Genomic DNA, 57,671 nt, shown 5'->3' with positions numbered 1-57,671 from the left:
AATTAAAGGTGCAAAAATAGTTAATTTAATTAAGAAGCAAGCAAACATAAAGCAAATAGTATGTTTTTGATTCTTATTTTTGAAGGGAAATTAAATCCATTAACTAATAAATTATGCCAAATAAATTAGAAGAAATACCAATAGAAATACATCCGTTAAAGCCATTTCTGCCCCCTCAAGCTAGTCTATTGATGCTGGGCAGCTTTCCTCCTCAACAAAAAAGATGGTCAATGGATTTTTATTATCCGAATTGGAATAACGACATGTGGCGTATTATGGGGCTATTATATTATGATAATAAGAGTCATTTTCTAAGAGAACCCTTAAAAACATTTGACAGAGAAAGTATTATTAAGTTTCTTATTGAAAAGGGTATAGCATTGTATGATACGGCATCTTCCATAAAACGTTTACAAGACAATGCCTCCGACAAGTTTTTAGAAGTTGTTGAACAAACAGATATCAGAAGACTACTCAACCTCTTACCTCAATGCAAAGCTATTGTTACTACTGGGCAAAAAGCAACGGAAACTTTACTCAAACAGTTCGACATACAAGAACCCAAGTTGGGGGATTTTTCAGAATTTGTATTTAACAATCGAGCATTGAGACTTTACCGTATGCCTTCTTCTTCAAGAGCGTATCCACTCCCTTTAGAGAGAAAAGTTGCATCCTATCGCATCATGTTTCAAGACTTGCAGATGATGTAGCTTTTTTCAGTCAGATAAAAAAATAGGGTAGAGAGCTGATTATCAGCACCAAGCAAATTTATAGGTTAGAAAATAAAAAAGTATTCCCTTACAACTCTTGCTAATTCGGGATATTCTACTACCTTTGCACCGCAAACACGGGAGTAGCTCAGTTGGTAGAGCACCGGTCTCCAAAACCGGGTGTCGGGAGTTCGAGCCTCTCCTCCCGTGCATAAAATAAAACAGTGGCCACAAAATGTAGCCACTGTTTTATTTTATAAAGCAAATCTTAATATGGTCAATCTGATGAGAATATTACTTGTAATCATAGGCACCATTTCACTTATATTAGGTATTGTGGGTATATTTCTACCCCTACTTCCTACCACGCCTTTTCTGTTACTTTCAGCTGCCCTATATTTCAAGTCTTCTCCCAAACTATATGACTGGCTACTAGGCCAAAAACACTTAGGACCTTATATTCGCAATTTTAGAGAGAAAAAAGCGATTCCACTCCGTGCCAAGATAATATCCATCACATTGATGTGGGGCAGCATGCTTTATTGCGTAGCCTACCTTGTGCCAATCATCTGGATTAAATTTTTGCTTATTGCCATTGCCATTGGTGTTACTTATCATATTTTATCATATAGAACACTAAAGAAATGACTTAAAGCCGTCCGCGCATCTTTCAATTTATCCTCCCAATGAGCAACCGAGTTCTTACCAACAATATCAGTTACGTATTTTACTGCAATAAAAGGCACCTCTTTATCACGACACACAAATGCTTGAGCATAAGCTTCCATATCAACAACATCACCCTGAAGAGTTGATTCTTCGGTAAGAAAACTATCTCCGGTATTACATATGCCCTCTCGACCCCATTCTTTACAAAGCCCTTTATCTGACAATAATTCTGTAGTAGATATTTCACTTTCCAATCCGAAATCTTTCAATTTTGCCATATCTCTGTCTACAAATGTCTTGCAAACAAAGATATCGCCTACCTGATGAACTATGGTACCGGCAGTACCTGCATTAACAACCAAATCAGGTTGAACATGATTTATTGCTTCTGCAACACGGTAAGCCGCTTTAGCTTTACCAATTCCGGTGAGTACATAATACACCTCTGTATCGGGCCATTTTATTTCAAAGAATTCTTCTCTGACGGCACAAGTTATTAAAATTTTAAGCATATGGTTATCTTAATATATATGTTTTCAAAGCTTCTACATACTCTTCAAAAGCATCTACACCTACAGGTGTGATTTTACAGACCGTACGCGGCATCTTTCCTTTGAACGTCTTGGTAACTTCAACATATCCTGCATTATTCAGTTTATCTATCTGAATGCTTAAATTACCAGCTGTAGCACCAGTTTGCTGACGAAGATACACAAAGTCTGCCTCTTCAACTGTCATTAACAAAGAAATAACAGCTAAACGTAATTCAGAGTGAAGCAAAGGGTTTAATTCTTTAAACATCAAGTCCTCCTTTCCTACCTTCTTTTAGCTGTATAATTTAGCATGTGACCCGGTATAACCATCATCAATACAAAAACGGCAGCAAAAATTAAAATAGAAGAAGCATCACGAACTATTACGCAAAGCGGCGAAAAGAGAATACCGATAAATCCAGAAAAAATAATAGGCTTAAAACGAATCATTAATCCTGTAATTGCCGTAGCCATTCCCATGGTAAGTAATACAATAAATAAAATGGGTATGTAAGTCAAAAGTGCAATAATCGAAATCATAAAAGAGGCAATTCCAAATACCATCCACACATGACTGATTGCCCTATCAACAAACGTGATAGCTCGCGATCTATTATTTAATTGTTTCTTATAATTCAATAGCCATAATGTTCCTCCAAACACCGGTATAGCGAACCAAAGCCAATGCCATAAATAATTGCCGGACGTTGTTACTAAAGACCACACAACTACAGCAACAATTACAGTAGTATATCCCCAAATGAGAAAAGGAATACCACTATTATCTTCTAAACGACTTCGTGTATTACGAATCATTTGAGAAATAAGATCTAAACTTTCTTTCTCAGTTAAAACTTTATCTTCCATATTTTCTAATAATTACGTGTGTAATCACAACATATATAAACTATAGCAACAAATGACACAATCCAACATACACTCAATTTTAAAATAAGCTCATCCATTTTATTTGTTGTTATACTTAAATTCCAGATAGTTTGTCACAATAGTTAATATTAAACCGATCCCCCAACCGGCAATTACCCACAGTACCCATAAATAATTAGGCGTTGTCATCAAATTGACAAACACCAAAAATGCATTTACGACCAAATACTTCACAATGCTCATTATTATATTTAATTTGCATTGATTCTTCATTTTTGTTTTTTCATTTGTTAGTTCCATAATTAATTTTTCGTTTTCATCTTCCGTACTAAGAAATACGGTTCTGGTTCATATTCTTTTTAGAGATTTATTTTTTATAAAGTACAAATACCTATAAAAAATAGTAAGATTCGAATCTTCTGCAAATGTAACTAGTTTATTTTATAAACCAAATTATTTGAAATTATTTTTTCTTTCTATCATTTTTAAAGATAATAAAGACTGTTTTATTAGTATTAAATAAGTTTTTTAAGACTTTTGAATTAATTTCTTATGAAAAGTTTTTGTAATCTGAGAGTAAATTGTATTTTTGTGTACAATTTTAGTGTAGAATGACAGAAGAAGAAAAAAAGTTATTATCAACCTTTGAAGCCCGATTAAGGCATTTGATTTATCTTCATGATGAGCTAAAACAAGAAAATGCCGGTTTAAGGCAACTATTGGAGGAACAGAAAGAAGAAATAGCAAAGGTAAAGGCTTCTTATTTAATTTTAGAAGCCAACTACACTAACCTAAAAACAGCGAGAACAATCAGCCTTAACGGCAGCGATGTAAAAGAGACAAAGCTGCGATTGTCGAAATTAGTGCGTGAAGTCGATAAATGCATCGCTTTATTAAATGAATAAAACAAATAAAGAATGGTGTATGAACGATAAGATAAAAATAAATCTGCAAATTGCTGATGCCAATTATCCTCTACAAATAAATATGGAAGAGGAAGAATTAGTTCGAGAGGCAGCAAAACAGGTAAATATGAGACTTAATACGTATCGGAGCCATTATAAAAATTTGGAACTCGAAAAAATTATCGCTATGGTAGCGTATGAATTTTCTTTAGAGAATCAAAAATTAAAGCAACGTAATGACACTGAGCCGTATAGCAAAAAAATAGATGAACTCACAGACTTGCTGGAAGAGTATTTCAGGAAAGAATAGAGTTCAGATATATTTAGAGATTTATTAATTATAAGAAGATACACGCACTACTAGAATACATGGACAATTAAGGTGTTGCATGTGTTTTAGTGAGTGCGTTTTTATTTTATACACATATTAAATTAATTGAAATGACAGTAACAATAGTAGCATCCATTGTATGCCTCCTTCTTGGTGGAACATTGTCGTATGTAATGTTTCGATATGCACTCAAATCGAAGTATGACAGTATTCTCAAAGAAGCCGAAACGGAAGCTGAGGTTATAAAGAAGAACAAGCTGCTTGAAGTGAAGGAAAAGTTCCTAAACAAAAAAGCAGACTTGGAGAAAGAAGTCTCTATCAGAAACCAAAAAATTCAGCAAGCTGAAAACAAACTGAAACAAAGAGAAATGGTTATTGCCCAAAGGCAAGATGAAATTCAACGTAAAAAAGCAGAGTCCGAAGTAGTAAAAGAGAATCTCGAGGCTCAGCTTGTAATCATTGAGAAGAAAAAAGAGGAACTAGATAAGTTGCAACATCAAGAAATTGAAAAACTTGAGGCATTATCAGGACTTTCTGCCGATGAAGCAAAGGACCGATTAATTGAATCATTGAAGGAAGAAGCTAAAACAGAAGCCCAATCTTTCATTAATGATATTATGGACGATGCTAAATTAACAGCTAATAAAGAAGCTAAGCGCATTGTTATTCAAACAATACAACGCGTAGCAACTGAAACGGCAATTGAGAACTCGGTTACAGTATTCCATATTGAGTCTGATGAAATCAAAGGACGTATCATCGGCCGTGAAGGTAGAAACATACGAGCTCTTGAAGCTGCAACCGGAGTTGAAATTGTGGTTGATGATACCCCCGAAGCGATTGTATTATCTGCATTCGATCCTGTACGTCGTGAAATAGCGCGTCTTGCACTTCATCAACTAGTAACAGACGGACGTATTCACCCGGCTCGTATTGAAGAAGTCGTTGCAAAAGTTAAAAAACAGATAGAAGAAGAAATCATTGAAACAGGTAAACGTACCACAATTGACTTGGGAATTCATGGTTTACATCCTGAATTAATCCGTATCATTGGTAAGATGAAGTATAGGTCTTCATACGGACAAAATTTGTTGCAACATGCTCGTGAAACAGCTAATTTATGTGCAGTAATGGCATCGGAACTCGGTCTAAATCCAAAGAAAGCAAAAAGAGCCGGATTGTTACACGATATAGGTAAGGTGCCCGATGAAGAACCAGAATTACCACATGCATTATTAGGTATGAAACTAGCTGAGAAGTTCAAAGAAAAGCCTGATATCTGCAATGCTATCGGGGCACACCACGATGAAGTTGAAATGACAAGCTTATTAGCACCTATCGTGCAAGTTTGCGACGCAATTTCCGGTGCACGTCCAGGAGCAAGACGAGAAATTGTGGAAGCTTATATTAAACGCCTCAACGATCTTGAGCAATTAGCCATGTCATATCCAGGCGTTACCAAGACGTACGCTATTCAAGCAGGTAGAGAATTACGCGTAATTGTAGGTGCTGATAAGATTGACGATAGGGAAACAGAAAATCTTTCTACTGAAATAGCTAAGAAGATTCAGGATGAAATGACTTATCCAGGCCAAGTAAAAATCACTGTGATACGTGAAACTCGTGCAGTAAGCTTTGCTAAATAAGCAATTAATCAAAAGATAAATGAAAAGGTTCGGCAGTGTTGCCGAACCTTTTTTGATTCATAAATTCAAAGGAAAGGACCCATACAAAATAAAATCGAATACTTTTAGCATTATTTATATGTTATAAAACATACAAATAAGAAATAAGCTTTATCTTTGCATCGAAATAATAGAAAAGAATAATAATAGCTCTCCAAAAGGTGGTGAGCACAAAAGATGAAGATTATGAAAAAGAATGCAAATGAAATTATGATGTTACAGTACCGTATTAAAAGATACCAAGCAATGGGAAACGGTATTATGTGCCAGTTATTAAATGGTAAGTTACAAAAGCTTATGGCAAATAGAGCCGTAGCCTAACAAAGTCAGACTTCATATAGAAGTCATAAATTCCAAGAAAGTATATAAATAACAATAGAGAAAAGGGGAAGGCGAATAAACGCCCTCCCCCTTTTCATTTATATCAAAACGAAACTAGGATTAAGAAACTTTTTCAATTAATTGGTTAGCATTTCTACAAGAGAAATTGTTGTATTAACAAGAACCGTAATGCCCACTGTAAGCATAATAATGCGAGACCTAACTTTTAAACAACAGCCGCCATGAAGACATTCTGAAAACGACTTCTTAAAGCATTTTTTTTGTAAATAGCGAAATAATAGGAAAACCAAAAAACCGATCATGGCGCCCAATAAGATTCCGCCAATAACATCAGTCACAAAATGAACGCCCAAATAAATTCGCGAGTAACACGTTATGAGCCCCCACAGAGACATGACAGAAGTAAATATCAAACATCGATAAACCAAAGACAGAAATACGACAGCTCCAAAACCATTGGCAGCATGAGAAGAGACAAAACCAAACCTGCCTCCTCGATAGTTATCTACAGTAAGCACCTGAGCCATAAAATCCGGATGATGCGTGGGGCGTAACCTTGAAAACAAAGGCTTAATGACATTGGCTGAAATTTGATCACAAAGACAAGCTAACAATATAAAACAAGCAATAAACAGCAATGCATTTTGCCACTTAACCTTATAGAAAGCTAAACCAAGAAAAACCAAACAAAGTGGAACCCATAACAACTTACCCGAATACAACATCATGAAATTATCCCAGAACTCAGAGTGATGTCTGTTCAAAAAAAGAAATAGATCCCTTTCATAAGGCAACATTCCTTCGCCAATCTCTTCAATAGCCGATTCTTCCATTGTATTTAATTAAAAAAAATGTCTTCATAGTAAATTACTCATTCATACTGAAAAAGTAACAACTTGTTATATGATTTAAATTCATTAAAGTTTAGTGGATTGCTTCTTTAACCGCTCCCTACAAATCAGGTTAAATTTGTAGGGAACGACTAAATTGTCAGATTGGCTAAGTGGAGCTGGAGGGAATCGAACCCTCGTCCAAACGAGGAAATCATAAGCTTTCTACATGCTTATCTTTGCCTAAATTTTCGTGTCTGTGCAGAACCAAAGCCATCAACACAAACCTTATCTTCTTTATTTTCACTTTAAATGCGAAGCCACTTAAAGCTATCTCCGATATGACTGCACCACTGAACCAGAATACTTCGAAGCCACAGCTTCTGAGTGATGTCTCGTCCGGATACCTAGTACCCAGATTAAGCTAATCTACTATAATTCGATTAAGCAGCAAGAGCGTAATTATTTTCGCCAGATAAAATTTTGATAACTGATATTTAAGTGCAAATTACCGACGCACTGCATGCTTACCTACCATTTCTGCCCGCTGTCAAATCCAGTCAACCCCTTTAAAGGAGTGGTAAACCACTTTAGCGTTGCAAATATATGTATTATCTGATTAATACAAACACAAAAAGGGTCAATTATTCGTTTTTTATGTTCTAAAAAACAAAAATTAAAAGATTATTGTATTTTTGTAGTATTGTTGAAACATTTAAAAGACAAACAATGGTGAAAGAGATCGTAAGTATTTGTACAATTGGCATCCTTGCAACAAGCTGCCAGTCGCGTAAGGAAGTCAAATCAATGAACGAAGCAACCAATGACACACTAACCATGTTAGTGGGTACATACACTTCAGGAGAGAGTAAAGGCATATATACCTATCGCTTAGATGCGAAAACAGGAAATGCACAACTAATGAGTGAAACACCAGTTTCGGATCCTTCCTATTTAACCCCGTCCGCAGATGGAAAGTTTGTGTATGCTGTGAGTGAGCACAACGACACGACGGCTGCAGTCACAGCGTTCGCACTTGATAAAGAAAAGGGAAAGCTCACTAAATTAAATGAGCAACCCACTATGGGAGCCGACCCTTGTTACATTATCACCAATGGCCAATATGCAGTAACGGCCAACTATAGCGGCGGCAGCATATCCGTTTTCCCTATTAAAGAAGACGGTACACTTGACAAAGCTTCCGGAATTATGAGGTTCAACGGCTCCGGACCCGACCCTGTTCGCCAGAAAGTGCCCCATCTGCATTGCGTACAATTCACACCCGACAAGAAGTATCTGTTCGCCTGCGATCTTGGCACCGACAAAATACATAAATTTAATGTCAACCTTCAAGCCAACCACCGTAATAAACAGCCTTTGCTGACTACGGGGCAACCTCTTTCATTTCAATTAGAACCAGGGTCGGGGCCGAGACACCTCACCTTTGCTCCCAATGGTATGCACGCATACGTAATTAACGAGTTATCGGGGAAAGTCACCGCCTTTCAGTATACAGACGGACAATTAAAAGTGATACAAAACATTGAGGCCGATAGTGTAAGAGCCCAAGGAAGTGCAGATATACACATTAGTCCGGACGGAAAATACCTATACGCCAGCAATCGCTTAAAAGAAGACGGAATAGCCATTTTCAGCATCAATGGCAAAGATGGCACACTGACCCAAAAAGGATATCAACACACCGGCATACATCCGCGTAACTTCATAATCACCCCCAATGGAAGATTTTTGTTGGTAGCCTGCAGAGATAGCAACGTCATTCAGATATACGAGCGTGACATAAATACAGGTCTGCTTACAGATACCCGCAAAGACATCAAACTCAGTAAGCCGGTCTGCATTAAGTTTGTCGAGTAATTACAACGATTTCACACGGACTTTATTACCTTTCTTAATACATTGAAGGCATGCTTTTCGAAGTGTGCCTTCATTTATATTGAAAATTAAGTTCGGATTAAAGTGCTGCCCATTGATGCGGGTTTCAAAATGAAGATGTGCGGTGGTAGCCCTGCCAGTCCGTCCGGTAAGTGCAATGGGCTGACCGGCTTTCACCACATCACCACTCTTGACAAAATTCACTGAATTGTGGCTGTAAACAGTCTCCAAACCACCGGGATGACGAACCACTATAACCTTTCCGTAAGCACTATAAGGTTTCGACATGCGAACAATGCCGTTGAATGCTGAATAAATGGTATCATTCGGACACGTTTTTATATCGACACCACTGTGTCCGCCTCTTGATCCGTAATTAGAAATAATTTTGGCACCAGGCAATGGGAAAGCGAAATTGGCCATTTGTACCAAAGAATCTATATGAAGTATTAACTTACCCGAACTGGCAAACAAACCGGGAGTTGCTACCCGAATGTGATTAATCTCCATGGAACTAAACTCCGGACACGCTTCCTGAGCCTTCAAGAAAACAGAAGCAACTAATAACAAGGTAAGAACAAAGGTCTGTTTCATACATTAAAATTTAAACGATTCAATAATAATAAACGTCTCCACCGTTAGATTCAGCATAATTTATAAGCAAATGCTGAATCATTGCGGCAGCCTGCTCCAACTCCCCACGGCCATTGTATCCATTGACCAACGCCAGGATATGCGTAGTTTCCAAATCCATCTTTGTACGTTCGTGATCACTGGTAGGCGTACCGATTGCCCCTGAAGCATCCCGGTAAACAGGCAACCCGTCAATGTTGAGTACCCCCCGCCCTATTCCTTCAAACGGTTCATCGGTCTTCCCTATTCCAAGTACCAGCCGATTACCTTGAATTTTATCAGCATCAAAGCCCCCAATGGAATATCCCGTGCGTAAAGAGACCAAATTGATGAGATCCACTAACGTATCAATCTGATACAAAGGAATATTACGTAACAAGCGCCTGCGCAAAGCCTCAGCCGAGGGACGATAACGTCCCGGATCCTTACCACATCTTTTATACGCCTCACGCGTGGCAGCAATCACCGGATGCTTCTTGATATCATCCAACTGAGACGAATGCAAAAGCTCAGCGGTAAAAGTATTAATTTCATCCCATAATCCCTGAGAAAAAGAAGAGTTTTTCACCTCCGCATAAACCGCCACTCCTTGAAATTGGGGGCAAACAGCCCTTATTTCTTCTGAAACAATGATTTCAAACATGTCATTTCAATGTCTTGTTCAACATAATTCCCGATAAGATTCTGCCCGACAGAATTCCTAAACGCCGAGCAGAGAAAAACTCCTCATGACGAGCGAACGTACAAATGCCGGCAAGCTGAACCTGTACATCGGGTACTCCGAAATCAATCAGCGCCATGCGGTTCGCCTCCCACAAGTCCAGGTGATGCTTACCCGTCTGCTCATTAAAGAAAGAAATACGTTCCATCGGATACCCTTGCCGAAAAAACGCATCATAAACCTCCTGTCCCACTTCAAAGGAAGTGCACGAAATGGAAGGTCCGATGCATGCCAGCACATCCTCACCTTGCGTACCAAAAGAAACATTCATCTGATGAAGCGTCTCGGCCAAAATTCCAGCCACCGTTCCACGCCATCCGGCATGAACCACCCCAACAGCAGCCTTCTTCCTATCATACAAAACAACAGGAACACAGTCGGCTGTCGATACACAAATGCAATACCCTTCCACATTTGTAATCAGCGCATCCACCCCTTCGAGTAACAACTGTCGACTATTCGCATCCAAATCCATGAAATCTGATTTCAAACACCGAACCACCGTACCATGAACCTGATGAGGAATAATCAACACCTCGGGTTGTTGCGCCAACGAGTTGCACAGCTTAAGCTGATTGCGCTGCACCGCCACTTCGTCATCGCCCGAAAACGGTGAGCAGTTGAAAGTTGAGTAAGCATCATCCTTGCTGAAACCTCCCATACGAGTGGTTACAAAACAAGCAATGTTGGGATACGAATCATACAGTTCGTATCCCAACATTGCCTTATCTTCTGTTAAAGAAATCATTTTTCTTCCCAATCCTCTTCCTCGTATTCGTAATCAAGATCGTCGTCGCCCTCTTCTTCCTCATATTCAAAATCAAGAACCTCATCTTCACCCATATCTTGTAGCTCCTGCTGCAAGCGCGAAACATCCTTCGAACGGTGTACAATCCCTTCAATCTTGTTACTCTCCTTATTGAGCTCCTCCCATAAAATATCTTTCAGCCCCGCTATACCCAGTCCGGTGATAGAAGAGATAAAGACAGAAGGAATACCCTCGGGCAAAGTCGGTCTGATTTCATCCATCAGTTCCTCGTCGAGCATATCACTTTTCGTGATGGCAAGCACCCGCTGTTTGTCGAGCATTTCCGGGTTGAACGTTTTCAGTTCATTCAGTAAAATATCATATTCGTTGCGAATATCGTCACTGTCTGCCGGCACCATAAACAACAACAAAGAGTTGCGTTCAATGTGTCTGAGGAAACGCAATCCCAATCCTTTTCCTTCACTGGCACCTTCTATAATACCGGGAATATCAGCCATCACAAACGACTTTCCATCGCGATACGACACAATACCCAAGTTTGGCTCAAGCGTAGTAAAAGGATAATCGGCTATTTTCGGTTTGGCCGCCGACACAGTAGACAACAAAGTCGACTTGCCCGCATTGGGGAAACCTACCAAGCCCACATCCGCCAGCAACTTCAACTCCATGATCACCGTCAGCTCCTGCATCGGTTCACCCGGCTGAGCAAAACGAGGTGCCTGACGAGTAGCCGTACGGAAATGCCAGTTTCCTTGTCCGCCGCGACCACCTTTCAACAAGATCACCTCTTGTCCGTGATCCGTTACATCACAAATATATTCCCCCGTTTCGGCATTATAAACCACCGTACCGCAAGGAACATCTATTACTTTATCCTCACCATCCTTACCAAAACTCTTGTTTTTGCTACCCGACTGGCCGTGGCCAGCCATAGCATGCCTGTCGTACCGCAAGTGCAGTAACGTCCAGTAATTACGATTTCCACGCAAGATAACATGGCCTCCTCTACCGCCGTCGCCACCATCGGGGCCTCCGTTAGGAACATATTTCTCGCGCCTCATGTGTGTAGATCCCCTACCACCCTTACCAGAGCGGCAATATATCTTTACGTAGTCAACAAAATTCGATTCAGCCATACTTCTTTTCCTCTATTGATAATAATAGCCGGGCACGCTATCTCTACGAGAAACGTTGCCCGGCTACAAAATTATACATTTTCTATTGCTTTGCAAATATCTGCAAAGATTCCGTCCATTGTTCCAAGACCTTGAATGTGTTTATATACACCTTCGTTCTTGTACCAGTCAATTAACGGAGCTGTTTGTGAATGATATACCAGCAAACGCTTCTTAATTGTTTCTTCATTGTCATCGGCACGACCTGATTCCTGTCCGCGTTTAATCAAACGAGTCATCAATTCCTCTTCGGGAACATCCAGATCAAGCATAACAGAAACCGCCTGTCCTCTATCGGCAAGCATTTGTTTCAATGCACCTGCTTGTGCAATGGTGCGTGGAAAACCGTCGAAGATCACCCCTTTGCTATCTTTAAAGCTATCGAAAACGCTAGCCAGGATGTCAATCATCAACTCATCGGGAATCAATTGGCCTTGGTCAATATAACCTTTTGCCGTTTTACCCAATTCGGTTCCGTTTTTAATTTCAGCGCGAAGAACATCACCTGTAGAAATGTGGTTAATCCCGAATTTTTCTACAATACGTTCGCTTTGTGTTCCCTTTCCTGATCCGGGAGCACCAAAAATAACTACATTCAGCATCTTTCTTTTTACTTATTTATATTTCAAAAAACATTCTTACCTATTCTTCTACTACCGTATAAATATCGGGGTAATTACGTCCGTATCCGTCATAATCGAGTCCGTAGCCCACAATGAAATCATTCGGAATTTCCATTGCTACGTAATTAATATCCAGCTTTACCTTCAGTTTCTCGGGTTTAACTAACAGCGAAGCGATTAAAATCTCTTTAGGATGACGAGTGCCCAATGTCTCGATAAGACGCTGCATAGTCAATCCGGTATCTACAATATCTTCTACAATAACTATCGTGCGACCGGCAATATCTTCATTGATACCAATCACCTCTTTAATCGTTCCGGTAGAAGAAACGCCCTGATATGAAGCCAGTTTCACAAATGACACTTCACAAGGAATGGCAATGTGCTTCATCAGGTCGGCCGTAAACATAAACGAGCCGTTCAATACACTAAGAAACAATGGATTTTTATCTTTCAGGTCGCGATTTATCTCATCGGCAACACGCTTCACTTCTTTCAGAATGTCCTCCTCCTTAATGGAGATAGAGAACTGTTTATCTTTTATTTGTATGGTATCCATAACCGGTTGAATTAATAATAATGGGGCAAAAGTACGATTTTTATTCCACTCCATGCATCATCTGGCGCAATTTCTTCGATAAAAGGAAGAGAATCAGTGCGGCAATGCCCGACATAATGACAAAAATCATAAAGAAATCATACATGGTCTCAATGCGGAAACCGAGTAGAATTTTCTCTTTTCCTGCCTCCGGATAGAGACCTCCCAGCATACCGGCAAACTTATTGGCCGTTGCCATAGAAAGGTACCATAAGCCCATCATCAATGAAGCAAAACGCAAAGGTGTCAATTTGTTGACCATCGAAAGACCAATGGGCGACAAGGCTATTTCCCCCATCGTGTGTATAAAATAAAGACCGGTGAGCCACATCAAATTAACCTTGGTTCCGGCCTGCACATCCTTCACCCCAAAACAGATAAAAAGATAACCCAAAGAAAGCAATAAGAGTCCGATAGCCTGCTTTGCCGGAGATGAAGGTTCACGGTTTCGTTTATTGAGAAAAGCCCAAAAGGCCGGCATAATATAAGCCAACAAAACCACAAACAAAGGGTTAAACGACTGAATCCAGGAAGCAGGCATCTCCCATCCCCAGATAACTCGGTCGGTTTGCTCGGCGGCAAACAAAGTAAGAGACGCTCCCGCCTGCTCATAAGCTGCCCAGAAAAAGATTACAAAAAAGGCAATGATGTAAATGACAAAGATTCGCTCCCGCTCAATTTTGGTCAGCGACGAATCGAGCAATATACTGATAGGAAACACCAAACAAGCCGTAAAGATGCCTACACTAACCCAGTCATCGCCCAGCCAGAGGTAAAACAACGTGCCAAACACGAGTGCCAGAGCGGCCAGAATGCCCAAGTTGCGCCACTTGCGTGAGCTTTGTTCGCCAGCCGAAGCCGATTTTGCCTGCTCTGCGGAAAGAGCCTGCTGACGAGCATCAGGCAATACACCCAACTGCTTGCCATCCGGCGAAAGCAAGTACTTACTTTTCTGCGTTTCAAAAATGACAATGGTAAGCAGAATTACAACGGCAGCCAGCAGAAAGCCCCACTTGAAGTCGTCGGGATTGCCCGTTTCACCAAAGTAACCACATGCCAGCGGAGCAATGAAAGCCCCCACATTAACCCCCATATAGAAAATAGTATATGCTGAATCAATCCGTTTATCACCGGGTGTGTACAACTGTCCCACCAAAGAAGAGACCGTAGGTTTAAAACAACCGTTGCCCAGAATAAGCAATGTCAGTCCGCCATACATCAACCCGTGTGCCCATCCGGGCGTATGCAACATAGACGCACTCAAGAAAAGCAGAAACTGTCCAAGTCCCATCATAACCGCTCCCCAACGAATGGATCGCCTGATTCCCCAATATTTATCTGCAATGTAACCACCTATCAGAGGAGTGAGGTACACCAGCCCCGTATAACTTCCGTAAATTGAGGTAGCCAGCTCCTTATCAAAGAGCAAAGCCTGCGTTAGAAATAAAATAAAGATGGCACGCATGCCGTAATAACTAAAACGCTCTGCCGTACTGGTGGCGAAGATTAGATATAATCCTTTGGGATGACCTTTTAAACTGTTCATTTGCTTAATTGAGTATTTACTATTTGATTAATGGCTGCAAAAATAGTTATTTTCACAGGAGTTTTAAATGTAAGGCTTGACTGTTTTATATCTATTGAGTACTTTTGCAGGATACAAAAATACACGAATATGAAGATTTTCTCGGGAAACCGTATTAAAATACTCGATGCTTACACCATAGAGCATGAACCGATCAGTTCCATTGACCTGATGGAAAGAGCTGCTCATGCTCTTACTTCAGCTATTGTTGCCAGATGGACCGCCCAGACTCCGGTCACTGTTTTCGCCGGACCGGGCAATAACGGGGGCGACGCCTTGGCAGTAGCGCGTATGCTTGCCACGAAAGGTTATCAGGTAGCCGTTTACTTATTTAACACCAAAGGATTGTTGTCGGCCGACTGCCAAGTTAACCGGGAACGAATTGAATCCATGCATTCTGTAACCTTCACCGAGGTAAGCACACAATTTGTGCCGCCCACGCTAACAGCTAACCATTTAGTGATTGACGGACTTTTCGGTTCCGGCCTCAACAAACCCTTAAGCGGAGGTTTCGCCGCTGTGGTGAAGTACATCAATTCATCGCCCGCAACGGTGGTATCTATCGATGTTCCCTCGGGATTAATGACGGAAGAGAACACATTCAATGTACGCGCGCACATCATCAAAGCACGCTACACATTCAGTTTGCAGCTGCCCAAGTTATCTTTTCTGTTTGCCGAGAATGCAGAATATGTAGGCGAATGGCATCTACTTGATATTGGTATTAGCAACGTCGCCATCGAAGAGACACAAACAGATTACTATCTGACAGAACGCGAAGAGATGAGCCGACTTATCAAACCACGCAACCGCTTTGCTCACAAAGGCAACTTCGGCCATGCATTGCTCATTGCCGGATCATACGGCATGGCAGGCGCCTCTGTCTTAGCAGCTAAAGCCTGTCTGCGGTCGGGCGTGGGACTGCTTACGGTTCACGCTCCTTCACGAAACGTAGAAGTATTGCAAACATCCGTTCCCGAAGCAATGGTACATGCTGATTTGAACGAAACATATTTCGGCACACCCGTTGACACCGAAAAATTTCAGGCTGCCGGCATTGGTCCGGGGCTGGGCAAGCACATCGAATCGGCAGCGGCATTGGTAGAACAAATCAGCGGTAGCCAAATTCCGATGGTGATTGATGCCGATGCGCTGAACATCTTGGCCGAAAACAGATATATTCTATCTTCCATTCCCAAAGGTTCCATACTGACCCCGCATCCGGGAGAGTTTGATCGTTTGGCAGGGAAATGCCAAGACGGCTATGAACGATTGGTCAAAGCCTGCGAACTTGCTCAAAACACCCGATGCTATATTGTGCTGAAGGGGGCTTATACGGTAGTAGTCACCCCGCAGGGAAAATCATACTTCAACTCAACAGGCAATCCGGGCATGGCCACCGCCGGAAGCGGCGACGTGCTGACAGGCGTTATTTTAAGTCTGCTAGCCCAGGGATACGCCTCCGAAGATGCAGCACGACTAGGAGTGTTTGTGCACGGAATGGCCGGAGACATGGCCGCCGAGCAACAGGGAATGATTGCCCTCACTGCGGGCGATATTGTATCCTGCCTGCCTGCCGCATGGAAAGCATTGACAGAGAAATAAAACGTACGTTGAGTATTTTTCACTCCCATTAGCATCATTCTATCAAGAAGATGATTACATTTGCTGTTAAACTATTTAAAAGAAAACCATAAAAATGAAGAGAAGCTCTATTTTACTTTTAAGTTTGCTCCTTTCATCTGCCGCAACCTTCGCACAAACCAAAGTAACTATGGGCGTTACACGCGGAAAAGATTTTGGTGTTACCTACCTGTTACCTAAAACAGAAGTTGAAATTGAAATAAAAAGCGTAAAGACTACCTTTACTCCCGGTGAGTTTGGTAAATACGCCGAGAGATATCTGCGGATGAACAACGTATCTGTTGACTCCGACGAATACTGGGAACTGTCTGAAGTAAAGGCAAAAGCAGTGGGTGTGCCCGACAAAGAGCGGACTTATTTCGTTAAACTCAAAGATAAAACAGTAGCCCCACTCATGGAGTTGACGGAAGACGGCATTGTGCGCTCCATCAACATGCCGTTGAGCACCCGCAAAGAAGTGGTTGCCCAACCGCAACCGGCAAAGACTGCGCGCATAAACCCCAAATCATTCCTGACCGAAGAGATTCTGATGGCTAACTCTACCGCCAAGATGGCTGAACTTGTGGCCAAAGAGATATACAGCATTCGCGAAAGCAAAAACGCTTTGTTACGCGGACAAGCCGATAACATGCCCAAAGACGGCGAACAATTACGTATCATGCTCGAGAAATTGGAAGAGCAGGAACGTGCCATGACGGAGATGTTTACCGGAACAAGAACAAAAGAAGAAAAGACACACGTTATACGCATCACTCCCGACAAGGAGATGAAGGGCGAAGTGTTGTTCCGTTTCTCAAAGAAACTAGGCATATTGGGTGCCAACAACCTGGCGGGCGAACCGGTATATGTATCGCTCACCAACCTTAAAACGCTGAACATTCCGGCAGAAGATAAAAAGAAAGAGCTAGAAGGTATTGCTTACAACGTGCCGGGAAAAGCGCAAATCGTAATTGAAAGAAATAACGAAGAGCTGGTGAAAGAGGATATTTCCGTTACACAATTCGGTACGCTTGAATACCTTGCTCCACAATTGTTTGATAAGAAATCGACCATCAAGGTTTTATTTGACCCGTCAACCGGAGGCTTAATTAAAGTTGACCGCGAAGAGGAAAGCAAATAAGTAAGAGATTAAAATAGTTAAAGCCGTTTGCCCATATTTGTCATACGATGACAGACAGGCCGGCTTTGGGCACTATGACTTTTTCTTGTTGCTGTGCTTTTGCAGAAAGGCAAAGCAACAACGTAACAGCAATTACAACTCGTTTTTTCATCTTTGGGTTATAGTATAAGTTTAGCATTCTCTTCTAAGCTATGTTCATCAACTAACTGTATGTTAACCTGCATAGCATTGTTTATTTATATCGTTAGTCTGCCACATGAATGAAAAATCACAGATAGAAGTGGAATAATGTGAGGAGTTGAAGCGCGTGATGTTCTTTATATTGGACAAACAGACAGCAAGCAAGGTCTTTTTGTCAAGAGCAAATTTATATATTATTAACGATCGAAGAGGTAGTGAGCACCCACCAGCAAGAAGCAAGGAAAAGACAACCAACTTTTTGAAAAACATAACCAACTTTTTCAAAAAGATAACGAGCAATTTCAAAAGAGAAACCGTCTTTTGGTCCGCGAGACGCCGTCTCCCGGCTGTGAGACGGTGTCTCGCGGACCTTTTGCTACCGTGCAAATGACAATAAGAAACCGGGTTAAGTCACTTTTCAACCGGGCAAAACGAAAAAAGGCAGGAGTTTACGCTCCTGCCTTTGCCGCCCATAATAAAATCAATCTATTATAGGATTACTTTTACAAAGATAATACATTATATTGCCAAAGTCAAGCGTTTGGCCAATTATTATTTCTTTTCAATGTTAGCCTTTTCCAATCCGTAACCGTACTTCTTGTTGGCCACCTTCAGCAACAGTCCGATGACCAGAGAAAGGGTAGCAAAGCCGGTGAAGACGAGCATCGGGATGGTATAATCGTACTGATTCACACCGTTAATTGTTTCACTAATACAGAATTCCTTCTGAATCCATCCGATTAAATTGGGCACGCCCCACAAACCGATGTTCTGAATAAAGAAGATTAGTGCATAGGCTGTTCCTAACTGATGGGCAGGGAATATTTTAGCCACCGAAGGCCACATAGCCGATGGTACTAACGAGAAGGCAATTCCCAGGATAATCATCAGTACGGTAGCCACCCACCAACCGTTGATGGAAGGGATGGAATAAGTGAGATGTACGAAGATAAGCATGGCAGCGCCGATGATCATGATATTGTCTGCCTTGCCTTTACTGTCAACCAAACTACCAAAAACGGGAGTGAGAATCAGCGCGCCCAGTGCCGGCAAACCTACAATGGAACCGGCAAAGTCGGCATCAATACCGTATTTGCTCACCATCAATTCTGTGGCGAACTTCTGGAACGGGAACACGCATGAGTAAAACAACACGCAAAGTAAGGCGATCAACCAAAAGCCGGGATTGGAAAGAATGGCTCCCACGTCTTTAATGGAAAATTTCTCCTCATCGACAGAAGTCTTATCGTCTTTTATTTGTTTGTCGAGCTTCTTATCGAGTACAGAGAATGCGAAGAAAGCAATCAGTCCGCCCACCAGCAATACCAAACCGATCAGTACGGGAGTATCAAGGTGAAAGCTTTTGGCAACAGGAATAGCCAGCGTATAAGCGGCCTGCGAGCCGATACGGGCCAACGCAACCTGAACGCCCATGGCAGTAGCCATTTCTTTTCCTTTAAACCATTTGGCAATCAGTTTGGTAACTGTAATACCTGCCACTTCTGCGCCCACACCGAAGATGGAGTATCCAACCGACGATATAAAAACTCCGGCCTTGTAACCGAAGTAAACCGAGTTACTGTCGGCCAATTCGGTAATGCCGTAATATTGAAGTGCCGTACCAAACACCATCAAGATGGCAGCCAGTTTACCGGTGAAACGAATGCCGAAACGGTCAAGGATGAGTCCGCCCCAGATAAGCATCAGGAAGAATACATTCAAAAAGCTGTATGCGCCGGTGTAAAAGCCGAAGTCCGTGCTTCCCCACCCCAGCTGCCCTTCGAGCATTGTCTTCAAAGGTGCCATCACATCGTTAACGAAATATGCGGCCATCATGGTGAAAGCCACAACCCCCAAAGCCATCCAACGGGTGAACTTGGAGTCATTCAATTTTTTATTCAATTCTACAGACATAGTAAATTATTGCTTCTATATTATTATTTTAGTTGCCAAAGATAATGTAAGTACGCTATAACTGCAACAAAAAGACAGTGTAAAGCGGACAATAAAATAAGGGCCGTTCATTTTTTAATGAACAGCCCTCACTTTTATTTCTATTTATAACATTCCGCGCATTTAACGGGCAGAATCCGAAGGTGCAGCAGTAGCCGGAGCAGTAGTAGTTTCTGCTTTAGGCGCTGTAGAGCCTGCGGGTAAGTTATATGGGTTGGTCTTCTCCTCTTTCTGTGCTTGTTCCATGATGACACTACCATCTTGTTGTGAAGCCGATGGCATTACGTAGGCAGTAGCAATGCTTGCTATAACCATGAATACGGCAAGTCCCCAGGTTAGTTTCTCAAGAACATCGGTCGTTTTGCGCACGCCCAATATCTCATTAGACGAAGAAAATCCTGAAGCAAGACCGCCTCCTTTGGAATTCTGTATCAGCACAATAAAGCACATCAATATGGCTGCAACAACCATTAAGATAACTAAGAATAAATACATTTTATTATTTTGATTTAGCGTTAATAATCAATTTCTTTAAGAATCTTATTTGATCTGCAAAATAAGCATTTTTTTTTGGATAATTCAAATTTAATTTTTCAATAATTTCTAAAGCCTTCTCGTATCGCTGTTGTTTTATGTATATTTTAGCCAAAGTTTCCGTAAAACAACCTTCTTCATCGTCTTCATCTTCTAAAACAGGATTATCATGAGTGGCTTCAGCCGTTTCGTCTTGTGGGATGCTTTCCATCATTACGCCGGCAGCTCTTGCCGCTTCTATCACTACTGAAGGGCGGCGGCGACCTCCTCCTTCTGAAGTCGCAACAAGTGATTGGGGTTCTTCGTCCTCTTCTTCGTTGTAATATTCTTCTTCGTCTTCGTCCTCTTCCCCCACAAAGGTTTCGACTTCGATCTGCTCTGTTTCAGGATCCGTTGTCGAATCAATTTCTTCATCGGGCACATCCGTTTCGTCTTCCTCGGGTTGTTCGGGCTCTTGGGCAATCAGTTCTTCTGGGGCGGCAGGGATCGGCTCGACTGCTGCCGGCTCGGCGGCCAACATCTGTTTCTTTACCCACAACGATTCGGCATCATTACGGGCAATGAATCCGTCAATCAAATCTTGTCCTTTCAATCGGGGAGCATCCGTTGCCGGTTGCTCGTCGCCAACGGGCATATCGTTTTCCAGATAAGTGGTGTAATCGGTTGCATAATCAAGCCCGATAGCGTTTTCAGACTCTTCGGGAATGGTAGAAAGAAAAGCGTCGATGAGTGAGATGGTTCGGTCCAAACCGGGTTCTTCATCTTCTTCACCGCTAAGGTTTTTCTTTTTCTCTGCTTTCTGAATGGCATACTTCTCACCCTCAATAAGGTAAAAAAGGCTTCGGCGGTCGGCTACATAGAGCGCCGCCTTTCGAAGTTCGGGTCCGAAAGTAATGTCGTGAAGCAAGTAAAGGTTCTTCAGATAAAGCAAACGAAGGGACTGGAAATAGGGATAGCGCGCCAGCAGAGTTCGTATCTCATACAGCGTTTCCCGATTCAGTTGATCCGGATGCTCCATCCATTGTTGAAGATCGTACGAAGTCATTTTACCAGTTTGCTACGGTTGCGTTAAATATCTGATCGGCAATCTCTTTCACCATTTGCTCTATCAGCTCGTCTTGCACGGCGGTAAGCATTTGGGTGGAATCATACGTACGGAAGGCGCTGAACTGTTGCTCAAAATCTTCTTCGTGATTGGTGTTGTTCACATAGCGCACGTTGACCGTGATGGTGAGTTTCACTTCGGATGAATATCCGTCGGCCTTCACCGCCTGGTTGTATTGGTTGTAACCGGTAATTTCACCTTCAACCTGCAAATCGGCATTACGGGGAACCAGTCGCAAACGGGTTTGCTGAACATACACGTCTTTCAACTTTTCGTTGAACTTAGTGGCCAGCGGAGCATATACGTAAGCTGCTTTTATGGGGAAATCGGCTACGGAGATGGTTTTCACCTTATCATAATTGATAGATGCTCCGTTAAATTTATAGGAAACACTGCATGCATTTACCAAAATCAGCAAACTGATCAGGGCAAAGGCGTGCATCATTTTTTTAATCCAATCCATATTCTTTTATCTTTCTATATAATGTACGTTCCGAAATATTCAAATCTTGGGCAGCTGCTTTGCGCTTACCGTGGTGTTTATCGAGCGCTTTACGAATAACTTCGCGTTCCAGGTCGTCGAGCGACAGGGACTCTTCCACATATTCTTCCGTGTCTTCAATGTCTTCGTCTTGTTTAGATACCACGGGGTGAATGTTAATGGTTGACACTGGCTGCGGTTGTGTAACCACCGGCGCAGGGGTATAATAAGAAGGTGTGTTTTGGGGCACGTTGGTTGCACCAACGGAACGCTCGGACATGATGTCGTGCACCAGCCTTTTCAGCTCAGTAACATCCTGACGCATGTCGAACAATACCTGATACAATATTTCGCGTTCGCTTTCAAAGCCTTTGCTTTGTTTCACTCCAAACAGGGCGGGCAGGCGTTGTGCCGACTGCTGGGGCAGGTAGCTTTGTAAGATGGTGCTGTTAATCTCACGATTGGTTTCAATGATGGAGATTTGTTCCGTTATGTTTTTTAGCTGACGCACATTTCCCGGCCACGAATAGGCTACGAGTACTTTGCGGGCGTCTTCGGTTAGCTGAATAGCGGGCATGCGGTACTTCTCGGCAAAGTCGGAAGCAAACTTACGGAAAAGCAATACCACATCGTCTCCTCTTTCACGCAAAGGCGGAATTTGAATGGGCACCGTGTTAAGCCTGTAGAATAAGTCTTCACGGAAGCGTCCTTCAGCAATGGCATTGCTCAGGTTTACATTGGTGGCGGCCACAATACGCACATCGGTTTTCTGTACTTTTGATGAACCTACTTTAATAAATTCCCCGCTTTCGAGTACCCTGAGCAAACGAGCCTGTGTGGGCAAAGGCAACTCTCCCACCTCATCAAGAAATATAGTTCCTCCGTCGGCCTCACCAAAATATCCTTTACGATCGCCAATGGCACCGGTAAAGGCACCTTTTTCATGACCAAACAGTTCGGAGTCAATAGTTCCTTCGGGTATGGCACCGCAGTTTACTGCTATGTATTGTCCGTGTTTCCTGCGACTGAACTGATGAATAATCTGAGGAAAGCTTTCTTTTCCCACACCACTTTCACCTGTAATCAACACAGATAAGTCTGTTGGCGCCACCTGAATGGCAACGTCAATGGCACGGACCAATGAATCTGTATTACCAATAATACCGAATCTCAATTTTACCTGTTGAATCTCTGCTTTTGTCATATCTTACCAAATCTATGACAAAATTACAAAAAGCTTTCAATAGCACAAGAAAAAAGCCTATATATTGGGCAAAGAATGCTACCTTTGCACCATTCACTCACAAAAAAAGGTTTTAGCGTAAATATGAAAAAGCAACTTTATATCTTCATACGCACTTATTTATTGTTCGTTGTGGTCTTTATTATTCAGAAGCCGCTGTTCATGTGGTACTACCACGGGTTATTCACAGACGTAAATCCGGCCGATTATTTACAGGTTATGCTTCACGGATTGCCACTCGATTTGTCCATTGCCGGTTATCTGTCTGTCATTCCTGCTCTGCTGCAAATTGTTTCTTTGTGGTTGCTTCCACACTTTGCTCAAGGAGCCCGAAGGGTGTACTTCGCTCTTATCTCTTTAGTAATGGCCACCGTTTTTGTGAGCGACATGGCATTGTATAGTTACTGGGGGTTCCGTTTGGATTCTACTCCGCTCTTTTATTTCTTTTCATCACCCAAAGATGCGCTGGCTAGCGTGGGCATAGGCATTGTCATTGCCGGCTTTGCTATCATGGCCGTGTTGACGGTGTTGTTTTACCTGTTGTTTTTTCAGTGTTTTGCCAAAGAGTATCGCGACATGCGCATTCCGTTGAAGAGGGGTCGCGTATCAATTGTTTTATTGTTGGTCACCGCCGCTCTGTTCATTCCCATCCGAGGAGGCTTTTCGGTGTCGACCATGAACATCAGCCGGGCTTATTTCAGTGAAAAGATGTCGCTCAATCACGCGGCAATCAACCCGATGTTCAGTTTACTGGAGTCGGTGAGCCGAGAGAGTGACTTCAAAAATCAATATCGTTTTATGGAGGCCGACAAGGCCGATGCTTTGTTTCAGGAAATGAAAGATGCCGGTGCAGCCGACAGTATTCCGCAACTGTTCAATCAGAAAAGGCCGAATGTTGTTTTTATCATCCTTGAAAGTTTTATGTCGAAAACCATGACTTCGCTAAAAGGTTTGCCCGATGTGGCTGTCAACATGGACAAGTTTGCTGAAGAAGGGGTGTTATTCACGAATTTCTATGCCAATAGTTTCAGAACGGACAGAGGACTGGTGGCTATTTTAAGCGGGTATCCGGCGCAACCTACTACGAGTATTATGAAGTATCCGCGGAAAACGGAGAATCTTCCTTCTATTCCGCGGTCGTTAAAAGCCAACGGCTATAACTTGCAATATTACTACGGGGGTGATGCCAACTTTACAAACATGCGTTCTTACCTGGTGTCTACCGGCATTAATGATATTGTGTCCGACAAAGATTTCCCCATCACGGAGAGATTGAGCAAGTGGGGTGCGCATGATCATGTGGTGTTCAACCGAATGATTGCCGATTTGTTGAAAGAGCAAAAGGAACCTTTTATGAAGATTCTGCAAACATCAAGCAGTCACGAGCCTTATGAAGTGCCGTATCACAAACTGTCGAATCCGTATCTGAACTCGGTTGCTTATGCCGATAGTTGTCTGGGACGTTTTATAGCACAGTTCAAACAAACGAAATGGTGGAAGAATTCGGTAGTGGTGCTCGTCCCCGATCATGCCCGTCGTTACCCCGATAATCTGAGTGATTTCGCTATCGAAAGGTATCAGATTCCTTTGATTCTGATAGGCGGGGCGGTGAAACAACCTACCAAGGTGTCTGTCTATGCATCGCAAATTGATTTGGCTGCCACGCTGTTAAGTCAACTGCAAATGAAGCATGATGAGTTTGCATTCAGCAAAAACATAATGAACCCGGCTTCGCCTCACTTTGCTTATTTTACTTTCCCCAATATGTTTGGCATGGTGACCGAAGACAATGCGGTGGTCTTTAACTGTGAAGGGAATAAAGTGGTGTCTGACACGGGACGGGCAACAGGCAAAAACTTAGAAAAGGGAAAGGCTTTTCTGCAAAAGTTATATGATGATTTAGCCGCGCGATAAGAAACTGGGTGCTCCGCGTGGGGTACAAACAAAAAACGCTTTTAACCGGATAACCCCGTTAAAAGCGTTTTTTGTTTCTTGGCATCTGGCCTGAATATGCTATTTACATATCATCATCAATGCTATCTAATTTAAGTTTATCGCTATCATCACGTTTTTCGTAATACTGTTTCCGCAACGGATTGACGCGTGCTTCTTTATCCCGGCAGCGGTTACGGAAAATATCCAGCGCTACGTAAACGGCTTTACGGAAGGAATCTTCACTGGCAATGCCTTGTCCGGCAATGTCATACGCAGTGCCATGAGCAGGTGATGTGCGGATAACGGGCAGTCCGGCGGTATAGTTTACGCCCTCGTCCATTGCTAATGCTTTGAAGGGAGCCAATCCCTGATCGTGGTACATAGCCAGTATTCCGTCGAAGCGCATGTAATTTTCAGAACCCATGAAACCATCAGCAGCATAAGGACCGTAACAAATAACTCCTTCGTCATTCATTTCCTGCAATGCGGGAGAGATTATTTCTTGCTCTTCCTTTCCCAGCAAACCGTCATCTCCGGCATGTGGGTTAAGGGATAAGACGGCAATGCGTGGTCTGCCTATGCTGAAATCTTGTTTCAGTGACTTATTGAAGATAGCAATCTTTTCTTTAATCAGGTCTTTGGTTATAGTCGAGGCGATCTGACTAACCGGAATGTGTCCGGTAACAAGTGCCACACGGAAATCATCCTTCATCAGAATCATCAGTGACTTGGCACCATTGCCTAACTTCCTTTCAATGTATTCCGTATGACCGGGAAAGTCGAACGTTTCCGATTGTATGGTGTGTTTATTAATGGGCGCGGTTACAATGACATCAATGAGGCCTTGTTTGTACTCTTCAATGGCTCTTTCTAATGCATCGAGTGCAGCTTTACCTGCTTCGGGATCGGCCTTTGAAAACTCAACCTTCACCTCATCATCCGAGCAATTCACAACGCTCAGTTTGTTAGGTGCGGCTTCACTTGCCGAGTTAACAATGCTAAAACTGGCGTTGATGTCAAGTGATTTGCGGTGATAAGCTGCCACTTTGGGCGAACCATATATAATAGGTGTACACAACTCCAACATCAACGGCTCTGAAAAGGTCTTGAGAATCACTTCATAACCTACTCCGTTAACGTCGCCTTGCGTAATGCCGACTCTGATTCTATTGTCTTCCATTTATTATAATGTTTTAATTTAGTTTTCCTCTTTCACTTTTAATGGAATCTGGCCTTGCTTCTTTTCATTGGGTAATTTCAATGTATATAAAGAGGCTTCCATTAAGCGTACCAGGTTTCTTTTTAGTTTGTCCGGAGAATAAATAAAGATTTCAGCTACAATAATACGCTGATTTGCTTTATCCAAACGCATGTGCGAAACAAAAGGTCCTCCCATAAAGTCGCCCTTTACGCGCCACAACCCACGAGCTTCAAGCGTATAGTCTCCGTGCACATCAATGGGGCGTACGGTTACCATGGCCGAATCTGTTGTCATGTACATTCCTTCCTTGGAACCGGGAATGTTCTTCTTCATCACAGAGTCGCGCTTGTGTATAAAGTATTCTTTCGTAAAGGTGTCTTTGTCTTTGTAGGGGAATGAATACATCACGAAATTCTGATCGGCAGTGGCTGTGTTCGTAGCTGCCCAAAAGAAATTCTCGCCTTCTTTAGATCCCGTAAGTTCAGCAGGTAACCAGATTTCACAATCAAACATAGAGGCTACTTTAGTAGAAATATAATCATTGTGCTTCTTTTCTAGGCCGGCTATCTGACGGTTCATCTCAGCACGGGTGAAGAAGTCAAGAAGTACTTGCTTGTTTTCATTTACAAACTTCTCAAACTCTTGTTCATTAGGTGCTTGTATGGTTAAAATAATCTGCGGAGCAGCATATACGTCGCGAGCGTATTTAAACTTGGCTTGCGTATACACGTCTTTTTGTATGTCAACAATAATAATATTGCGAATCAACTTGAGTGTAGTGTCATAGTCTCTGGGAGCTGTATACATGATTTTGAACGAACGTTCTGACTGGGGTAATCCCGGAACATCGGTATCAAGTACATTAAACAAGGCTCTACCTGCCGGCCTTTCCCACAAATCATGGTCAACAACCACTAAAAGTTCATACGGACGACCACTGGAAGTAGGTGTCATGATCCCTTTATTCCCTTTACACGAGAATAAACTTATAGCCATCAGGGCTACCGACAAATATAACAAGTACTTTTTCATGTTGATAGGTATTATGTTTTTCACAAATCTACAGAATAACTGTAGATTTAAATCATGTTGTACGACAAATTATGTTAATATTATTTCAGTCCTTCTTGTTTTGCAGTCGATAACATACCACAGGCTGCAAATATATCTTCTCCTCTGGAAGCTCTTATTGTTGTAAACAATCCATGCGAAGTAAGGTAATCACGGAAGGCTGTCATTGTTTCCATATCGGCACCTTCAAGCGCAACTCCGGGAATGGCATGAAAACGAATCAGATTAATTCTGCAATCTATTCCACGCAACAGTTTCAACAGTTCTTTGGCATACACCAAAGAATCATTCACTCCTTTGAAAACAATGTATTCAAAGGAAAGGCGACGCTGTTTGGAGAAGTCGTATTCTCTGAGAATATCTACAATTTCTAACAACGAGAAAGCACGTTCGGCTGGCATCAGTTCGGCCCTTTGAGCAGAAAGCGGAGAATGTAAGCTTACGGCCAGATGGCAATCGGATTCATCAATGAAACGCCTGAATGATTTTTTCAACCCGGATGTTGAAACCGTTATTCTTTTAGGGCTCCACCCATATCCGTACGATGAAGTCATTACTTCGATGGCTTTCAATACTTCGTCAATATTATCCAGTGGCTCTCCCATTCCCATAAACACAATATTGGTCAGCTCTTCTTTCTCGGGCAACGAATGAATCTGGTTGAGAATATCACCGGCCGTGAGGTTGGCAGAGAAACCTTGTTTACCCGTCATGCAGAATTTGCAATTCATTTTGCAACCCACTTGCGACGATACGCATAAGGTAGCCCTCTCATCATCGGGAATGTAGACAGCTTCCACAAAGTGGTTTCCATTTACTTGATACAAATACTTTATAGTACCATCTACAGAGCGCATCGCTTCCACCGGCTCATGCAGACCTATCTCGTATTCTTCCTTGAGTAACTCTCTATGTTTCAATGACAAATTACTCATTTCATCAATAGAACCAATTTTCTTCTGATACAACCAAGAAGCTATTTGCTTTGCAGCGAAAGCAGGCATACCTAAACTTTTAACGACTCCTTGAAGTTCAGACAAAGTCAACCCAAACAAAAATCTTTTATCCATAAATCTGATAATACGTATATTGTATGCAAAAATAAGGAATAATACTAAAAGTACGACATATATATGGAAGAAAACGTAGTTAAAGAAAGGACACAAAAAAAGTGGCACAGTTCCCTGTACCACTTTTCCTTATATAATTACCGATATTTAGAAGAACAAATATCGTTTATCTTTTACGTTAGCTTTTAAATACAAATCGTTAACAAAACGACTAGCCATGCGTTGATGCATACTTTCTATTGTATTTTCTTCAGCTCTTACATCAAATTTCTCATTCAATTTTTCCTTTGCAAAAACCTGAAGTACAAATACGCCTGCGTTACCTTTGATAGGTGCACTTACTTGATTCAATTGTGCTACCGAAGCATAAGCACCAACTAATGGTTCACTGCTACGCAAAGCTGCTACGTAAGCCGGAGCCGCAAAAGTTACGTGTTTTACAGAGTCTGTTACTACATTAGCAACCGATTTGAACTGTTCAATTGAAGAAGCCTTAACACCACCTAATTGTGCAATAAGCTTCTCGGCTTTCTTGTCTCTGATTAGTTCTGCTTTCAGTTGATCTTTTACTTGATCGACAGAGCGATATCCTTCTTCCGTTACACCAGCTAAAGCAACAACCATCATGTGATCACTTTCACCGCATTCATATAATCCGGAAACTTCTCCTTGTTTAGCAGCAAAAATCCATTTCAATGCTTCTTTTGTACCACGAACACCACCAATTCCGTGTTCCGAGCTATAAAGGTCTTTTCTTTCAAGCAATTTATAACCAGCCTCTTCTGCATTAACAGTCAACTTATCAAGAGTAGGATTGGCAGCAACAAATTGACTGAAATCATTGTAAGCCTTGTTATAAGTGTCTTTACTGAACTCAACGGCACGTTTAATAACAGCTACCTTGTACTTATCCTGCACACCTTTCTTATTAGTAACTTGCAAAATTACATTAGCCTGACCAAGTGACAAGTTTGCCAATTCATTCACTCCTAAAGAAGTAACAGCTTTAAGGAATTTAAGATTGTCTCCGTCAACCTGAGCGTTCTCATAATTAGCAGAAGACATCCAGTTAGCGTCACCTGTCTGACCATATTTTTTAGCAATAGCAGCAAAATCACCACCAGCTTTTAATGCACCCATAATACTATCAGCCAGCACTTTTGTTTTTGCAGCATCGGCTGCCAAAACTTGAATCTGACGGAACTCTACTGAATCAGCAGCAGCTTCTTTCGCTAACACTTTGAAAGAGTTAATCGTATTGTCGCCTGCATTATAATAAGGGCCATACACTTGTCCCATGGAAACTGAATCAAGACGAGCTGCAATATCAGTTGGAAGAGCTTTTTTTGTATAAGGTATATCAACATAAGGATATGTTGAACCCGTTGTGCGAATAAAAGAGGTATAATCAACGTCAGCGGCAGCTAACTGATTAGTATATTCTGCAACTTCTTTCTGTATAGCAGCTTTATCTTCTGCACTAGCAGTAACTTGTACGTCAATATACTTCACGTCTCGTGTCTCAACATATTGTTTGAACTGCTCTTTCTTTTTGTTATATAGGTCTTTAATTTCAGAGTCCTTCACAACAACTGTTGAGTCAACAATTGAAGAATATGGTACTGCTGCTAACAACAAATCCATTTGATTCACACGCGCGTCAAATGCAGCTTGTGCTTCAACCGAATTTGAAAATAAAGCTTTCGTAACTAAAGCCTGATATTTCTCTGCCAAACGACTTTGAGTAAGGCTCTTTTCAATAAAGCTCCAAAATTTATGCAAAGACTCATAATACTCTAAGTATTGAGGTGTCATTTGTTTCTTATCCATCTTGGCATAGTCAACCAAGAACTTCTTCAACATATCCTTATCGAATGCACCGGTTTGTGGATTGCGGAATGGAGTTTGTTGAAGAATTGGATTCACACCTGCATCAATAATAGCTTGTATCTCTGCTTTTGAGACTGTTAACCCTAATTTTTTGGCTTCGTTTTCTATTAACTTGTTATTAACATAGCTACGCCATACCTCGTCCTTTATCTGGTTTGTCTGTTCATCATCAAGTGATTTCATTCCACTGGAGAATTTTACAACTTCAGTATACTCTTCAACCATCGCTTGATATTCCTGAGCAGAAAGAGCTTCACCATTTACTTCACCGGCATCTTGTACCTGATGAGGCTGAAGAACTTTCCATGCATCACCCGCTATAAAAGCGAACAATGCCAAACCAATAACAATTACCAATAAAGGTCCTTTGGTTCTGATGTTTTGTAATGTTGCCATCTTAATTAATATGATTTATGTTTATTATTATTTTCCACAGTATTTATTATTAGCGCACGAAGATACAAAAAATGCTAATATACACCACTTAATAACCGAAAAAATAGAGCTAATATTGATTAATCGATGATTTTGAGTCTTACTAATTCTATTTTAGTTGCCGTCATTTTAATAATTCTGAACTGATAATTATCCAAATGAACTACTTCGTGTAATTTGGGAAAGCTCTGATATGTATTCAGAATGAGACCGGCAATCGTTACATAGTCATCGGACTCCGGCAATTTCAGGCTAAACATGTCGTTTACCTTCTCTATTTCTAGACGCCCCGAAAGCACATATTCATTTTCTGTAATTTGTTTGCAGATATATGAACTGTTATCGTGCTCATCTTCAATATCTCCAAATATTTCTTCGACCAAATCTTCCAAAGAAATAACACCGGATGTTCCACCAAATTCATCAACGACCACAGCAATAGTCTTCTTCTGCAACATGAATAATTTCATTAATTTATTTGCAGCCATTGTTTCAGGAACAATAGGAATCTCTTTCACGCTTTTCAACCAATCATCTGATTGTTTAAACATCTCTGATGAATGAATATACCCAACAATATTATCTATATTTCCATCAAACACAATAATTTTCGAGAGTCCCGACTCTACAAAAAGTGTTTTCAAATCATTCAACGAGGTATGTATATCAACTGCTACAATTTCAGTACGGGGAACAACACAGTCGCGTATTTTTATAGAAGAAAAGTCAAGCGCATTTTGGAATATTCTGACTTCAGTATCCAAATCGTCTTCATTAGAAGCATTGCTTATACCTGATTGGACAAAATAATCAAGATCTATCTTTGTAAAAGCCTTAGCAGAAGCTGACTTTGTTATCTTCTGACCCAATAATCGTAACAGCAAATAAGACAAGCCTGAGCTCAATAAGGAAATGGGATATAAAACAACATAGCATATAAACAAAGGCAAAGCAAATACACGAAGCATCCGATTGGGATTAATCTTAAATAGAGTTTTGGGAAGAAATTCTCCCGTAACAAGTATAATGAGGGTTGATATGAGAGTTTGAGTAAAAAGTAATAAGAGATGGTTATCAATTCGGCCCGCCAATAAGTTCTTTTCAATTAACTGCGCCATGAGTATACCATATACCACAAGTGCAATGTTGTTACCCACTAACATAGTAGATATAAAATTGTCTGAGTGGCGGAAAAAGAAAGAAAGGATTCGGGAAGCCAATCCAGTACCCTTCTCCATTTCAAAACGTAGTTTATCAACAGAAACAAAAGCTATTTCCATTCCGGAAAAGAACGCAGAAAAAGCCATTGTAAGAAATAAGTAAAAGAAAAAGTCCATTTGTTATTTTTTCAAAGAGTCGTTTTTGGCGTCTTCATCAACATAGAAAATGCCTTCTATATTGCGTATAGTATAAAGTGTCATTTGTTGATTAGAATCAAATCCATGACCTGTGATAATTCGGTCTGTTTGTTCAATGCGGATAAATTTATCTGAATAAACCTTTTGAGTCGCTTCATTCCAATACAGTACTTCGGTATTAAATTTATCTCCTTTTTGATTCTTTATGGCAACGTGACCCGATAACTTCCAAAGTTTCTGTTTATCATAATAATAAGCTGTATCAGCTTTAATACTGGCATCAACATGAAGTAAAGAGTCGAATTTTTCCAGATAAACACCTTTCTCAAAGGCCCAATAAGAAGGACGTTTTTTATCATAGATCAACCACTCATCGGTTTTTATACGATATCTAGTTACACCTGAGTCTGATATTAGGGTTGTAACACCGCGTGTATCCATTAAAGGTAAAGAATCACGTTCTTTAATGGCTTCTGCCAGTTGTTTTTTCTCCCCTGTGCAGGAAGATAATAAAACAAGCATAACAATTGCCCCAAAGACAATTGTTATGCTTATAAATTGATGAATAAAAATTCTATCTTGTTTGAACCACATATTATCTGATGGTAGTAGATTCACCGATCCAGCCTCCTACAGTAATTCTGTCACCTTGCTTATATCCAAGCATAAACAACTCATTAGCGGCAGGAACATGACGTCTGTAAGTAGAAATCAGTCTGTCAGCATCATCAGCACAACTTGGATCAACAGCTTTCGCTCTTGCAAGTTTATCAAGAATTACAAAATAAGTGCACTTATTTAATGCGGGTTCATCGCTCCAATTAGGGCTAGTAGCATACAAATTAGCAATCAATATATAAGGAGCACCATAATTATCTCTATAAGAAATCGCTTTCTGTGCATAGGTTCTTGCCTGAGAAAGTCTCTTTACAGAAGCCAAAACCGCAGCAGCAGCATAAGCATAGTCTGCCTTTTTATTATTATCCTGCTCTAGCTGAATAGCCTGATCGAAAAACTTAACCGCATCATCAGTATCACCTTTTTTGAAAGACATGTAAGCGCATCCTGCAGCAGCTTCAGCAGTTGGTTCTATTTTATAAGAATAGAATGATGCTTTAAAGTAAGCTTCCTGTTCAGTACATTTCATCATTTTCATGATATCAATCACTTTTTTGAGATAAGCAAGATCCGTTTTGTTTGCTTCAATCTTTGGAGCATAAATTTCTTGTAAAGACTCACAGCTTGCAGTTCCACTGTTAATAAACAAAGCTACTAAGTTATCCTTTACTAGTTGATAATCTTTCTTAATGCTTTCTTTTGTAGCAACAGCGATAGCATCATCGGCCCACTGAGAAGCATTTAAATAATCTTGAATGAATTGTTCTTTATGAACAGCATCAACTTGAAACTTCTTCATGGAAGAATCCAAAAAATAAAATAGTACAGCAGCCAATGATTCAGATTTCTCGACATTAACCGATTTACTTAACCATTCATACGCCACATTTGGATCTGCTTTAGGGGCAAATTGCAAATAATCAATAGCTTTCAGAGCAAGTGTTTTTTCAGCTGAACGAACACCACGAATATTTGCCTGCAAATCAGGAGTATACTTTATTAATTGATCGTAAACTCCCATCAACTCTTCGAAATATTTATCGTATTCAGGTTTACCTTTGGTTGTAGTCAGAAAATACTTCAAAATATCAAACCCGTCTGAATAAGTGTAATAGCGCAAAAGCGGACAATCCTTCATAACAGCTTTCCAAGGCAAATAAGCATCTTTGTAATTTCCTGCTTTTACTGCCTCATGAGAAATACTACTATTTACATTACAAATACTGTCAGTTGATTGTGCTAAAGCACTCGTTGCTCCTGTCGAAAGAAACAACACAGCCACAAGCGTTTTAATTTTCATTGTTATATTTTTTTTAGTTTATAATTTCTTTTAATCAACTTTTCTCTTGAAAAACCATCTTTCATTAAATGTCAAACCGACAGAAAACCTCAAACAATTCTCATTCAGAAGATTTTGCTTTAGACCTTCTACTCTGACATATTGTGCAGAGATACTTAATACAGAGCGATTTCTAGAAAAAGGTATACCCAATCCACCCGTTACTCCATATTCTCTTGCAGCTCTTTTACCTTCTATTTTATAATATGGTTCTGAATAATAAGCTCCTAATCTATATTTTATGTGCGCCAAATAATTACTGCTTGTATTGCTGGGCAAATATTCCAATCCCAAAGAAATCTTAGATCTATCAGCCAATGCATTTTGTTCATCAAGATAAGTTACATCTCCCCATTTCTGAAGAGTGTAATCCAAACCGACAGTCAGCCTCTTATCGTATGTATAAGCTAAACCTATTCCAAATGTATTTGGCAAGCCCATGCTCAACAATGTATCTTTTCTAGTAACTACAGATCCTGTTGTATTTTCAACATAAGCATCATTATTCAAATCATTTCCCGGAGAAAAGGTTACGCCAAGAGTTAAGTCTTTCTTATCAGCCAATTTATAAGTGTACTGCACACCTAAATCGAGCTTAACATCCTTTACCGAATAATAATCCAGCTTTTTCACACTAGATGCATTAGTGTTAGTAGGAAACTCAACAGTAAACGAACGACTCACATTTCCCCAAAAATAGGATAAATTAGCTCCAACTGACAAATTCTTCAGAATCTTGTATCCGGCACCAACATATAATTGATGAAAACCTCCTTCACCATTATAAGTAATAGTATTATAAGTGTCTGAATTACCAGTGTTATCTATTTTATTCAAACTATAACCCACATTTGAATAGGGTAACAACCCCGCGCTTATTCCTAATTTAGGATGTAAACGGAATTGCATAGCTATGTAATCAAAACTTGAGTTCTTAGCATTAATCTTTGTTTCTCCATTACTAAAGTTACTATTTTGGAGAGTTAGACCTCCATCAAAGATAAAAGTCAACGAATCAACAGCTGAATAAGAGGCTGGATTCATTGCATTAACATGGTAAGGATCACGCAGTGCATAAGCAACACCCCCCATCGCTTTACTATTTCCAAAATTTTGATCAGACAATTGTCCGAAACCATATCGAGTGTAAGGAGAATTTGTATTATTTTGAGCTACAGCCAATATAGGCAATAGCGTTATGCAAAAAACACAAAAGTACGTTTTATATCCTACCATTATTATAGTTTAATATTCTGTTTAATCCCTTCAGAACTAAAAATCTGTCTGCAAAGATGATACTTTTTAATTTCGTATCAAAAGAAATTTCATCTCCACCCGTTAAAAAAACCAAAAGTTCAGGATATTTATGTTTCAAAGACTCTATGTAGCCCTGAATTTCATATTCCACTCCTTTTAAGACGCCTGCCCGAATGGCCGTTTCTGTATCTTTGCCAATGTGAAGCAGCTTTCCCTGAGCTGAAACCAGAGGTAATTTCCCTGTAAAATTATTCAATGCTTTGAAGCGCATTTGTATGCCCGGTGAAATATTCCCTCCATGATAACAACCGTTAGCGTCAATAAATTCATAAGTAATCGCCGTACCGGCATCAATGACCAAAATATCTTTCCCTGGGAAATAAGTATATGCACCTACTACAGCAGCGATACGATCATATCCCAGCGTTTCGGGAGATTCATATAAATTTTGAATGGGTAATAAAGTCTTGCTATCTAACGTAATTAAAGGGAAACTCAATTTGGAAACCTTCTGACTAACCGAATCATTCAGATCAATAACAGAAGCTAGAATGCCTCTACTTATAGGATACTTATCACAAACCTCTTTCAATACATCAAGAGAATCGTTTGAGGCATAAAATACTTCAACGACTTCTTCTGCCTCAAAAACAGCAATTTTTGCAACGGTGTTTCCTATATCAATAATCAGATTCATGTAAAAGACATATTTCGGGTTGCAAAGTAACTCAAAAAAAGCCTAACATAATGCATTCTTATGAAAAAAAGAAGAAGGAATAAAGCATATAATTACAAATAAAAGTACTTTTGCAGCAAAATATATCTTTTCTTATTAATATGAAAGTACTCCGTTGTATACTGTTGTTAGTTTTGTTATTGAATGCCAGAGTTATGTTTTCAACTTCCGTAGTGAATCAGAAAGACTCCATACGGATAAGTTTGCTCACATGTGCACCTGGAGATGAGGTCTATTCTTTATTTGGGCATACAGCAATCAGATACCAAGATCCACAACAAAAACTGGATATCGTTTTTAATTATGGGATGTTCAGCTTCAAAACCCCTCATTTTCTATGGCGTTTTATTAAAGGAGAAACCGACTACGAATTGGGAGTTAACAGCTATCAGGATTTTGCATCCGAATATATATATTTAGAGCGAGGTGTAAACGAACAAATATTGAATTTAACCTCAGATGAAAAAAACAAGCTATTCCAATTACTGCAGGAAAATTACAGGCCTCAAAACAGAGTATACCGCTACAATTACTTCTTTGACAACTGTGCAACACGACCAAGAGATATCATAGAAGAGTCTATCAATGGAAAAATTCATTATCAGAACCAAATCTCGTCTAAATCATTCAGAGACATTGTGCATGAGTACACAGCGAACTATCCGTGGACACGTTTTGGTATTGATCTGTGCTTAGGATCTCAAGCTGATTTACCCATTACGCTGCGTCAGGAAATGTTTGCCCCCCTCTATCTGCAGCGTAGTTTTGAAAGTGCAGTCATTAAAACCAATAATAATTATTCAAAGAAGTTAATCCTTAGCACCCAAAACATAATTCCAGAAAGAGAAGACGGTATAGCTGGCAAGGTTGCAGGAGTAACTCCATGGCAAGCCTCTCTCATCCTATTTATCTTAGTGACATCAATTACTATATACGGCTTAAAAAAGCGTAAAAGCATGTGGGGTGTTGATTTAATACTATTTCTTAGTGCGGGGATCATCGGCTGTATCCTTACATTCTTAGCAAACTTCTCCGAGCACCCAACTGTGAGCCCCAATTATTTACTCTTTGTTTTTCATCCGTTTCACATTATTGCCCTTCCTTTCACTATTTACAAGAGCATTAAACAGCAAAAATGTTTGTATCATATCCTAAATTCAGTGGTTTTAACACTATTTATATTGCTTTGGGCCCTAATACCTCAAAGATTTGACTTAGCTGTATTACCTTTGGCCCTAAGTTTGTTGATACGTTCAGCAAGCAATTACATTTTAGCATATAATCATAACAAATGAAAGGACTATTAACCTCCCTCATCACCGTACTTACTTTCACCGGGCTTCAGGCTCAGTCGGTTCCTTCTACCCCCAAGCTGATTGTAGGACTTACAATTGACCAGCTCCGCACTGACTATCTGGAAGCATTCTCGGCTTTGTATGGGGAAAAGGGCCTGAAAAGGTTATGGAAAGAGGGAAGAGTTTATCGTAATGTTGAATACTCATTTACTCAACCCGATCGTGCATCCGCCATTGCTGCCATATATACCGGTACCACTCCGTCTGTTAATGGTATTATAGCCAATAACTGGCTCGATATATCGTCTCTCCGCCCTGTGAATTGCGTTGACGATGCTTCTTTCATGGGGAATTATACCAATGAAAGTACTTCTCCTTCAAAATTGTTAACCTCAACCATTACTGATGAACTTAAAATTGCAACCCAAGGTAAAGGATTAGTCTACGCCATTTCTCCTTTTAGGGAAGCCGCCGTTTTGGCAGCCGGTCATGCGGCTAATGGTGCGTTTTGGTTAAACGATGATACGGGTAAATGGGCGGGTACAACATATTACAGTGATTTCCCTTGGTGGGTAAGCCAATATAATGATCGGAAAGCACTTGACTTCAGAATTGACAATATGGTATGGACACCGGCATTACCGGTAGAGAACTATAAATACCTGACTGCCGAATGGGTACAGGACACGTTCAAGTACAAATTTGATGATGCTCGAAAAAACAAATATCGACGATTCATTGTCAGCCCCTTTGTTAACGATGAAGTAAACTCCTTGACGTCAGAGTTATTTGCCAACAGCACCATTGGTAAAGACGAAACACCAGACATTCTGTCACTAACCTATTATGCCGGAAATTACGATCACAAAAGTCCTCGTGAATGCGCTCTTGAAATGCAAGATACGTATGTAAGACTTGATAAAAGCATTGCAGCATTACTAGATTTGCTTGATCAAAAAGTCGGTTTACATAACGTAATGCTTTTCATCACATCCACCGGTTATACCGACCCCGAGACTGCCGATTTTGGAAAATATCGCATACCCGGAGGTGAGTTTCACCTCAACCGATGCGCTGCGTTACTCAATATTTATCTGATGGCAACATACGGTGAAGGGCAATATGTGGAAGCATATCACAACCAGCAAATTTACCTAAACCATAAGCTAATAGAGAAAAAACAGCTCAATCTCACTGACATACAGGAAAAGGCAGCTGATTTCCTTGTGCAATTTAGTGGTGTTAATGAAGTATATTCTGCTCACAGACTATTATTAGGTGCATGGACACCGGAAATTTATAAAATAAGGAATGCATTCAACCGAAAACGTTCGGGTGACTTATTAATTGATGTATTACCAGGATGGACCATTGTTGAAGAACAAGCAACAAATAGTCGTATTGTCCGAGCAGCCAACACGCCTGCTCCCCTTATTCTTTTAGGCGCTTCAGTAAAGCCTGAAATTATTGAAATACCAACCTCTGTTGAGTATATAGCTCCAACCATCGCGCATGCGATCAGAATACGTGCACCGAACGGCTGCAAAACCTCTCCTCTAACCGGCATACGGTAAACATTCCTCTTAAAAAAGGAAGAGTGAAGCGCAAATAAATCAGCATTTTAGTATAACTTTGCGCTCACATATATTCATCAGTAAATAATAAAAATACATAAAATGGGATTTAATAGTTTTTTAAGCAAACTTCTCGGCAACAAGTCGGCACGTGACATGAAAGAAATTCAGCCATGGGTAGAGAAAATTAAAGCAGCCTATCCGGAAGTTGCCCAATTAGACAATGATGCACTCCGTGCAAAAACAGAGGAAATCAAGAAGTATATTTATGAATCGGCAGCAGCCGAACGAGCAAAAGTTGAAGCTCTCAAAGCAGAAACCGAAACCCTTGAACTCGAGTTTCGTGAAGAACACTTTGCTCAGATTGACAAAATAGAAAAAGACATTCTTGAAATATACGAGAAAGCACTCGACGAAGTTCTTCCGGTTGCATTCTCGATCGTGAAAGAAACCGCCCGACGTTTTTCTGAAAATGAAGAGATAATTGTTACCGCCAGCGATTTTGACCGCGAACTGGCAGCAACGAAGGACTTCGTTCGCATTGAAGGTGATAAAGCAATTTATCAGAATCACTGGATGGCAGGAGGTGCCGAAATTCATTGGAACATGGTACACTATGATGTGCAGTTATTTGGTGGTGTTGTACTTCACAAAGGTAAAATTGCTGAAATGGCTACCGGTGAAGGAAAAACACTTGTTGCCACATTGCCGGTATTCCTCAATGCACTGACAGGTAACGGCGTACATGTTGTTACCGTGAATGATTACCTGTCAAAACGTGACTCGGAATGGATGGGGCCTCTTTACCAATTTCACGGATTAAGTGTTGACTGCATCGACAAACATCAACCCAACTCTGATGCGCGTCGCCGCGCTTATATGGCCGACATCACTTTCGGAACAAACAATGAATTCGGTTTTGACTACCTGAGAGACAATATGGCAATCAGTCCGAAAGACTTAGTACAACGTCGCCACAATTATGGTATTGTCGATGAGGTCGACTCAGTTTTGATTGACGATGCCCGTACCCCACTTATCATTTCGGGTCCTATACCCAAAGGAGAAGATCAACTATTTGAAGGTCTTCGTCCATTAGTAGAACGCTTAGTCGAAGTTCAAAAAGGACTTGCCACCAAATACCTGGCAGACGCCAAAAGATTAATTGCTTCCGAAAACAAGAAAGACCAGGAAGAAGGCTTTCTGGCTTTGTTTCGCAGCCATAAAGCATTACCCAAGAATAAAGCTCTGATCAAATACCTCAGTGAACAAGGCATTAAAGCCGGCATGCTGAAAACGGAAGAAATTTACATGGAGCAGAATAACAAACGTATGCACGAGGCAACTGACCCGTTGTACTTTGTTATCGATGAAAAGCTCAATAGCGTAGATCTTACCGATAAAGGTATCGACTTGATTACAGGAAATTCAGAAGACCATACCCTCTTCGTTTTACCAGATATTGCGTCGGAACTTTCGGCCCTGGAAGCAGAGACCGGACTTACCGAAGAACAAAAGCTAGAGAAAAAAGATGCATTGATGACAAACTATGCCATCAAGTCAGAACGCGTACATACAATCAACCAGCTACTCAAAGCATACACCATGTTCGAGAAGGATGATGAATATGTTGTTATTGACGGACAGGTGAAGATTGTTGACGAGCAAACCGGACGTATTATGGAAGGTCGCCGTTACTCAGACGGATTGCACCAGGCAATTGAAGCTAAGGAACGTGTGAAAGTGGAAGCTGCTACGCAAACTTTTGCAACTATTACGCTTCAGAACTATTTCCGTATGTATCACAAGCTCTCGGGTATGACGGGTACTGCTGAAACAGAAGCCGGTGAGCTATGGGACATTTACAAACTTGATGTGGTAGTAATACCAACCAACAAACCCATTTCTCGTATTGACATGAATGATCGCGTTTACAAGACTAAACGTGAAAAATACAAAGCTGTCATTGAAGAGATTGAACAGTTGGTACGTGCCGGTCGTCCGGTATTGGTAGGTACTACATCGGTTGAGATATCTGAAATGTTAAGCAAGATGCTTACCATGCGTAAGATAGATCACAATGTATTGAATGCCAAGTTACACCAAAAAGAAGCCGACATTGTAGCCAAGGCAGGTTTCAGCGGAACAGTAACCATTGCAACTAACATGGCCGGTCGTGGTACCGACATCAAGTTAAGTGCAGAAGTGAAAGCTGCAGGCGGTTTGGCTATCATTGGAACAGAACGTCATGAATCTCGCCGTGTGGACCGCCAGTTGCGTGGTCGTGCCGGTCGTCAGGGCGATCCGGGTTCATCCGTATTCTTTGTGTCACTAGAAGATGATTTGATGCGTCTTTTCTCGTCAGACCGTATTGCCAGTGTTATGGACCGTCTGGGCTTTGAAGAAGGCGAGATGATTGAACACAAAATGATTTCGAACTCCATTGAGCGTGCACAGAAGAAAGTCGAAGAAAACAACTTCGGTATCCGTAAGCGTTTGCTTGAGTACGATGATGTGATGAACAAACAACGTACCGTGGTCTATACCAAACGTCGCCATGCTTTAATGGGTGAACGTATCGGTATGGACATTGTCAACATGATATGGGATCGTTGCGCGGCAGCCATCGAAAGCATTGATTACGAAGAATGCCAAATGCAACTGTTGCAAACCCTTGCCATGGAAACTCCTTTCACTGAAGAAGAGTTCCGTAACAATAAGAAAGAAGAGTTAGCCAATAAAACTTTTGATGTGGCTATGGCTAACTTCAAACGTAAAACGGAACGTCTGGCTCAAATCGCTTATCCGGTTATCAAACAAGTATACGAGACTCAGGGACACATGTACGAAAACATCCTGATCCCTATAACCGACGGCAAACGCATGTATAACATATCATGCAATTTGAAGTCGGCTTACGAAAGCGAGTGCAAAGAAGTGGTGAAAGCTTTTGAGAAATCAATCTTACTTCATGTGATTGACGAAGCTTGGAAGGAAAACCTGAGAGAGCTTGACGAGCTGAAACATTCTGTACAGAACGCAAGTTATGAACAGAAAGATCCGCTGTTGATTTACAAGCTGGAATCAGTAAACTTGTTCGATACCATGGTGAACAAGATCAATAACCAAACCATCTCCATTTTGATGCGCGGACAAATTCCAGTTCAGGAACCTCAACAGCTAAGACAAGCTACTGCTGAAGAACGTCAGGACATGAGTAAGTATCGCGAAGAAAAGCGCGACCTTTCTGATCCGCACCAACAAGCAGCAGCCCAACAAGACACGCGCGAAGTAAAACGCGAGCCCGTAAGAGCTGAGAAAACAGTTGGTCGAAACGATCCTTGCCCATGCGGAAGCGGCAAAAAGTACAAAAACTGCCACGGTCGTAACGAATAACAACCCCTTATAAACTTAAGAACCCCGATAGAACTTCTGTCGGGGTTCTTTGTTTATATAAATATTAATAACATTTTATATACATATTAATAGAAGAAATTGTATTTTTGTGGAATACATAATCTGTTGATGCCATGATTAAGATACGCACCTATTTTATCTGTTTGTCTGTTCTGTTCAGCCTTAATGCCTGCCAGAGTCTGGAGACCTTATCCATTGATTACCTGGTACCGGCCGAAATCAGTTTCCCTTCGAATCTGAAACGAATTGCCGTTGTCAATAACACATCGGCAGTTCCCGATAGTAATATCATCAACGTTCCTCAGAAAAAAGAACCACTGCTGGTCAATGAACTTAAAAAGAGCACCACGTATTTTTGGGGTGATGCAGCCATAGCAACCGAATCGTTGGCTAACGGGTTAGCCGGTGCTAACTATTTCAACGAAGTAGTGATCTGTGATTCTGCTTTAAGAGCCAATGATGTGATACTTCGGGAAAACACGCTGAGCAAAAGTGAAGTAGAAGAATTGTGTCGGAAACTAGACGTTGACCTGCTCATCTCTTTAGAAAATCTTCAGATAAAGGCAGTAAGAACCGTAAAGTTTATGCCCGATTGGAACGTTTTTCTGGCAACAACCGATGCGAGAATATTTACCAGTGTAAAAGCTTATCTGCCCAAAAGAAACGGAGCAATGGCCAGCTTGGTACTCAATGACAGTATCTTTTGGGAAGAAGGCGCCTCAACAGAAACCTCAGCCATGGCACAACTCATTAAAGATGAAGAACTCATTAGACAAACTTCCGATTTTGGCGGAACCATTCCGGTGAATAAGCTGACTCCCTCTTGGAAAACCTCCCAACGCTTTTACTATTCAAACGGCTCTGTTAATATGCGCGATGCCGCAGTGTACGTTCGTGAGCAAGAGTGGGATAAAGCATTCGACTTGTGGCAAAAAGAATATCTGCAAAGTAAAAGTAAAAAAGTAAAGATGAGGACTGCACTCAACAGCGCCCTTTACTATGAGATGCAAGACAGCATACCTCAAGCGGTTGAATGGGCTACCATAGCACAAAATCTGGCTGATGAAGTTGAGAAAGCAACAACTAAAATGAAAGAAAAGAAAAGCATTTATACTTTCCCCAACTATTTTTCTATCAGCGTGTATTTGTCCGACTTATCAGAACGGATGTCGAACATTGCCAAATTAAACATGCAAATGGACCGGTTTAAAGATGATTTTTAATCAAAACGGAGAAGCATATTTGTTTTTTTTATACCTTTGACTCTCAAATAATAAAAAGTCTTATGAAACTAAGTCAACAGTCATTGTCTGCCATAGAAAAAGCTATTCAGAAAGCAGTCAATAAATACGCCGGCTTACCGGAACAATCCATCGTTACAGATATTCATCTGCAACCGAATCAAAATTCGGGCGACCTCATTATATTCGATGACGAAGATAAAGAACTGGCATGCATTAGCATTGAAGAGTTGGCGAACGATGACAGTGATGATTTCTATGAAGAAATGCAGCACATACTGCAAACGTTGCTGGGCAAGTTAAAGGAAGAAGGTACTTTTGACAGACTAGCTATCATGACTCCCTACAACTTTGTACTTGTTGATGAAGACAAAGAAACCGTTGCCGAGCTACTGATTGTTGACGATGACACACTTATTGTAAACGATGATCTGCTCAAAGGACTGGATGAAGAACTGGATACGTTCCTGAAAGACTTACTTAACAATTAAGTTTAAAGTTACTTCCATTCCACTTTCATCTCTTTAAGTAACGAAGCACTGGCACCCACGGATCCGGTATGTTGAATACCCATTCCTGCAAAAGACAAAGGTTCCACCACTGCACTCACATCTACAATCGGAAGAATACGGTGATCCGTTACATCGGCCGTGCGCGCATTGGATTCAGCGTGGGCGGTCAGTTTGTTTCCCTCCACCGCCAGACGAATGCTACAAGTGGAGCGATAACAAGAAGAAGCCACCGGCTCAGCCAGCGGAGTAGCAACTCCGTCAACAAACTTCATCAGTATAAATTCCACCGCTTTGTCATATTTGGTAGTACGCACAATGCGTAAACCGTAACCGGTTAACGTGCGTGTGTCAAACTGAATATATAGATCCAAATACTGTCCCGTTGCACTACCAAAACCCTGTCCCGCCGTTTTACAAGGATCTATTTGCAGAGAAACAACCATACCCGCACACTTGTCTGCCACAGGAGTATACAATAAACGTGCCCCTTTTGCCGCTTGTAAAAGTCCCCAATTGCCCGATGCTCCATCAACACCGGAACCGTACATCCAACTACCGGCAGGATCCGGCTGCCAATCGAATGCCGCTGTGTCAGCAGGTTTAAATCCATCTACCGTCCAAAAGCCAGGAATAATCTTCGGCTGATAATTAGTCGGGAAATTCCTGAAATCAGTCATAAAGTCGCGCCCTGACACATCCGTTGTACGAATCACCTGAGCACACACCACACTTTCAGTCTGCCCGGCATGACAACGCAAATGCTTGGGAGCAACCGAAGCCATAAGATAATACCCCACATCTCCCGACGAAAGACGATACGTTTGCTCCGGTTTATTTAATCGTGAAACGGCCACCGGTATGGCATTACTTCCCTTCGCATCCGTGCAACGATACCACGTAATAAGAGATTCATCGGCCCTTCCGGCAAGGTCTAATTCATACCGCACAGCCAATACCCCTTTTTCTTCCCACTCAATTCGTGGCAAGTTCGTAAAAGCAGGCGCCTCCAGATAGCGAGGTAAAATACGGATAGCCGCAGTACCTTGCAAGCCCGATTCGGTAGAAGCGTTAACAAGTATCGTTTTCGCCTCATCGTTATCATTATGTCCGGATACTTCACAACTACCATCCTCCTTTACCTTTAAACGAGCTATCTGCGCATCCTCGGGCGATAAGCTCCAATGCACAGTTTCTGCATTAGTAGGTAAATTGCCAAACAATAAAACTTGCGCCTGAAGCAATTGAGTACTAACCCCCGATTCCAGCTCGCACCGGCGAGGAGAAACAGTCAGCATGGTAGCAACAGCCGTATACTTCTTACCCGTTGCCTTACCAATCATCTCAATAGTCTTCTTGTTTTTCATAGGATCCCACTCATCGGCACCGCGCAATAAATTATATGTATTATAAACCACCGCCCCTTTGTGCACCAAACGATAAGCATCGAGCACCCGCTTTCCCGTCATGTCTACCGTATTGGCTGGCTTTAATCTATTAATAAAAAGAGGCTTTTCGTTGAGCGACACGTTATATTGGTAACACTTCAAATCGGGCGTGGGGTCTTGCGTCCAACCTACATATAAAGGAGACTGAACCGTATGCAACCGGCAGTCGACCATTGTTACTGCGCTACCTACTTTGGTAAAAAACTGCCTCTCACGCGTTATCACCTCAAAGTCGCAATTGAGAAACACCGCCCCAGTGCCCTGCGTAGCATAAAACGGTTTAGAACTAAACAACTTCAACTTGCAATTGACATGCACTCCCGTGCCACAAAGCGCATCATCCGTACATTCAAAATAACAGTCGTCAAACAGTACACGCTTCCCTCCCACCAACGGGCACGAGTTGAGCCGGCTCACAAAATGCACCCCACGCGCCATGATGCGGTCGCCCTCACAAATAGCCAGCTGCGCCTGCACAATGGCATCGGCCCTTCGAGTTCTGTTAAGCTCCGGCATCAACGGATAAACCAGGTCGATGTTACAGTAGTTGCCCATCGTAAGATTCTCAACCGACAAGTCATTACCTATAAAATGAAACATGGTAAAATTACCAACCGCCCCCTGTGTTTGTCCCCGATTACTCGCCAACACCACCTGCTGCGGTTTGTTCGTCAGTCCCACAAGCCTCAGTCCGTTACACTTTACTTCCATACCATAAGGAATACCACCGCCGGCAGGCACACGCACCGCCTCATCATCCGGATTATCAATCCAGTAAACATAAGGTGCCAGATAAATGGTCATCGGAGCATCGGGTGTACCGTCTTTCAGTTGCCTGACCGCCGCCTGAAAAGAAGAAAAAGCATACGGATATTTATCGGTTATTTCTTTCGTTAAACGCCCGTCGACAAAGAAAGTACGCTCATTCAGCATTATTTTCTTTCCTTGATAACGAATGTAATCACCCCCAAAAGCAACCGGATTCTTTTTATCGAGCGGCAAGTAACCATCCACATCCTTGGCAAGCATGCTATGCGCCAAAAACAGAAGAATGAGAGAGAAGAGAATGTTTTTCATGATGCTATGATTGGTTTGACAATACGAATGTATATAAAAAGAGTCTCTTCTCCAATACATTGATCGGAAAAGAGACTCCCTGCCCGGCAACTACTGCTTATTTAAACTTCAAAGCCATCGTTACCAAGTGCGATTTCAGTCCGTCGTTACGGCTATAGTAGCCGTATCTCAGTTCCAGCACATTCAGCGGTTTGATGCCCAATATTCCTTTGGCAGACATCCATCTGAAGTTAACCCCCAGCAAGCTACTGTTGAATTTAGACAAATCATAATCGCTTGTATAAAACTCCGGATTGTCAGCCATGCAGTGCTCTCCATAAGGTTTAAAATAATCCACGCCGTTTTGCGTATAGAAACGATAATACGGAGCGATGGAAACAAAAGGAGTTATTTTATAAGGCACTTCCAACTCAGCAGTATGAGCCGTGAGGTTCCAACTATCCGTGTAGAAACGATAAAAACTTCTCAATATAATCCTGTCACTCAGGAAGTAGTTGGCCCGCAAGCCTATGGGAAGTTTAAAACGATGATCGGGTAGTTTCTCGGAGAACGACTGAGTTCCCTTATCACTAAAATACACACGTTGATAAGCCGTACCAAGAAGTCCGGTTTGATAACCGATGTCTGCCAACAAAGAAACCTGAAGTTCCTTATTAACCACTTGCGCTATGCCTAACCCTAAGTTATAAGAGTTTCGAGGAGCGCTGTCGCCCTGCTTATACTTAAAGTTATTATTATCGATATTGTCCCCTCTGAGTTCCACGGGAAGCAACACTTTCCAAGTATCCAGAAAAACAGACGCTTTGGCAGATAACTCGGTATTGCCACCGTTTAAAGACTTCGAATAAGCCATGTTACCTCCAAAGGAAGTATAATCATACTCTTGCGAGAACGACAAGCCACCGCCCCATGAATACTTCTTTTTAGTATTCTCGAACAGATAACTTGCTGCAGGCGAGAACCGCACATCACCGCTCGAAGCAGACGAAACGGTCGAAGGATCTATCTTGTCAGATGACGCCGAACTGTACACATCAACGCCCAGTTCAAAATTCCACGTATGCTTATTCAGTTTCTTATCGAACCTACTAAGCTGTAAGTCTATTGAGTTACCAAAGTCATTGAGGTTTTCGCTACCCACACCGCCCGTAACGGCTGAGTGATCACCACTTTGATGGTAGTAGCTGGTTACAAAATTAACCTCGTCAATCTTTAACTTGCGATGCGAAACAGAATCTGTTTGCGCTTTGGCCACATTCATGAAGAACATAAAAGAGGCTACTGTATAAACTATCTTTTTCATTAGAATATCCTCTTTTAGTTACAACCACATCCACCGCCCGTGCGCCCACCGTTGCCACCGGTAGCACCTTCGCGGTACATTAAGAAATTATTCTCGTACTTTTCAATGGAACGGCCGGACAATACCATCTCCGCATCATTGAGTTTCGCTTTCTGATAAGGTTTTACGCTAACGCACGAAGCCATCATCAAAAGAGTGAAGCATACGCATACTATAAAAAACACGTACTTCATCATTTAATTAATTTAATGTTATTGGATACATAAAGCTTGTCTGCGTCGTCTATCAAGACACATTCAATGCCCTTAATCTGATTAATAAAATTCAATCCGTCTTTCACCCCCATGATAGAAACAGGGGTAGCCATAGCATCGGCCAGTTCCGCATTCGTTGTAATAATGGTAACACTCTTTACGCCCTTCACCGGATATCCGGTACGAGGATTAATGGTGTGGGAATAAAGTTGATTATCAATAACGACAAACTTCTCGTAGTTACCCGATGTAGCAATGGATTTATTAGTAATATTAAGCGTGGAAAAAAAAGTGTGCTTCAAATTAGGGTTGGCAATACCTACCGTCCACGGAGAGCCATCTTCCTGATAACCCCACGCATTCAAGTCGCCCGAGGCACTGACAATACCGTTTTCAACACCGGCCAGCATCATCTTCCGTTTGGCGCAATCGGCCGCATAGCCCTTCCCTATCCCACCAAAGCCTATACGCATACCCTTGTTCTTCAGAAAAACAGTACAAGTTTGCGCATCCAGCACAATGTTTCTGTAGTCAATCAGCCTGACAGATTTCTTGGCCTCATCGGGGTGAGGGAGCTGAGTCATTGCCCGATTAAAATTCCAGAAGTCTTTATCAAGCGAACCATACGACAGATCAAAAAGACCCTGCGTAAGTGCCGATATCTTCTGAGCACGAAAAACCAGCCAGAAGAATTCCTCCGGCACTTCAACAGGAGAAACGCCTGCCATTCTGTTGACCTCGTTCGTCACGCTGCTGTCGCTGAAAGTCGTGAACACCTTTTCTATTCGCTTTACCTCCTCAACACCAACGGCTATCTGCTCATGGCCTATTTCCTCGTTGGGCGCCAGTGCAATGAACTCAAACGTGTTCCCCATCAGGCGGGTTTGTACCTTTACAGGAATCATCTTTTATTTATTGATGAAAGCGTTGACGTCGACCATGTAATCCTGCACCGTGTGCTTCTTATCGTAGCCGTGCCATTTGCGCAACGTGTTTCCCTGTGCATCGATTAAAACCATACAGGGAAATTCTCCTTCCGGATTGTACGTTTCGGCCAATTGATCATTGATGGCTTGCTGCTCCTTAGGAAGCTGATTCTTCTTTAGTCTGGGGAAATCGGCCTTAAACAGAACTAGTTTGTCGTGAGCAAACTGCTCAAACACTGGATCGTCGAAGATCACTTTCTGAAGTTGAATACACGGTCCGCACCAATCGGAACCTGCGAATTTCAATAAGATCAGTTTGTTTTCTTGTTTTGCCTGCGCTTTGGTGTCGTCCCAATTGCCGGCATATACGAGTTGCGCCAGGATCAACACACCCAGCAAAAACAGATTTCGTTTCGTCATAATTGTTATTACGTATTACGTTAATTAGTCACATTATCTGTAAATCAACATTCGGTGTGTTATTTTGTTGCGCCGGGAGTATTAATAAATAAAAAAGAAAATACCATTCATCAAGGAAAACATTCCATTCATCATCTAAATTTTATGGGCTGCAACGGGGCATTTACCTTTGCTGAAAAAGAAAAAGATGATGGTCAACAAAGTTATTTTATGCATTTGTGCCGGCTTTATGGCACTATTGCCATTGGCAGCTCAATCGGTTAGCGGAACGGTTACCGATGAGAAGAATCTTCCGTTGGAGGAAATTACGGTGGTTGCTTTGCAAGCGTCGGACTCCTTGTATATAACCGGAGGGGTGACGAATGGAAACGGGGAATTCAATATCCGCATTTCTCATTCGGGGAAATACATGCTGAAACTATCGGGTATCGGGTTTCAAACCAAGTACATTGCTTTTTCCCTGAGCGCCGACCAAAAGAAACAACTGGGGGGTATTCTTTTGAAAGAAGATGCTTACCTGCTTTCCGGGGTGACGGTTACGGCCAAGAAACCTGAGATGGAACTTACATCGTCGAGCACGGTTATAAATCTGGCGTCTTCGTCACTGGGTTCGCAAGGGACTTTGTTCGATGCGCTGAAGAGATTACCGGGCGTGCAGGTGAAGGACGACGGAACCATTTTGCTGAACGGACAAAGCGGTGCCACCGTTATGCTCAATGGCAAGCCGACTTATCTTTCGGGAAGCAATCTGGCTACCTACCTGCAAGCCATTCCGGCTTCTTCCATCGGTAAAATTGAGCTGATCAGTATGCCTTCTTCCCGCTACGAGGCCTCGGGTAAATCGGGAATCATCAAGGTGGAAATGGCTAAAAACAATGTTCAAGGTTTTTGGTTGGGTTCAATTCAAGTTACCAACAACTGAATCAGTACGGCAAGGGCAACACCAACTGGATGTTTCAGCTACGCAAAAACAAGCTAAACGTATCAGCTAATTATTCTTATTATGAAGGGACGGACATCAATCCCACGTTCATAGTAAGGGATCATACTGATTATTCTGAGACTCCCGTGATGCCTGTTATACTGAATCAGGTGGCGCATCGTACCTATAACTATGGGTCACACTATGCCCGCACGAGGGTGGATTACGACTTATCGTCGCGTTTATCAGTGGGCGCGTACGTCAGTAAGAATTGGACCGACAGGGTTAGAAAGGAACGAATGAACTCTGTGTTTACTTCTGTCAAAGCAGAGCCCGACTCGACATTGATGACTTGGAATAAAAACAAACTGAGTCAAACCAACCTGCAAGGCGGGGCTGATTACAGCTACAAAGTAACTTCTAAACTCCAGTGGACGGGTTCAGTTGATTTCCAGTCATACCGGGCTTCCGACAAACAGGATCAAAACAGCCTGTACAATGATTATTGGCAGGGCAACTACGAACAGGCCGACACGCTGAGAGGGAAACTAAAAGACAACATTGATATTGTGTCAACGCAGAGTGATGTGGAATTTGTCCTAACGAAATCGTTCAAACTAACAGGTGGCGTGAAGGCTTCTTTTGTGAACATCGACAATGAAACCACTTACTCGGACAAGTATAACGGCGCATGGACGCCCAAGCTGAATATGAACAAAGACTTCCAGTATGAAGAAAACATCTATGCCGCTTACGTGCAACTGCAAAAGAAGATAGCCGAACGTGCTAATATGGAAGTGGGACTCAGGTTTGAGGAGACGCACGTGAAGGGGCAGTTGCACGAATACAGTTCCAACAGAGACTCGTCTTTCCAAAAGCGCTACCGAAACCTTTTTCCGTATGTATCGGTCGATTACAATCTTTCCAAGACGATTAAACTGAACGCGGCCTACGGCAGTAGGATTGTGCGTCCCAACTATCAGGACATGAATCCTTTTGTTACAATCAACGATAAATATTTATACGATCAAGGCAACGTGGAGCTAAAACCCGAAATATCTCATCAAGTGGAAACGGCTTTGTTATTCAATAACCGATACAAGGTGATTCTTTTCGGAGCCTACACTCGTCACCCTATTTGCAAAAGCTACCTGGCCGGCGCCGGAAACCGTGTCTGGGTGTATCCGTTAAACATGTCGTCGGATTATTCGTATGGCATCAGGATGACTGCTGTCAACTTACACCCTACCCGTTGGTGGACATTGGTGGGCAACGCTACCCTGACTTATAAAAAATACGCCTGGATATACGACCATAAAAAGCAGAATAACCGAGTAATGACTCCCTTGTTTTATTTGGGAAACTACTTGAAGCCCGCCGACAAGTGGAATGCGGAGTTAAACGGTTATTGGAACGGAAAAACGCCTTTGGGACAAGGGTTAATCAGTCCGATGTGGTCTGTAAGCATAGCCGTTTCACGAAGTATACTCCGTGACAAAGGAACCGTTCGTTTATTCCTGAACGACATAGTATGCAGCAGGTATCTCCGCGCAAAAGTTATCAACGTAGAGCAGCCTGCCCATTACAAAGAAAGAAAAGAGGCTACTATCGGAATTAGTTTCTCGTATAAGCTGCAACGCGGTGAGAACATTAAGAGTTCCAATCCGCAACGCGAATCGAATGAAAGTAAACGAATAAAGTTATAAGCAACGAACAGGGCATATTATAGAAGAATAATTGCCGGCTTGCTTCTCGGAAATTATTTTACTAAAGCAGCTCTTTCAGCCCTATTTCGGCCGATTTTTGTCAAGAGCAGGTTTATATATTATTAACGAATGGGAACAGGTTCACAAATCATCAAGAAGAGTTGGGCAAAACATAACCAACTTTTTGAAAAACATAACGGCCGATTTGAAAAAGATAACGAGCAATTTGAAAAGAGAAACCGTCTTTTGGGTCATGAGAAACCGTCTCTTCGCCGTAACACGGTTTCTCGCGGACCATTTGCTACCGTGCAAACAGGAATAAGCAACCGTCTCCGCAAAAAATGGAACCGTGAAAAACGAAAAAAGGCAAGAGTTGGAACTCCTGCCTTTGCGCCTATAATAAGTTGAATATACTATAAGATTATGATGACAAAGAGAATACATTATATTACCAAAGTCAAGTGTTTGGCACATTATTTTGGTTACTTTTGTATTCAACACCAAACTTATATGAATCATACTCTATCCGCATGAAAAAAGTAATACGCTGGCTCTCGCCTTTTTTTCTTGGAGTTGTCATGTTCAACTTCATCCGTTTGGTTACTGATTTGCCTCGGAACGATGATTTCTGGCCCCATTCTAAAATACAACACATACAGGCACTTTGCATAATTATTTTCTTCAGTTATGTGCTCGACTATAGGATGAGAATCACCATTGCCAAAAAACTATCTCAACCCAGGCAATATATTTTTAAAGAATACCTAACACTCACTGCGGTTTTGTTTCTAGTACAAAACCTGATCATGATTATCGGATCATTAACGGGTATCTTAATTATTGGCAACGGAATCAATGATTATATCATTGCCAACGTGATATGCATACCCATGTATTTACTATACTACGCCATCATACGCAATGATATGATAGCCGCCCGTTATCACGAGCAAACCCTGCAACTCGAGAAAACTAAAGTGGGACAACTCGATATGGAACTGAAGTTCTTGAAGTCGCAATACCATCCTCATTTCTTGTTCAACGCACTGAATACCATTTACTTTCAGACGGAAGCCGGCAACACGCAGGCGCGTACTTCCATTGAGCTGCTGTCCGAATTGCTTCGTTACCAGCTTTATGATATTCAGAAGACAGTTACTTTGAAACAAGAAATGAATTACACGCAAGCTTACATTCGGTTGCAGCAAATGCGCATGAGTGAACGGTTGCAGCTCACCCAGTTCTATGACGAGGGAATGGACAACCAGGAAATACACCCGCTGCTGTTTCAACCATTAATAGAGAATGCGTTCAAGTATGTTAGCGGTGAATATTGGATTAACTTCCGCTTTGAGCTGAACGGCAACGAAGTGATTTTTCGGGTTGAAAACTCTTTGAACTGGAAAGGCAGGCCAACGAAAGGCAAACAGGGCATCGGCATTGAGAATCTGAAACGACGTTTAAATCTGCTGTACCCCGCCAGGTATCAATTAACCATTACTCCGGCCGATGATGTGTTCACTGCCGAACTAAAAATAAAGCTATAAACCATGAAAATAAAATGTGTCATAACAGACGATGAGCCGATAGCACGCAAGGGCATCAAAGGCTACGTGGAAAAGATTGACTTCCTGCAACTGGTTGGTGAGTGCGAGGATGCGCTTCAATTAAACACGTTGCTGGCGGAACAAGAGGTGGATCTCATCTTCCTTGACATAGAGATGCCTTACTTAACGGGCATGGAGTTTCTGGCTCAACTAAAGAACCCGCCCAGAATCATTATCACTTCGGCCTACGAGCACTACGCCTTGCAGGGATATGAGCTCAATGTAACCGATTACTTGCTAAAGCCTGTTTCGTTTGAACGCTTTTTGAAAGCAGTGAACAAGGTGCGCGATGCGTTAGCCAGGGAGTCGGCAGCGGAAGAGGTGCCTTATCTTTTCGTGAAGAACAACAAACAACTAAAGAAGATCAATCTCCATGAGATACTTTACGTGCAGAGCCTGGAGAATTACGTTATTATACAGTCCGAAACATCAAAGGAAATAGCCTATAGCCCGCTGAAAAAGATAATGGAGTACCTGCCCGAGCCACAGTTTATACAGGTGCATCGGTCTTTCGTCATCAACTCACTCAAGGTGGAGGCTATTGAAGGCAATCAGTTAGTGATTCAAAATCACAAGATACCCATAGCCCGCAATCTAAGGGAAGTCACCTTCGAGAGTTTGTTGAAGAACAAATTAATTTCGCGATAGGCTGCGGGCGCAACGATTGGGGTGCTAAAAAAAAGACGCGGACAAACCCCGAAAGATTAGCCCACGTCTCCGTATATAAACTAAAACAAATATATTACTGTTTTCTCAAAGCAGCAATGCTTTCTTTGAGCGAAGCAATAATGCTTTCGGCATCCGCCTGTTTCTTGCGTTCTAGATCTAACACAGCAGCAGGTGCATTGTTCACGAACTTCTCGTTGCTCAGCTTTTTCATTACTCCCTGCAAGAAGCCTTCTTTGTGCTTCAGCTCGGCTTCCATACGGGCAATCTCGGCTTCCACATCAATCATATTTTCTAAAGGCACAGCAAATTCGGTTGTTCCCACCATAAACGATGCAGCTCCTTCGGCCTTTGTTTCTACGGAAGTCAGCTCACTCAGGTTGGCCATCTTCTTGATCACGGCGGTGAATTCAGCTACCGGATTGGTTCCCAATATCTGAAGTTCAAGCTCTTCTTTCTGAGCAATGTTTTTCTGCAAACGAATGCTGCGGATGTTGGCTATCACTTCTTTGGCTACTTCAAACTGACGCACGTAGGGTACATCCACATACGTGTCTAATTTAAAGTACTGAACCATGATGCTTTCACCTTCTTCGCGTTCGTACATCTGTTGCCACAACTCTTCCGTAATGAAAGGCATAAACGGATGCAGCAACTTCAACAAATTATCGAAGAAGCACAAGGTGGTGCTATACACCGAACGGCTGATGGGCTGGCCGTAAGCCGGCTTAATCATCTCGAGGTACCAAGAAGAGAATTCATCCCAAAACAGTTTGTACACTGCCATGAGTGCCTCGCTCAAGCGGTACTTGCCAAACAGGTCGGCTACTTCGGCAGCCACTTCGTTTTGTTTGGACTCAAACCAGTGAATGGCTTTCTGTGAAGCTTCGGGAACCGATGCGGTTTCGTCAATCTCCCAACCTTTAATCAGTCGGAAAGCATTCCATATTTTATTATTGAAATTTCGTCCTTGCTCGCAAAGTGATTCATCAAACAAGATGTCATTGCCGGCAGGTGCCGCCAACATCATTCCCATACGCACACCGTCTGCTCCGTACTGTGCAATCAGGTCGAGCGGATCGGGCGAGTTACCAAGTGATTTTGACATCTTACGACCTATCTTGTCGCGCACAATACCGGTAAAGTACACGTTTTTAAAAGGCATCTTGCCTTCGTATTCGTAACCGGCCATAATCATACGGGCTACCCAAAAGAAAATAATATCGGGTCCGGTAACCAAATCACTGGTTGGATAGTAGTATTTTATTTCTTCGTTTCCGGGATTGTTGATACCGTCGAACAAAGAGATGGGCCACAACCAAGAAGAGAACCACGTGTCGAGGCAGTCTTCATCCTGACGCAAGTCGGCCATAGTCAACGCCGGGTTGCCGGTTTTCTCTTGTGCCTTTTTCAAAGCTTCTTCTTCGGTAACAGCTACCACGTAACCTCCTTCAGGAAGGAAGTAAGCCGGTATGCGGTGGCCCCACCATAGCTGACGGCTGATGCACCAGTCTTTGATGTTTTCCATCCAGTGGCGGTAGGTGTTTTTATATTTAGGCGGGTAGAACTTGATGTCGTCGTTCATCACCGGCTCTAACGCTATTTGCGCCATGTGTTCCATCTTCAAGAACCACTGCATAGACAGTTTTGGTTCGATAACCACGTTGGTTCTTTCGGAATAGCCCACCTTATTGGTATAAGCCTCAACCTTTTCGAGTAAACCGGCTGCTTCGAGGTCTTTTTCAATTTGCTTGCGCACATCGAAACGGTCCTGACCAACATACAGTCCGGCAGCCTCGCTCAGTGTACCGTTGTCATTGAAGATGTCAATGCTCGGAAGGTTATATTTTTCACCCAACATGTAGTCATTTACATCATGCGCAGGGGTTACTTTCAAACATCCCGTACCGAATTCTATATCTACATAGTCGTCTTCAATAACCGGAATAACGCGGTTAACCAACGGCACAATCACTTTTTTACCTTTCAGGTGCTGATTCTTGGGGTCATTGGGGTTGATACACATAGCTGTGTCGCCCATAATAGTTTCCGGACGAGTGGTAGCCACCACCGCATAACCATCTTCTCCCTCTATCTTATAGCGCAGGTAGAAGAGTTTGCTGTGCTCTTCCTTGAAAATAACTTCTTCGTCAGAAAGGGCAGTCAACGCTTTGGGGTCCCAGTTAACCATTCGTACGCCCCGGTATATGAGTCCTTTGTTGTAGAGGTCAACAAAAACTTTCAAAACACTTTCGCTGCGCTTATCATCCATCGTGAAGGCAGTGCGTTCCCAGTCGCATGAAGCACCCAACTTACGGAGCTGCTGCAAAATAATGCCTCCGTGCTCATCGGTCCACTCCCACGCGTGTTTAAGGAAATCTTCGCGGCTCAGGTCTGTCTTCTTAATGCCTTGTGAAGCCAAACGGTTTACAACCTTTGCCTCAGTAGCAATAGAAGCATGGTCGGTACCCGGCACCCAGCAGGCATTCTTGCCTTCCATGCGGGCACGGCGCACCAGAATATCCTGAATGGTATTATTAAGCATGTGTCCCATGTGCAACACTCCGGTTACGTTGGGAGGAGGAATGACGACGGTATAGGGCTCACGGCTATCAGGTTTTGAACTGAATAAACGATGACGGTTCCAGTATTCATACCACTTCTCCTCAACCTCGGCAGGATTGTACTTGCTTGCTAATTCCATTTTATTTTATCTGTTAATTATTTATTGCAACTTCATGCATACTATTGTTTTATAGTATAGTGGTCGCAAAATTAATAAAAATAAGTAGAAAAAAGCAGCGGGAATGCGTACTTTTGCTTTTGCTTAACAAGAAAAAGGATGATACGTAAGAAACAACTGATTAGGTATATCGTTCTGGGTATTCTTTTGGGCTTGGTGCTCATGGTCCAAAGCATTCCCGCGTGGGGAGAAGTCTACGCCCGTTCCGTGTATCCGGTAATAGGTGCACTATTGTCTTCGCTGTCTCACGGAATTCCTTTTTCTGTAGGCGATTTGTTCATTTCTCTCAGCATAACGGCAGTCATTTGCTTTCCCTTTTACGGCAGATACCGAAAGTTTTCATGGAAAAAAGTGTTGCGCCTGGAAGTAGAGTTCCTGGCGTGGATCTATGTTTGGTTCTATCTCTCTTGGGGATTGAATTATTCCCAACATGATTTCTATGCTCGGACGCAAACGCCTTACGTGTCGTATACACCGCAGGGCTTTAAAGAATTCGTAAA

General features: G+C 41.9%; 53 protein-coding genes, 1 tRNA gene and 1 other RNA gene (1 of these 55 cut by a window edge). 22 read left to right on the top strand and 33 right to left on the bottom strand.

What is annotated here, in order from left to right:
* Positions 1-113: 113 nt before the first annotated feature.
* The 3 genes from C511_RS0104570 to C511_RS16175 all read left to right on the top strand — a co-directional run bounded on the left by C511_RS0104570 (position 114) and on the right by C511_RS16175 (position 1,358).
* Positions 114-710 (top strand): uracil-DNA glycosylase family protein, encoded by a 597-nt coding sequence (locus tag C511_RS0104570; RefSeq protein WP_034781448.1) that lies wholly within the window; start codon positions 114-116, stop codon positions 708-710.
* 137 nt (positions 711-847) lie between these two features.
* A tRNA-Trp gene (locus C511_RS0104565) sits at positions 848-920 on the top strand.
* Between the two features lie 75 nt (positions 921-995).
* The gene (locus tag C511_RS16175; protein ID WP_024996874.1) at positions 996-1,358 is read left to right on the top strand and encodes a YbaN family protein; all 363 of its coding nucleotides are present in this window, start codon (positions 996-998) and stop codon (positions 1,356-1,358) included.
* On the opposite strand, the gene C511_RS0104555 is transcribed toward C511_RS16175, so the two are convergent.
* The 4 genes from C511_RS0104555 to C511_RS16170 form a co-directional block, all read right to left on the bottom strand.
* Positions 1,325-1,891: a phosphorylase family protein gene (locus C511_RS0104555; RefSeq protein WP_024996875.1), complete on the bottom strand. Its 567-nt coding sequence runs from the start codon at positions 1,889-1,891 to the stop codon at positions 1,325-1,327. The two genes, C511_RS16175 and C511_RS0104555, sit on opposite strands and share 34 nt — an antisense overlap.
* Positions 1,892-1,895: 4 nt before the next feature.
* Positions 1,896-2,180 carry a winged helix-turn-helix domain-containing protein gene (locus C511_RS0104550; RefSeq protein WP_024996876.1) on the bottom strand — a complete coding sequence of 95 codons (285 nt, stop codon included), beginning with the start codon at positions 2,178-2,180 and terminating at the stop codon, positions 1,896-1,898.
* A 14-nt stretch (positions 2,181-2,194) separates the two neighbouring features.
* Positions 2,195-2,779 carry a hypothetical protein gene (locus tag C511_RS0104545; RefSeq protein ID WP_024996877.1) on the bottom strand — a complete coding sequence of 195 codons (585 nt, stop codon included), beginning with the start codon at positions 2,777-2,779 and terminating at the stop codon, positions 2,195-2,197.
* Positions 2,780-2,878: 99 nt separating this feature from the next.
* Positions 2,879-3,100, bottom strand: a complete 222-nt coding sequence (locus tag C511_RS16170; RefSeq protein WP_024996878.1) for a 2TM domain-containing protein — start codon at positions 3,098-3,100, stop codon at positions 2,879-2,881.
* A 311-nt stretch (positions 3,101-3,411) separates the two neighbouring features.
* Between C511_RS16170 and C511_RS0104535 the strand changes: the two genes are divergently transcribed.
* The 4 genes from C511_RS0104535 (at position 3,412) to C511_RS18410 (ending at position 6,042) form a co-directional block, all read left to right on the top strand.
* Positions 3,412-3,705: a hypothetical protein gene (locus C511_RS0104535; RefSeq protein WP_024996879.1), complete on the top strand. Its 294-nt coding sequence runs from the start codon at positions 3,412-3,414 to the stop codon at positions 3,703-3,705.
* A gap of 19 nt (positions 3,706-3,724) precedes the next feature.
* Positions 3,725-4,015, top strand: coding sequence for a cell division protein ZapA (locus tag C511_RS0104530; RefSeq protein ID WP_024996880.1), 291 nt, complete (start codon positions 3,725-3,727; stop codon positions 4,013-4,015).
* A 131-nt stretch (positions 4,016-4,146) separates the two neighbouring features.
* On the top strand, positions 4,147-5,682 hold the full coding sequence (rny, locus tag C511_RS0104525) for a ribonuclease Y (protein WP_024996881.1): 1,536 nt from the start codon (positions 4,147-4,149) through the stop codon (positions 5,680-5,682).
* Positions 5,683-5,907: 225 nt separating this feature from the next.
* Positions 5,908-6,042: a hypothetical protein gene (locus C511_RS18410; protein ID WP_262482319.1), complete on the top strand. Its 135-nt coding sequence runs from the start codon at positions 5,908-5,910 to the stop codon at positions 6,040-6,042.
* Positions 6,043-6,179: 137 nt separating this feature from the next.
* On the opposite strand, the gene C511_RS16165 is transcribed toward C511_RS18410, so the two are convergent.
* Together C511_RS16165 and ssrA are read right to left on the bottom strand one after the other, a co-directional pair.
* Positions 6,180-6,896, bottom strand: coding sequence for a phosphatase PAP2 family protein (locus C511_RS16165; RefSeq protein ID WP_051260446.1), 717 nt, complete (start codon positions 6,894-6,896; stop codon positions 6,180-6,182).
* 168 nt (positions 6,897-7,064) lie between these two features.
* Positions 7,065-7,461: a transfer-messenger RNA gene (gene ssrA, locus C511_RS17415) on the bottom strand.
* Between the two features lie 161 nt (positions 7,462-7,622).
* On the opposite strand from ssrA, the gene C511_RS0104505 reads away from it, so the two are divergent.
* On the top strand, positions 7,623-8,771 hold the full coding sequence (locus C511_RS0104505) for a lactonase family protein (protein ID WP_024996882.1): 1,149 nt from the start codon (positions 7,623-7,625) through the stop codon (positions 8,769-8,771).
* Here C511_RS0104505 and C511_RS0104500 read toward each other — a convergent pair whose 3' ends face one another.
* The 7 genes from C511_RS0104500 to C511_RS0104470 all read right to left on the bottom strand — a co-directional run bounded on the left by C511_RS0104500 (position 8,772) and on the right by C511_RS0104470 (position 14,854).
* Positions 8,772-9,383, bottom strand: coding sequence for a M23 family metallopeptidase (locus C511_RS0104500; protein ID WP_027317864.1), 612 nt, complete (start codon positions 9,381-9,383; stop codon positions 8,772-8,774). It lies immediately after the preceding gene.
* Positions 9,384-9,402: 19 nt separating this feature from the next.
* Positions 9,403-10,065 carry a B3/B4 domain-containing protein gene (locus C511_RS0104495; protein ID WP_024996883.1) on the bottom strand — a complete coding sequence of 221 codons (663 nt, stop codon included), beginning with the start codon at positions 10,063-10,065 and terminating at the stop codon, positions 9,403-9,405.
* A 1-nt stretch (position 10,066) separates the two neighbouring features.
* Positions 10,067-10,891, bottom strand: a complete 825-nt coding sequence (gene pgeF, locus C511_RS0104490; RefSeq protein ID WP_024996884.1) for a peptidoglycan editing factor PgeF — start codon at positions 10,889-10,891, stop codon at positions 10,067-10,069.
* The gene (gene obgE / locus C511_RS0104485; protein WP_024996885.1) at positions 10,888-12,048 is read right to left on the bottom strand and encodes a GTPase ObgE; all 1,161 of its coding nucleotides are present in this window, start codon (positions 12,046-12,048) and stop codon (positions 10,888-10,890) included. The genes pgeF and obgE overlap by 4 nt, the downstream gene beginning before the upstream one ends.
* A 71-nt stretch (positions 12,049-12,119) precedes the next feature.
* Positions 12,120-12,689, bottom strand: coding sequence for an adenylate kinase (locus C511_RS0104480; RefSeq protein WP_024996886.1), 570 nt, complete (start codon positions 12,687-12,689; stop codon positions 12,120-12,122).
* A 40-nt stretch (positions 12,690-12,729) separates the two neighbouring features.
* Positions 12,730-13,269 (bottom strand): hypoxanthine phosphoribosyltransferase, encoded by a 540-nt coding sequence (hpt, locus tag C511_RS0104475; RefSeq protein ID WP_024996887.1) that lies wholly within the window; start codon positions 13,267-13,269, stop codon positions 12,730-12,732.
* 40 nt (positions 13,270-13,309) lie between these two features.
* Positions 13,310-14,854, bottom strand: a complete 1,545-nt coding sequence (locus tag C511_RS0104470) for a peptide MFS transporter (protein WP_024996888.1) — start codon at positions 14,852-14,854, stop codon at positions 13,310-13,312.
* Positions 14,855-14,983: 129 nt separating this feature from the next.
* On the opposite strand from C511_RS0104470, the gene C511_RS0104465 reads away from it, so the two are divergent.
* A complete protein-coding gene (locus C511_RS0104465; protein WP_027317863.1) occupies positions 14,984-16,498 on the top strand; it encodes an NAD(P)H-hydrate dehydratase in 1,515 nt (504 codons plus the stop codon).
* Between the two features lie 94 nt (positions 16,499-16,592).
* Positions 16,593-17,657: a DUF4831 family protein gene (locus C511_RS0104460; RefSeq protein WP_024996889.1), complete on the top strand. Its 1,065-nt coding sequence runs from the start codon at positions 16,593-16,595 to the stop codon at positions 17,655-17,657.
* A 732-nt stretch (positions 17,658-18,389) separates the two neighbouring features.
* Here the strand turns inward: C511_RS0104460 and C511_RS0104455 are convergent.
* The 5 genes from C511_RS0104455 to C511_RS0104435 all read right to left on the bottom strand — a co-directional run bounded on the left by C511_RS0104455 (position 18,390) and on the right by C511_RS0104435 (position 23,114).
* Positions 18,390-19,751: an MFS transporter gene (locus C511_RS0104455; protein ID WP_024996890.1), complete on the bottom strand. Its 1,362-nt coding sequence runs from the start codon at positions 19,749-19,751 to the stop codon at positions 18,390-18,392.
* Positions 19,752-19,913: 162 nt separating this feature from the next.
* Positions 19,914-20,285, bottom strand: coding sequence for a preprotein translocase subunit SecG (secG, locus tag C511_RS0104450; RefSeq protein ID WP_024996891.1), 372 nt, complete (start codon positions 20,283-20,285; stop codon positions 19,914-19,916).
* 4 nt (positions 20,286-20,289) lie between these two features.
* Positions 20,290-21,369 (bottom strand): hypothetical protein, encoded by a 1,080-nt coding sequence (locus tag C511_RS18260; protein WP_027317862.1) that lies wholly within the window; start codon positions 21,367-21,369, stop codon positions 20,290-20,292.
* Between the two features lies 1 nt (position 21,370).
* Positions 21,371-21,892: an LPS assembly lipoprotein LptE gene (lptE, locus tag C511_RS0104440; protein WP_024996893.1), complete on the bottom strand. Its 522-nt coding sequence runs from the start codon at positions 21,890-21,892 to the stop codon at positions 21,371-21,373.
* The gene (locus C511_RS0104435; RefSeq protein WP_024996894.1) at positions 21,879-23,114 is read right to left on the bottom strand and encodes a sigma-54 interaction domain-containing protein; all 1,236 of its coding nucleotides are present in this window, start codon (positions 23,112-23,114) and stop codon (positions 21,879-21,881) included. The genes lptE and C511_RS0104435 overlap by 14 nt, the downstream gene beginning before the upstream one ends.
* A gap of 123 nt (positions 23,115-23,237) precedes the next feature.
* On the opposite strand from C511_RS0104435, the gene C511_RS0104430 reads away from it, so the two are divergent.
* A complete protein-coding gene (locus C511_RS0104430; protein ID WP_024996895.1) occupies positions 23,238-25,067 on the top strand; it encodes an LTA synthase family protein in 1,830 nt (609 codons plus the stop codon).
* 103 nt (positions 25,068-25,170) lie between these two features.
* Here the strand turns inward: C511_RS0104430 and pdxA are convergent, their stop codons facing one another.
* The 9 genes from pdxA to C511_RS0104385 all read right to left on the bottom strand — a co-directional run bounded on the left by pdxA (position 25,171) and on the right by C511_RS0104385 (position 36,024).
* On the bottom strand, positions 25,171-26,268 hold the full coding sequence (gene pdxA, locus C511_RS0104425; protein ID WP_024996896.1) for a 4-hydroxythreonine-4-phosphate dehydrogenase PdxA: 1,098 nt from the start codon (positions 26,266-26,268) through the stop codon (positions 25,171-25,173).
* 18 nt (positions 26,269-26,286) lie between these two features.
* Positions 26,287-27,321 carry a DUF4837 family protein gene (locus C511_RS0104420; RefSeq protein WP_027317861.1) on the bottom strand — a complete coding sequence of 345 codons (1,035 nt, stop codon included), beginning with the start codon at positions 27,319-27,321 and terminating at the stop codon, positions 26,287-26,289.
* An 80-nt stretch (positions 27,322-27,401) separates the two neighbouring features.
* The gene (gene rlmN, locus C511_RS0104415) at positions 27,402-28,430 is read right to left on the bottom strand and encodes a 23S rRNA (adenine(2503)-C(2))-methyltransferase RlmN (RefSeq protein ID WP_024996897.1); all 1,029 of its coding nucleotides are present in this window, start codon (positions 28,428-28,430) and stop codon (positions 27,402-27,404) included.
* A gap of 147 nt (positions 28,431-28,577) precedes the next feature.
* The gene (locus C511_RS0104410) at positions 28,578-30,716 is read right to left on the bottom strand and encodes a peptidylprolyl isomerase (protein ID WP_024996898.1); all 2,139 of its coding nucleotides are present in this window, start codon (positions 30,714-30,716) and stop codon (positions 28,578-28,580) included.
* Between the two features lie 119 nt (positions 30,717-30,835).
* Positions 30,836-32,092, bottom strand: coding sequence for a hemolysin family protein (locus C511_RS0104405; RefSeq protein ID WP_024996899.1), 1,257 nt, complete (start codon positions 32,090-32,092; stop codon positions 30,836-30,838).
* A 3-nt stretch (positions 32,093-32,095) separates the two neighbouring features.
* Positions 32,096-32,668 (bottom strand): LPS export ABC transporter periplasmic protein LptC, encoded by a 573-nt coding sequence (lptC, locus tag C511_RS0104400; protein ID WP_024996900.1) that lies wholly within the window; start codon positions 32,666-32,668, stop codon positions 32,096-32,098.
* 40 nt (positions 32,669-32,708) lie between these two features.
* Entirely contained in the window at positions 32,709-34,031 is a 1,323-nt protein-coding gene (locus tag C511_RS0104395; RefSeq protein ID WP_024996901.1) for a tetratricopeptide repeat protein, read from the bottom strand.
* A 30-nt stretch (positions 34,032-34,061) separates the two neighbouring features.
* Positions 34,062-35,306 (bottom strand): autotransporter outer membrane beta-barrel domain-containing protein, encoded by a 1,245-nt coding sequence (locus tag C511_RS0104390; RefSeq protein ID WP_024996902.1) that lies wholly within the window; start codon positions 35,304-35,306, stop codon positions 34,062-34,064.
* The gene (locus tag C511_RS0104385; protein ID WP_024996903.1) at positions 35,293-36,024 is read right to left on the bottom strand and encodes a type III pantothenate kinase; all 732 of its coding nucleotides are present in this window, start codon (positions 36,022-36,024) and stop codon (positions 35,293-35,295) included. Before C511_RS0104385 ends, C511_RS0104390 begins: the two co-directional genes overlap by 14 nt.
* Before the next feature lie 134 nt (positions 36,025-36,158).
* On the opposite strand from C511_RS0104385, the gene lnb reads away from it, so the two are divergent.
* From lnb to C511_RS0104360, 5 genes are all read left to right on the top strand, one after another.
* On the top strand, positions 36,159-37,358 hold the full coding sequence (gene lnb, locus C511_RS0104380; protein WP_226992541.1) for a lipoprotein N-acyltransferase Lnb: 1,200 nt from the start codon (positions 36,159-36,161) through the stop codon (positions 37,356-37,358).
* Positions 37,355-38,932 carry an alkaline phosphatase family protein gene (locus C511_RS0104375; RefSeq protein ID WP_024996905.1) on the top strand — a complete coding sequence of 526 codons (1,578 nt, stop codon included), beginning with the start codon at positions 37,355-37,357 and terminating at the stop codon, positions 38,930-38,932. Before lnb ends, C511_RS0104375 begins: the two co-directional genes overlap by 4 nt.
* A 102-nt stretch (positions 38,933-39,034) precedes the next feature.
* On the top strand, positions 39,035-42,328 hold the full coding sequence (gene secA, locus C511_RS0104370) for a preprotein translocase subunit SecA (RefSeq protein ID WP_024996906.1): 3,294 nt from the start codon (positions 39,035-39,037) through the stop codon (positions 42,326-42,328).
* 134 nt (positions 42,329-42,462) lie between these two features.
* The gene (locus C511_RS0104365) at positions 42,463-43,572 is read left to right on the top strand and encodes a DUF6340 family protein (protein ID WP_024996214.1); all 1,110 of its coding nucleotides are present in this window, start codon (positions 42,463-42,465) and stop codon (positions 43,570-43,572) included.
* Between the two features lie 62 nt (positions 43,573-43,634).
* Positions 43,635-44,081, top strand: a complete 447-nt coding sequence (locus C511_RS0104360; RefSeq protein WP_024996215.1) for a hypothetical protein — start codon at positions 43,635-43,637, stop codon at positions 44,079-44,081.
* An 8-nt stretch (positions 44,082-44,089) separates the two neighbouring features.
* Here the strand turns inward: C511_RS0104360 and C511_RS0104355 are convergent, their stop codons facing one another.
* The 5 genes from C511_RS0104355 to C511_RS0104335 form a co-directional block, all read right to left on the bottom strand.
* Positions 44,090-46,624 (bottom strand): PemB family protein, encoded by a 2,535-nt coding sequence (locus C511_RS0104355; RefSeq protein ID WP_024996216.1) that lies wholly within the window; start codon positions 46,622-46,624, stop codon positions 44,090-44,092.
* A 97-nt stretch (positions 46,625-46,721) separates the two neighbouring features.
* Entirely contained in the window at positions 46,722-47,927 is a 1,206-nt protein-coding gene (locus C511_RS0104350) for a DUF3570 domain-containing protein (protein ID WP_024996217.1), read from the bottom strand.
* A 14-nt stretch (positions 47,928-47,941) separates the two neighbouring features.
* Positions 47,942-48,163, bottom strand: coding sequence for a DUF4266 domain-containing protein (locus C511_RS0104345; protein ID WP_024996218.1), 222 nt, complete (start codon positions 48,161-48,163; stop codon positions 47,942-47,944).
* The gene (locus C511_RS0104340) at positions 48,160-49,086 is read right to left on the bottom strand and encodes an FAD:protein FMN transferase (RefSeq protein ID WP_024996219.1); all 927 of its coding nucleotides are present in this window, start codon (positions 49,084-49,086) and stop codon (positions 48,160-48,162) included. The genes C511_RS0104345 and C511_RS0104340 overlap by 4 nt, the downstream gene beginning before the upstream one ends.
* A 3-nt stretch (positions 49,087-49,089) precedes the next feature.
* The gene (locus C511_RS0104335) at positions 49,090-49,527 is read right to left on the bottom strand and encodes a thioredoxin family protein (protein WP_024996220.1); all 438 of its coding nucleotides are present in this window, start codon (positions 49,525-49,527) and stop codon (positions 49,090-49,092) included.
* Positions 49,528-49,714: 187 nt separating this feature from the next.
* Between C511_RS0104335 and C511_RS0104330 the strand changes: the two genes are divergently transcribed.
* The 5 genes from C511_RS0104330 to C511_RS0104310 all read left to right on the top strand — a co-directional run bounded on the left by C511_RS0104330 (position 49,715) and on the right by C511_RS0104310 (position 54,410).
* The gene (locus C511_RS0104330) at positions 49,715-50,449 is read left to right on the top strand and encodes a carboxypeptidase-like regulatory domain-containing protein (RefSeq protein ID WP_024996221.1); all 735 of its coding nucleotides are present in this window, start codon (positions 49,715-49,717) and stop codon (positions 50,447-50,449) included.
* Positions 50,416-52,155 (top strand): outer membrane beta-barrel family protein, encoded by a 1,740-nt coding sequence (locus C511_RS0104325; protein WP_027317859.1) that lies wholly within the window; start codon positions 50,416-50,418, stop codon positions 52,153-52,155. The genes C511_RS0104330 and C511_RS0104325 overlap by 34 nt, the downstream gene beginning before the upstream one ends.
* Positions 52,156-52,284: 129 nt before the next feature.
* Entirely contained in the window at positions 52,285-52,563 is a 279-nt protein-coding gene (locus C511_RS0104320) for a hypothetical protein (RefSeq protein ID WP_024996224.1), read from the top strand.
* 122 nt (positions 52,564-52,685) lie between these two features.
* On the top strand, positions 52,686-53,702 hold the full coding sequence (locus tag C511_RS0104315) for a sensor histidine kinase (RefSeq protein WP_027317858.1): 1,017 nt from the start codon (positions 52,686-52,688) through the stop codon (positions 53,700-53,702).
* Between the two features lie 3 nt (positions 53,703-53,705).
* Positions 53,706-54,410, top strand: a complete 705-nt coding sequence (locus tag C511_RS0104310) for a LytR/AlgR family response regulator transcription factor (protein WP_024996226.1) — start codon at positions 53,706-53,708, stop codon at positions 54,408-54,410.
* Positions 54,411-54,504: 94 nt separating this feature from the next.
* Here the strand turns inward: C511_RS0104310 and C511_RS0104305 are convergent, their stop codons facing one another.
* Positions 54,505-57,132, bottom strand: a complete 2,628-nt coding sequence (locus C511_RS0104305) for a valine--tRNA ligase (protein WP_027317857.1) — start codon at positions 57,130-57,132, stop codon at positions 54,505-54,507.
* A 138-nt stretch (positions 57,133-57,270) separates the two neighbouring features.
* Between C511_RS0104305 and C511_RS16160 the strand changes: the two genes are divergently transcribed.
* Positions 57,271-57,671, top strand: the 5' portion of a protein-coding gene (locus C511_RS16160; RefSeq protein ID WP_024996227.1) for a DUF3810 domain-containing protein. The gene runs 694 nt beyond the window's last position; the window shows 401 of its 1,095 coding nt (coding positions 1-401); it begins with the start codon at positions 57,271-57,273; its stop codon lies off the right edge, out of view.

This window comes from Bacteroides graminisolvens DSM 19988 = JCM 15093 (assembly GCF_000428125.1).
GTDB classification, from domain to species: Bacteria; Bacteroidota; Bacteroidia; order Bacteroidales; family Bacteroidaceae; genus Bacteroides; species Bacteroides graminisolvens.
The sequence above is the reverse complement of the archived record's forward strand: the minus strand, read 5'-3'. Positions and strand labels throughout refer to the sequence as shown.

What these genes read in the sequence shown, in the direction of transcription:
- secA (WP_024996906.1), top strand. Translation starts at nt 39,035, where the DNA reads ATGGGATTTAATAGTTTTTTAAGCAAACTTCTCGGCAACAAGTCGGCA.
- C511_RS0104550 (WP_024996876.1), bottom strand. Translation starts at nt 2,180, where the DNA reads ATGTTTAAAGAATTAAACCCTTTGCTTCACTCTGAATTACGTTTAGCT.
- C511_RS0104480 (WP_024996886.1), bottom strand. Translation starts at nt 12,689, where the DNA reads ATGCTGAATGTAGTTATTTTTGGTGCTCCCGGATCAGGAAAGGGAACA.
- rny (WP_024996881.1), top strand. Translation starts at nt 4,147, where the DNA reads ATGACAGTAACAATAGTAGCATCCATTGTATGCCTCCTTCTTGGTGGA.
- C511_RS0104535 (WP_024996879.1), top strand. Translation starts at nt 3,412, where the DNA reads ATGACAGAAGAAGAAAAAAAGTTATTATCAACCTTTGAAGCCCGATTA.
- pdxA (WP_024996896.1), bottom strand. Translation starts at nt 26,268, where the DNA reads ATGGAAGACAATAGAATCAGAGTCGGCATTACGCAAGGCGACGTTAAC.
- C511_RS0104470 (WP_024996888.1), bottom strand. Translation starts at nt 14,854, where the DNA reads ATGAACAGTTTAAAAGGTCATCCCAAAGGATTATATCTAATCTTCGCC.
- pgeF (WP_024996884.1), bottom strand. Translation starts at nt 10,891, where the DNA reads ATGATTTCTTTAACAGAAGATAAGGCAATGTTGGGATACGAACTGTAT.
- C511_RS0104460 (WP_024996889.1), top strand. Translation starts at nt 16,593, where the DNA reads ATGAAGAGAAGCTCTATTTTACTTTTAAGTTTGCTCCTTTCATCTGCC.
- C511_RS0104455 (WP_024996890.1), bottom strand. Translation starts at nt 19,751, where the DNA reads ATGTCTGTAGAATTGAATAAAAAATTGAATGACTCCAAGTTCACCCGT.
- C511_RS0104320 (WP_024996224.1), top strand. Translation starts at nt 52,285, where the DNA reads ATGGGAACAGGTTCACAAATCATCAAGAAGAGTTGGGCAAAACATAAC.
- C511_RS0104335 (WP_024996220.1), bottom strand. Translation starts at nt 49,527, where the DNA reads ATGACGAAACGAAATCTGTTTTTGCTGGGTGTGTTGATCCTGGCGCAA.
- C511_RS0104390 (WP_024996902.1), bottom strand. Translation starts at nt 35,306, where the DNA reads ATGGTAGGATATAAAACGTACTTTTGTGTTTTTTGCATAACGCTATTG.
- C511_RS0104330 (WP_024996221.1), top strand. Translation starts at nt 49,715, where the DNA reads ATGATGGTCAACAAAGTTATTTTATGCATTTGTGCCGGCTTTATGGCA.
- C511_RS16170 (WP_024996878.1), bottom strand. Translation starts at nt 3,100, where the DNA reads ATGGAACTAACAAATGAAAAAACAAAAATGAAGAATCAATGCAAATTA.
- lptE (WP_024996893.1), bottom strand. Translation starts at nt 21,892, where the DNA reads ATGGATTGGATTAAAAAAATGATGCACGCCTTTGCCCTGATCAGTTTG.
- C511_RS0104315 (WP_027317858.1), top strand. Translation starts at nt 52,686, where the DNA reads ATGAAAAAAGTAATACGCTGGCTCTCGCCTTTTTTTCTTGGAGTTGTC.
- secG (WP_024996891.1), bottom strand. Translation starts at nt 20,285, where the DNA reads ATGTATTTATTCTTAGTTATCTTAATGGTTGTTGCAGCCATATTGATG.
- C511_RS0104410 (WP_024996898.1), bottom strand. Translation starts at nt 30,716, where the DNA reads ATGGCAACATTACAAAACATCAGAACCAAAGGACCTTTATTGGTAATT.
- C511_RS0104305 (WP_027317857.1), bottom strand. Translation starts at nt 57,132, where the DNA reads ATGGAATTAGCAAGCAAGTACAATCCTGCCGAGGTTGAGGAGAAGTGG.
- C511_RS0104500 (WP_027317864.1), bottom strand. Translation starts at nt 9,383, where the DNA reads ATGAAACAGACCTTTGTTCTTACCTTGTTATTAGTTGCTTCTGTTTTC.
- C511_RS0104495 (WP_024996883.1), bottom strand. Translation starts at nt 10,065, where the DNA reads ATGTTTGAAATCATTGTTTCAGAAGAAATAAGGGCTGTTTGCCCCCAA.
- C511_RS0104355 (WP_024996216.1), bottom strand. Translation starts at nt 46,624, where the DNA reads ATGAAAAACATTCTCTTCTCTCTCATTCTTCTGTTTTTGGCGCATAGC.
- C511_RS0104530 (WP_024996880.1), top strand. Translation starts at nt 3,725, where the DNA reads ATGAACGATAAGATAAAAATAAATCTGCAAATTGCTGATGCCAATTAT.
- C511_RS0104555 (WP_024996875.1), bottom strand. Translation starts at nt 1,891, where the DNA reads ATGCTTAAAATTTTAATAACTTGTGCCGTCAGAGAAGAATTCTTTGAA.
- C511_RS18410 (WP_262482319.1), top strand. Translation starts at nt 5,908, where the DNA reads ATGAAAAAGAATGCAAATGAAATTATGATGTTACAGTACCGTATTAAA.
- C511_RS0104360 (WP_024996215.1), top strand. Translation starts at nt 43,635, where the DNA reads ATGAAACTAAGTCAACAGTCATTGTCTGCCATAGAAAAAGCTATTCAG.
- C511_RS0104350 (WP_024996217.1), bottom strand. Translation starts at nt 47,927, where the DNA reads ATGAAAAAGATAGTTTATACAGTAGCCTCTTTTATGTTCTTCATGAAT.
- C511_RS0104340 (WP_024996219.1), bottom strand. Translation starts at nt 49,086, where the DNA reads ATGATTCCTGTAAAGGTACAAACCCGCCTGATGGGGAACACGTTTGAG.
- C511_RS0104570 (WP_034781448.1), top strand. Translation starts at nt 114, where the DNA reads ATGCCAAATAAATTAGAAGAAATACCAATAGAAATACATCCGTTAAAG.
- C511_RS16175 (WP_024996874.1), top strand. Translation starts at nt 996, where the DNA reads ATGAGAATATTACTTGTAATCATAGGCACCATTTCACTTATATTAGGT.
- C511_RS0104310 (WP_024996226.1), top strand. Translation starts at nt 53,706, where the DNA reads ATGAAAATAAAATGTGTCATAACAGACGATGAGCCGATAGCACGCAAG.
- C511_RS0104420 (WP_027317861.1), bottom strand. Translation starts at nt 27,321, where the DNA reads ATGAAAAAGTACTTGTTATATTTGTCGGTAGCCCTGATGGCTATAAGT.
- C511_RS0104545 (WP_024996877.1), bottom strand. Translation starts at nt 2,779, where the DNA reads ATGGAAGATAAAGTTTTAACTGAGAAAGAAAGTTTAGATCTTATTTCT.
- C511_RS0104395 (WP_024996901.1), bottom strand. Translation starts at nt 34,031, where the DNA reads ATGAAAATTAAAACGCTTGTGGCTGTGTTGTTTCTTTCGACAGGAGCA.
- C511_RS16165 (WP_051260446.1), bottom strand. Translation starts at nt 6,896, where the DNA reads ATGGAAGAATCGGCTATTGAAGAGATTGGCGAAGGAATGTTGCCTTAT.
- C511_RS0104385 (WP_024996903.1), bottom strand. Translation starts at nt 36,024, where the DNA reads ATGAATCTGATTATTGATATAGGAAACACCGTTGCAAAAATTGCTGTT.
- C511_RS0104435 (WP_024996894.1), bottom strand. Translation starts at nt 23,114, where the DNA reads ATGACAAAAGCAGAGATTCAACAGGTAAAATTGAGATTCGGTATTATT.
- obgE (WP_024996885.1), bottom strand. Translation starts at nt 12,048, where the DNA reads ATGGCTGAATCGAATTTTGTTGACTACGTAAAGATATATTGCCGCTCT.
- C511_RS0104345 (WP_024996218.1), bottom strand. Translation starts at nt 48,163, where the DNA reads ATGATGAAGTACGTGTTTTTTATAGTATGCGTATGCTTCACTCTTTTG.
- C511_RS0104505 (WP_024996882.1), top strand. Translation starts at nt 7,623, where the DNA reads ATGGTGAAAGAGATCGTAAGTATTTGTACAATTGGCATCCTTGCAACA.
- C511_RS0104430 (WP_024996895.1), top strand. Translation starts at nt 23,238, where the DNA reads ATGAAAAAGCAACTTTATATCTTCATACGCACTTATTTATTGTTCGTT.
- C511_RS0104365 (WP_024996214.1), top strand. Translation starts at nt 42,463, where the DNA reads ATGATTAAGATACGCACCTATTTTATCTGTTTGTCTGTTCTGTTCAGC.
- C511_RS18260 (WP_027317862.1), bottom strand. Translation starts at nt 21,369, where the DNA reads ATGACTTCGTACGATCTTCAACAATGGATGGAGCATCCGGATCAACTG.
- C511_RS0104405 (WP_024996899.1), bottom strand. Translation starts at nt 32,092, where the DNA reads ATGGACTTTTTCTTTTACTTATTTCTTACAATGGCTTTTTCTGCGTTC.
- C511_RS0104375 (WP_024996905.1), top strand. Translation starts at nt 37,355, where the DNA reads ATGAAAGGACTATTAACCTCCCTCATCACCGTACTTACTTTCACCGGG.
- hpt (WP_024996887.1), bottom strand. Translation starts at nt 13,269, where the DNA reads ATGGATACCATACAAATAAAAGATAAACAGTTCTCTATCTCCATTAAG.
- rlmN (WP_024996897.1), bottom strand. Translation starts at nt 28,430, where the DNA reads ATGGATAAAAGATTTTTGTTTGGGTTGACTTTGTCTGAACTTCAAGGA.
- C511_RS0104465 (WP_027317863.1), top strand. Translation starts at nt 14,984, where the DNA reads ATGAAGATTTTCTCGGGAAACCGTATTAAAATACTCGATGCTTACACC.